General features: G+C 37.4%; 34 protein-coding genes. 6 read left to right on the top strand and 28 right to left on the bottom strand.

Annotated elements, in window-relative coordinates:
• Positions 1 to 95: 95 nt before the first annotated feature.
• The 13 genes from GVN22_RS22330 to GVN22_RS22270 form a co-directional block, all read right to left on the bottom strand.
• Positions 96 to 1,709 (bottom strand): AAA family ATPase, encoded by a 1,614-nt coding sequence (locus GVN22_RS22330; RefSeq protein WP_166553232.1) that lies wholly within the window; start codon positions 1,707 to 1,709, stop codon positions 96 to 98.
• A gap of 163 nt (positions 1,710 to 1,872) precedes the next feature.
• Positions 1,873 to 2,802, bottom strand: coding sequence for a DUF4238 domain-containing protein (locus GVN22_RS22325; RefSeq protein ID WP_166553231.1), 930 nt, complete (start codon positions 2,800 to 2,802; stop codon positions 1,873 to 1,875).
• 266 nt (positions 2,803 to 3,068) lie between these two features.
• The gene (locus GVN22_RS22320; protein WP_166553230.1) at positions 3,069 to 3,704 is read right to left on the bottom strand and encodes a hypothetical protein; all 636 of its coding nucleotides are present in this window, start codon (positions 3,702 to 3,704) and stop codon (positions 3,069 to 3,071) included.
• Positions 3,705 to 4,231: 527 nt separating this feature from the next.
• Positions 4,232 to 5,275, bottom strand: a complete 1,044-nt coding sequence (locus tag GVN22_RS22315; RefSeq protein ID WP_166553229.1) for a hypothetical protein — start codon at positions 5,273 to 5,275, stop codon at positions 4,232 to 4,234.
• 96 nt (positions 5,276 to 5,371) lie between these two features.
• The gene (locus GVN22_RS22310) at positions 5,372 to 5,746 is read right to left on the bottom strand and encodes a hypothetical protein (RefSeq protein ID WP_166553228.1); all 375 of its coding nucleotides are present in this window, start codon (positions 5,744 to 5,746) and stop codon (positions 5,372 to 5,374) included.
• A gap of 42 nt (positions 5,747 to 5,788) precedes the next feature.
• Entirely contained in the window at positions 5,789 to 6,604 is an 816-nt protein-coding gene (locus GVN22_RS22305) for a hypothetical protein (RefSeq protein ID WP_166553227.1), read from the bottom strand.
• A 13-nt stretch (positions 6,605 to 6,617) separates the two neighbouring features.
• Complete coding sequence (locus GVN22_RS22300; RefSeq protein WP_166553226.1) at positions 6,618 to 7,142, bottom strand: hypothetical protein; 525 nt, start codon at positions 7,140 to 7,142, stop codon at positions 6,618 to 6,620.
• 122 nt (positions 7,143 to 7,264) lie between these two features.
• The gene (locus tag GVN22_RS22295; protein ID WP_166553225.1) at positions 7,265 to 7,906 is read right to left on the bottom strand and encodes a hypothetical protein; all 642 of its coding nucleotides are present in this window, start codon (positions 7,904 to 7,906) and stop codon (positions 7,265 to 7,267) included.
• A gap of 75 nt (positions 7,907 to 7,981) precedes the next feature.
• A complete protein-coding gene (locus GVN22_RS22290) occupies positions 7,982 to 8,671 on the bottom strand; it encodes a hypothetical protein (RefSeq protein WP_166553224.1) in 690 nt (229 codons plus the stop codon).
• A gap of 219 nt (positions 8,672 to 8,890) precedes the next feature.
• Complete coding sequence (locus GVN22_RS22285) at positions 8,891 to 9,505, bottom strand: hypothetical protein (protein WP_166553223.1); 615 nt, start codon at positions 9,503 to 9,505, stop codon at positions 8,891 to 8,893.
• Positions 9,506 to 9,629: 124 nt separating this feature from the next.
• Positions 9,630 to 10,208 carry a hypothetical protein gene (locus GVN22_RS22280; protein WP_166553222.1) on the bottom strand — a complete coding sequence of 193 codons (579 nt, stop codon included), beginning with the start codon at positions 10,206 to 10,208 and terminating at the stop codon, positions 9,630 to 9,632.
• Between the two features lie 86 nt (positions 10,209 to 10,294).
• On the bottom strand, positions 10,295 to 10,996 hold the full coding sequence (locus GVN22_RS22275; protein WP_166553221.1) for an SMI1/KNR4 family protein: 702 nt from the start codon (positions 10,994 to 10,996) through the stop codon (positions 10,295 to 10,297).
• Between the two features lie 368 nt (positions 10,997 to 11,364).
• A complete protein-coding gene (locus GVN22_RS22270) occupies positions 11,365 to 12,540 on the bottom strand; it encodes a patatin-like phospholipase family protein (RefSeq protein ID WP_166553220.1) in 1,176 nt (391 codons plus the stop codon).
• A 200-nt stretch (positions 12,541 to 12,740) separates the two neighbouring features.
• On the opposite strand from GVN22_RS22270, the gene GVN22_RS22265 reads away from it, so the two are divergent.
• From GVN22_RS22265 to GVN22_RS22245, 5 genes are all read left to right on the top strand, one after another.
• Positions 12,741 to 14,675 (top strand): glycoside hydrolase family 127 protein, encoded by a 1,935-nt coding sequence (locus tag GVN22_RS22265; RefSeq protein ID WP_166553219.1) that lies wholly within the window; start codon positions 12,741 to 12,743, stop codon positions 14,673 to 14,675.
• Between the two features lie 21 nt (positions 14,676 to 14,696).
• Positions 14,697 to 16,289 carry a hypothetical protein gene (locus GVN22_RS22260; protein ID WP_166553218.1) on the top strand — a complete coding sequence of 531 codons (1,593 nt, stop codon included), beginning with the start codon at positions 14,697 to 14,699 and terminating at the stop codon, positions 16,287 to 16,289.
• A gap of 8 nt (positions 16,290 to 16,297) precedes the next feature.
• Positions 16,298 to 17,326 carry a serine hydrolase gene (locus GVN22_RS22255; RefSeq protein WP_166553217.1) on the top strand — a complete coding sequence of 343 codons (1,029 nt, stop codon included), beginning with the start codon at positions 16,298 to 16,300 and terminating at the stop codon, positions 17,324 to 17,326.
• A 155-nt stretch (positions 17,327 to 17,481) separates the two neighbouring features.
• Complete coding sequence (locus GVN22_RS22250; protein WP_205691005.1) at positions 17,482 to 17,745, top strand: hypothetical protein; 264 nt, start codon at positions 17,482 to 17,484, stop codon at positions 17,743 to 17,745.
• On the top strand, positions 17,727 to 18,134 hold the full coding sequence (locus GVN22_RS22245; RefSeq protein ID WP_166553216.1) for a type II toxin-antitoxin system VapC family toxin: 408 nt from the start codon (positions 17,727 to 17,729) through the stop codon (positions 18,132 to 18,134). The genes GVN22_RS22250 and GVN22_RS22245 overlap by 19 nt, the downstream gene beginning before the upstream one ends.
• 181 nt (positions 18,135 to 18,315) lie before the next feature.
• Here the strand turns inward: GVN22_RS22245 and GVN22_RS22240 are convergent, their stop codons facing one another.
• The 15 genes from GVN22_RS22240 to GVN22_RS22170 all read right to left on the bottom strand — a co-directional run bounded on the left by GVN22_RS22240 (position 18,316) and on the right by GVN22_RS22170 (position 49,815).
• Complete coding sequence (locus tag GVN22_RS22240) at positions 18,316 to 20,079, bottom strand: RagB/SusD family nutrient uptake outer membrane protein (protein ID WP_166553215.1); 1,764 nt, start codon at positions 20,077 to 20,079, stop codon at positions 18,316 to 18,318.
• A 208-nt stretch (positions 20,080 to 20,287) separates the two neighbouring features.
• Positions 20,288 to 23,686: a TonB-dependent receptor gene (locus tag GVN22_RS22235; protein WP_166553214.1), complete on the bottom strand. Its 3,399-nt coding sequence runs from the start codon at positions 23,684 to 23,686 to the stop codon at positions 20,288 to 20,290.
• 171 nt (positions 23,687 to 23,857) lie between these two features.
• Positions 23,858 to 24,973: a FecR family protein gene (locus GVN22_RS22230; RefSeq protein ID WP_166553213.1), complete on the bottom strand. Its 1,116-nt coding sequence runs from the start codon at positions 24,971 to 24,973 to the stop codon at positions 23,858 to 23,860.
• Between the two features lie 316 nt (positions 24,974 to 25,289).
• A complete protein-coding gene (locus GVN22_RS22225; RefSeq protein ID WP_166553212.1) occupies positions 25,290 to 25,919 on the bottom strand; it encodes an RNA polymerase sigma factor in 630 nt (209 codons plus the stop codon).
• A gap of 324 nt (positions 25,920 to 26,243) precedes the next feature.
• Complete coding sequence (locus tag GVN22_RS22220; RefSeq protein ID WP_166553211.1) at positions 26,244 to 28,523, bottom strand: heparinase II/III family protein; 2,280 nt, start codon at positions 28,521 to 28,523, stop codon at positions 26,244 to 26,246.
• 34 nt (positions 28,524 to 28,557) lie between these two features.
• Entirely contained in the window at positions 28,558 to 30,201 is a 1,644-nt protein-coding gene (locus GVN22_RS22215) for a glycoside hydrolase 43 family protein (protein ID WP_166553210.1), read from the bottom strand.
• A 175-nt stretch (positions 30,202 to 30,376) separates the two neighbouring features.
• Positions 30,377 to 31,591: an L-fucose:H+ symporter permease gene (fucP, locus tag GVN22_RS22210; protein WP_166553209.1), complete on the bottom strand. Its 1,215-nt coding sequence runs from the start codon at positions 31,589 to 31,591 to the stop codon at positions 30,377 to 30,379.
• A 58-nt stretch (positions 31,592 to 31,649) separates the two neighbouring features.
• Positions 31,650 to 32,498, bottom strand: coding sequence for an ROK family protein (locus GVN22_RS22205; RefSeq protein ID WP_166553208.1), 849 nt, complete (start codon positions 32,496 to 32,498; stop codon positions 31,650 to 31,652).
• 20 nt (positions 32,499 to 32,518) lie between these two features.
• Complete coding sequence (locus GVN22_RS22200; RefSeq protein WP_240915741.1) at positions 32,519 to 34,420, bottom strand: glycoside hydrolase family 97 protein; 1,902 nt, start codon at positions 34,418 to 34,420, stop codon at positions 32,519 to 32,521.
• Between the two features lie 133 nt (positions 34,421 to 34,553).
• Positions 34,554 to 35,741 (bottom strand): glycoside hydrolase family 88 protein, encoded by a 1,188-nt coding sequence (locus GVN22_RS22195; RefSeq protein WP_166553207.1) that lies wholly within the window; start codon positions 35,739 to 35,741, stop codon positions 34,554 to 34,556.
• A gap of 208 nt (positions 35,742 to 35,949) precedes the next feature.
• Positions 35,950 to 36,978: a LacI family DNA-binding transcriptional regulator gene (locus GVN22_RS22190; RefSeq protein WP_166553206.1), complete on the bottom strand. Its 1,029-nt coding sequence runs from the start codon at positions 36,976 to 36,978 to the stop codon at positions 35,950 to 35,952.
• A gap of 368 nt (positions 36,979 to 37,346) precedes the next feature.
• Positions 37,347 to 42,989, bottom strand: a complete 5,643-nt coding sequence (locus tag GVN22_RS22185; protein ID WP_166553205.1) for a cellulose binding domain-containing protein — start codon at positions 42,987 to 42,989, stop codon at positions 37,347 to 37,349.
• Between the two features lie 155 nt (positions 42,990 to 43,144).
• Complete coding sequence (locus GVN22_RS22180) at positions 43,145 to 44,872, bottom strand: RagB/SusD family nutrient uptake outer membrane protein (RefSeq protein ID WP_166553204.1); 1,728 nt, start codon at positions 44,870 to 44,872, stop codon at positions 43,145 to 43,147.
• 36 nt (positions 44,873 to 44,908) lie between these two features.
• A complete protein-coding gene (locus tag GVN22_RS22175) occupies positions 44,909 to 48,511 on the bottom strand; it encodes a SusC/RagA family TonB-linked outer membrane protein (protein ID WP_166553203.1) in 3,603 nt (1,200 codons plus the stop codon).
• Between the two features lie 206 nt (positions 48,512 to 48,717).
• The gene (locus GVN22_RS22170; protein ID WP_166553202.1) at positions 48,718 to 49,815 is read right to left on the bottom strand and encodes a FecR family protein; all 1,098 of its coding nucleotides are present in this window, start codon (positions 49,813 to 49,815) and stop codon (positions 48,718 to 48,720) included.
• Positions 49,816 to 50,115: 300 nt separating this feature from the next.
• Here GVN22_RS22170 and GVN22_RS22165 point away from each other — a divergent pair, with 300 nt between their 5' ends.
• On the top strand, positions 50,116 to 50,745 hold the full coding sequence (locus tag GVN22_RS22165) for an RNA polymerase sigma factor (RefSeq protein ID WP_166553201.1): 630 nt from the start codon (positions 50,116 to 50,118) through the stop codon (positions 50,743 to 50,745).
• The last annotated feature ends 199 nt before the right edge of the window (positions 50,746 to 50,944 follow it).

Here is a 50,944-nt window from a genome sequence, read left to right as displayed (position 1 = left end):
TAAATTACTTTAAAAGAGGTCTGGAAGGATATTCTGTAAGAGAATTTTTAGAGAAAATGAGTTGTGCAACAGCTACCCTTGTTGGGCGTAGTTTTTCATCCAATTAAGTTTGTCAATGGTTGCAAAAGTGTTCTGTAAAAATCTCTTATGTCTGGTTCGTCAATAATTAGTTTTCTAACAGCATTTTCGTATTGCTCTCTTGTCAGGCCAAGACCCGAAACAATTCTGTTTAGAACTTGTGTTTCTCTTATTGGGTATCTTGTCAATAGACCCATTAAGTTGCTTTCTGCAACAAGCCTGTCAAAATGATTTTCTTCATTTTGTAGAACTTGGTTTAAATCAAATGTCAAATTGTAATTTTTTCGTGCTTGAATATCGCTATGTTTTGGCAGGGACGACATGACCTCATTGCGAAGTCTTTTTTCACAAAGTTTTGAGCAAAGTCTTTCTTTATGCTGCATTATATCTTGTATAATGTTTGCTGTTGCATTCTGAAATAATATGCTTGCTTCCTGTCCGGTCAACACAGAAACTTTTAATGCGATTTTTTCAACAATATTTAAATGGTAATATAATGCTTCAACAGAATAAAATGGAACAGCTGCTATTCCTTTCGTCAATAGTCCTTGTAGTTGTTCGTCTGTTCTATCGTCACTATCAATCAAACCATAAGCACCAATCCAATGAATACTTTCTGTTCCTTTTATGCCATCAACTGCCCTTTCAACTTGGCCGCAGTTACCTTGTGGAATAACTGATACATTAGGATAAATAAGTTGGTATATCTGCCTATCTAAGCTCGTGGATTGTCCCTCTACAAAAAGTAATTCTCTTTTTGAACCTAGAATGTCACGTTTAACTGTTTCAGGAATTGAAGTGTCGGCTGAAATTAAGTCTGCATCCCAATTTTGAATATTCTTTCCTTGCCATTGACAACCTCTAACTAAAAGAATACTAGCCTCAGGGTGGTCAATTGGTAAATGGATATCATGAGTAGAAATGACAAATACACAATCATTCCTTTTTCGAAACAGTGTAGTTAATAATGGTGAAATTATCGAACGGTGAAGATGCCTCTCTGGCTCATCTAGAATTATCAACGAATTTGGTTCTGTAGTTAGAACGTCAGCTCCAATTAATAAAGCATTTCTCTCACCATCAGACAGTTCGGCAACACTATAAGGCTCACAACCATTTTTTGAAGCAAATAATTGTTCATCCTTTCCAAGAATTATTGCAATTGGAATATTTGAAACGGCTAAAAGTTCATTAATAGCTTGAATAGGTGCTTGATTTCGAGAATGTTCTTGGGCAAGCTCAATATTATTCCCATCAACGGCTGATGCAATCTTTCTTGCTCTGATATTTTCTGAATTAATTAAATTAAAAATTGAAAGTGATGTTCTTTGTTGCGAATAATCATCCTTCCACCTTGAAAAAATTTGTGAGTTCGTTGAATTTATTGCGTTCTCATAATCTTTTTTTTGCGAAGCTGTCATATTCATTGCATTATCAGTAAACCATGTTTGTCTATGAGCAAGTATACGTTTAGCATGATTACTGTTTTGAGTAAATAGATTGTGCATCAAAGTCGATTTACCTACTCCATTGGCACCTAAAACAAAAAGTGCGTTTCCTTCAGTCAACGGAATATTTACATTTCCGTTGTTTGATGTCTGAATTGAAAATCTGTATTTATTGTCAGTCATTTGATTTATATATAGTCTTTCCTAAAATTACGCACAAAGGTTTGCGGCTTGGCGAAGGTGGCGATTTCTACCACAAATGTTGATGCGGAGAACAAATGTTTGTTTAACCACAAGTGTGCCTGAGGAGCACTGAACCGCCACTTTTGCCAATTGCCAGTTGTTCTTATTTCAGCCTTTCCAATTGTTCTTTTGTGTCGGCAAAAACATAGAAGTCAGAATTTTCGATAACCTTTTTATTAAATAAATTTATAAGTTCTTTGTCTGCACTATTACCTACATATTTATCGGCTTGGTCGTCACGAAAATGTATTGTCAATGCGTGTTTTGGAGAAATAGGATAATACAATTCTAAATCTTTTACTTCGCCATTTTCATCAACTTTGTCGTTGAAGATATTGAAAATAGGTTGGTCGCAAGTGATGAAATGTTCAGTTGTGTTATTCTCGTGAAATATGAATTTGATTTTTCGGTCAAGTGAAATTTTCTTTGCAAAAGTCGTTGCTGTAACATAACTCAAAATATTCCAAGATTTTTTCGCCAACTCTTCATAAGGTCCACCGACAAAAGATTGTAAAGCTGAAGTTCTCATACTTTTAGTTCTGAAATACTGAAAGCACAAAAACATTATTGCATCAAATAAGTAGTCGTCTTGCTCGATTGTTTTTAAGTCTTCCAAACTTCTGTATGCGATAAGTTTCTGTCCTAAATTTTCCATTTTCCCGTGTCCGATTTCCATCAGATTGATTTCCAGTTTTCTGATTTCTTCGGTATACTTTTCTTTGTCAACCGCAGGATTTACGGTCTTATATAATTGCTCTTTTAACTTACTTGTGCTGGTGAATAAATTTAGAAAGTCAAAATTGAGCGGTTTTACAACTGTTGGACTGAATTTGTCAATGTAGTTTTTTAGAAAAGTTTCTTCTGCATCTGTAAAGTCAACAAGCTTATAGAAATATCTTTCTTGAGCAACGTCCATTAAACTCGTCCTTTCAATTTTATTTAACTGCGTGAAATGTGTCCAAATATTATCGTTGTCCGCCCAAGGTCTTAGATAATGTCTCCATACGTAATGTTGTCTTTTTACTATACTCATACTCATTTTGATGTCGTGTGTATCGTTTTACAATTGGCTATAACAAGTTTATAACTGCAATAATAATTGAATTTTATTACGTCTATCCAACCAATGCGAAGGTTTGAATCACGCCAAGCATTTTATTAACCAAAGTCAATATACGTATATTATCGAAGCTATCCCTAAGCTGTTTGTTATAGGTGTATATAAAACTGCCTCAACAACTCGCTACAGCAAGGTTAAACGCTCAGATAACCACGACTTCCAATAATATCATTTCACTTTCAATTTGTCTGTTTTTTGAGTTTAACTAAATCATCCACATAATTGCCATAAATAGCGATTGCATTACCATTCTTAATGTCAAAATATGGTTTAGGAAACAAAGTTTTTCGTTGGTCTTCTGATAAATGACTAATTGGAGACGAAACTTCTTCTTTAAACGAAATTTTCTCTGGTCTTACACTAACCTTATCTTTGAAATAATCATTTTGGTATCTACCTGAATAAGGACTTGCCCATTTGTTGTCAGCGGTCAAATACAAATCAAAATATTGGTATTTCTCGTGATATAGCTCGCCTTTGTGAGGAGAAACAAAAAGAAGAACTGTCTTGAACTTGGAAAATGCAGGTTCGCCATAATGGTCATAAGCAAAAAATGTAATAGTGTCTTGTCTGAAAGAACCATTGATTACTTGTAATATTTTGTATTTTGCTCTATATCTGTTGTCAAGACTTATACCTACGGTTATCACAGTATCTTTGCCCATAATTACTGTATCTGACAAAGACTTTTCAGGTGTGTATTTCACTTCAATTTTTTCTCCGATAAAGACTAACAAACTGTCCTTTGAGGTTTGCCCTAATGATGAAGTCAGTGAAATAAATATTGTCACTATTGTAATGGCTAAAGTTTTCATAGAATTGTAGTTAAAGGGTGAGTGAGTATAGCGATTTGATATTGAGAATGCCAAAGTTCATTATTGGCATAATACCTTATCGAATCATTCAAATACTCCACTATTTTGTATATGAAGTTAAAAATTATGAAATGCAATAAAGTTTGATGTGTCCCAATTTTAAACACCGTCAGTTGCCATACGGGCTTATAAGGGTTTCATTATCAAGATATTTTTTAATGCCATATCCCGAGCGTAGTTTGGTCTCTCTTGAAGTGAATTTCTGTGATTTTGTAGAGTCTCTTGTAAGTGCATAGTATCATTTTTTTGTTTGCAATAGACGAGATTTAGCGGTGTAGCTAAAGTACAATTCAAATATATAAAAATAAAAATTGATTTCCATCCTGTGCAAAATCTTCAATTGTGACTAGGGAACCATTATCCTTGCCAATAGGATCGGAATCCTTAGATTGAGTGAGTACTGGCTTGGAAGCCAGCACTAGCGACAGAGTTTGTAAAATAATTAAAACTTATTTGCGGTCTTATTCCTATTCATCTATTGGTTTGGGCATATCGTCATACGGATACTCATACCCATAATCCTCCTCCCATTCTTTTTTCACAATGTCGCCATAAATTACCTGACGAACTTCGTAGTCTTTTGTATCCATTGTCCCAACGAAAATTCTTCGATGTTCTGGAACTGCTTCATACGCCGCTTTTAAATCGTCTCGTAATTTTTTGGTCGGGTTTTGTTTGTACACCTCAAATATTCTCGCACATTTGGCAATACTATTTTCGCTACCGTTTAGTTCGTTGAACTTATCAACTAGCTCGTTCAGTTTGAATTTAATATCAATTCCGCTCCCCGAAACGACTTTAAATGACCCTAAATTCACAATTAAAACCGTTTCTCCGATTTTAAGATCTGTTGTTAGCGTACCATTCTGAGCTAAGGCATCTAAGTCCACTAGTTTGTGTATTTTCTTCTTAGGTAAATTTGTAATCTCTATGTATCCACTTTTATAAATAGATAATTCTGCTAAATATGTTTTGTTATCATCATTTCGATAAAAGAAATGAAATTTTTCTCCATTAATTCTTTTTCGAAAAAATGAGTTTGGGTCATCATAATGATAAGGTAGGGCTGTCGAGGTAGAATGCTTTGCAACATTTACATTGCCTACCTTTTTTGAATCACTACCGTTATAATTGTGTAAATTTTCGAGTGTCGGATTAAGTTGTTTTACAAGTGAGTAAACATAATCATACAGTGTTTCTTTGGTATGTTGCCATTCTCCTTGCTCAATATTCCAGTTACCTAAATTATAAATAGAAATTGCTTCTCCGTCTGGAATCGAGGGAACAACCCAGCCTTTATTTAACTTGTCTTGGAACATAGATAGGTCAACCATTCCCCAACAATTAATAAGTCCGTCACTATACACCTGCAAGTCAGTAAAGTGATAATGAATATTGTGTATCATTCCTGGGATAGAAAACCCTTCCAGAACTTCTGTCCTTGTGATGGTTGTCAAGTCAACTGTTTGTGTTGTCTTGTTGGAATTGAATATTTTATCAAATAGTTTCATTAGTTAAATGGTTTATTTTAATATTAATCAAATTTTGACAGAGGCTCTGTACTTGATTTAACCACGTAAGACCATGTGTGGCAAATGTTTTTTTTTCTATTTCTCTTTATTGAAAAAGTTTTGCGGACTAACATTTTGTTTAATTAAGGCTGTGTCCAGCTGGGTTAAATTGATACTTCCTTTAAACGGTTCAGAGTAATATACAAGGGTATCATTGAGCATTTTTAAGCGTAAGGTTGTTTCAAATTCTCCTCTATACGCTACTATTTTTGTAAAAATATAGGAATTAGGTTTTAATGCGACGCCTCCATAACTATTTCCACAACTACTAAACTGCCAATATTCAATGGGTCTCCAATTGCCATTCTTATCTTTTGCTTCTTGTATAATCATTAACCTTCCATCTTGTTCCTCCACCCTAATTGTTTTATATGTGGGGTTAACTATGTAAACGGGATAGCCTTTGACCATCGTTTGATTATCCTTCCATGTTTTTAGTTTTACCTAATTTGATTAATGGTACTTGTTATGTCTATTTTCACAGTTAAATGTAACTGGCATTATATAATTCATACGAATGAATTTACCATGACTATATAAAATATCCCACTGGGGAATTGACTTGACAATTCTAATTGCTTCTTTATCGAAGTCTTTGTTATAACCACGAATCACCTCAGCACGATCTATCAATCCATAGATATTTGCCGAAAACTGCACAAATACTCTTATTTTCCCTTTATTCTTTGGTAAAATGCTCCAATTTATTTGTCTGTCAATGAACTTCAATAATTTCTTGTGGTCTACTTTGTAAATAGAAGTTCGAGATTTTGAATTATCATAAGATTTTATACCCAAAAGTTTCCCTTCTTTAAACTGAAATTCTAATTCCTTTTCGTATATAGAATCATAACCCATGTGGACGTAATGTAACAGTTTTCCTTGTGGCGAAATAAAAGTGTCAGTTACCCAAACTGCCTTGACTTTTCCGTTAATACACTTCTCGCCAAACAAAGCTTTTAAGTCTGCCTTAGTTTCACGATGCTCATCGCAACAACTAAAAATGCCTGTTAAATAAATTTGGTTGTTAATAATCTCCCATTCAGCATAATAACCTCGCCAGCAGCTAGTTGAAGTACACTCATGCTTACTTCCAAAAAAGTTGGGGCGTGAGCTACTTTTCTCATAAAGTTGTTCGAGAGGATTTGCATAAATTGGAATAGTATCTCCTTTATAAATCAGTAGGTCTGGTAATTGTGAAGTCGAAAACCCTTTGAAAAATGAAAGTGTCCATAAAAGTAAAGTGTAGAAATGAATGTATTTTTTCATAATGTACTTATGGCTATCGTTTCGATTCGTTCATAATTTGCCAATGTTTAATATCACTATCAAACTCCTCATCATCATCAGCAGGAGCATATTCAAGCAGGATACATGTCTTTGTAGAGTTGGTAAGTTCTTGAATCTCCTTCTGAATTTCAAGGGCATTATCGTAATTATTAATTAATTGTCCTTCATCTGTGAGACTATTTTCTTCGATAGATATACCGAAAATGATTTTATCATCAAAAGTGAATTTCAAGATAACTCCATCAATATCCTTTTTATAATTAGATTTTGTTCCAATGTAAAACGCAAACCAAAGATTTGGGTGACTTAATCCATAGTCAATTACCTCACTCAGCGTATTCACTGGTATATAGGTTTCCTTCACTCCATATTTTTCATTGGAATAGATTGCTACCTCAACACCTTTTCCTTCGAAATTCTCAATTAATTCTCGCTGACAATAAAAGTTCAAGAAAAGCTCTATCGTTTCTTTGTCTCTACTTTTGGAAATTCCATATATGTCATAAAATGGAGGCATTATCTTCAATGTTATATTGGTAGTACAGCTAATGATTGGGGCTTTGCATTTTGATGAAATTTGAAAAAATCCAGCTCAAACGAAAGCCACCATACTGCCAAACCTTGTCTTGGTAGACATTTTTATCTATTCAGTTTCATGAAATTAAATTCTTCTCCAATTATGTAGGTTCCGCCACTTAAAACTAATTTTAAATCACTATTGTATTCTGTCCATTTTTGTCCGTTCCAAAATTGAGGTTTTCGCTCACCAAAATAGTAAGGTTCTTTTCCTGCTTTTTGTAACATGTCAAAATAAAAGCTTAGAATACTTTTTGGTCCTTTTGCGAAAAGTCCTGTTTCTGATTTACATAGCTGAAATAGTTGTCTTCCTTGAATAAATTTTTCAATTGGAATTAAGTTGTCGAAAACAATTGTATGTAATTCGAAAATACTTGTTAGTAACAATTCAGGATGATCTCCTTTCCTTTTAAAGTATAATTCAGTTTCTACATCTTGAAATTCTACAAGTAAATTATGCTCTGAATAAAAAGTCATAAAGTTGCCGAAATTATCAATTTTACTTTCTATGTAGCCGTTTACTTTAAGTTGCCAATACTGCCTTTGCCGTTCTTCAAGTTCGTCTAAATAAAATGAAAAATTAAAAAGAAGTTCATTTTCTAAGTATTCAATAGAGCATATTTCTAACCCACCATCATTCTCAAATTCCGCAGATGAAAATGCTTCTTCAAGTTCAATTGGCAAAATGTTTTGTAATTCTTTCAATTTTAATTCCCGTTTTGTCTTTTTAGTGAGTAGCTATATTACTAGCCGTTTTTTGTCCTCCTCGACGAAAAACTGTCAAAACTTCCACCAAGGTTTTTCATTCTTGATTGCTGTCGTATTGCTTTTATTTTTTACAGTTGTAAGCTTGAGTTGCTTTGTCCAAAGCTTAAAAGTTAGACCTTTGGGATTACCGTCGAAATCAAGTGGATATGGCAAACTTAATTTATTCATAAAGTCTATTAGTTGCCATTCTTCCTGTCCATATTCGTCCGTAGAATATGCTTTTTCTGTTTCTTCTTCTTCCAAATCCCACTTAACTAAATATTTGTCAATGTCGCTTGGTGTTACATTCTTTAAATATTGAGTAAGAATATTGGCATTCCCTTTCCAACTTTCAATTTCTTCATCCGAAATGGTTTCATCCCAATAATCTGGAATGGGATTGAATTGGTCAATTATTTGTCCATCATTATACAAAACATACATCCAAAAATCTCCATCGTGAATATGAAATGAGAATACTGTCGCATTTAATTCTTTTGACAAATAAGCCGAACTGTCATCCCATTCTAAATAGCCATTTGGATAGAAAACACTCACATTCCCATTTTCTTCGTCGATGATGCAACAGTTGTCAGTAGATGAGTCAATGTTACTTTCTTCTTGAAGTCCACCACTAACAGAAATGGCATAATTTGTCAAGCTGGTAATTACTTCGTTTTTTGTCTTACCAATGATTGATGAAAGTGCTAAAAAATTTCCCATTTATATGGTCTTTTAAAATTGATATAACATTTTGTTATTAGCTACAGTGGAGATTTAAAACAACTTGCTGTTATCCTCTCGCCACAAACTAATAGTGGCATTTTTCAGTATCCCATTGCTACCTCAAAAATAATTAATTTTGTTACCGTTTGTCCATCATTTTTACACTATCCTGTAAGTCCAAAGTTGAGGTTCATGCAGTCTACTCTTATTTGTTATTTATCTATTTGGAGGAAGAAATCTGATTTGGTTAGGTGGATTTTTATAGCGTGTCCAAATTTTGTAAAGTAGGAATAAAGAGACTCCCGTTCCAATTAAAATTACGCCTTTATCTCCAAGAAGCTCTATAATATTGTTAAACTGACGTGTCTTACGACTATGTGCCTCTTCGACTGTTCCATTTGCTATACCAATGGCTTCATAATAAGAAAACACAGTTACTCCAACGGTTGCGAAAAGTCCAATTAAATAATTTTGAATAGCCTTAAATGGAGTTAATGCTTCATCCACCTTTTGATAAAAGTGTTCTCGAATAAAATAATTGAATAGAACTTCATCCTCATTTTGGTCTTTAAAGCTAAACACACAATCCACTGAAATTCCGCCGATAGCTTTATATGTTATATACACATCGTCATCATTTTCCTCCTTTTTAATTGATTTTATGGAGTCATACTTCACCTCGACCTTTGTCGCAAGAGATAGTTTTTTATTCCAAGCATCTTGAAATGCGGTAAAAGTATTGAAGTTTTGGCTAGAAAATTTCAGAGAATTTTCATCAATAATAAATGAAGAAATTTTATTTTCAGAAATTGCAAATACTTTGTCTATCATAATTATAGGTTATTTTAAATTGGTGTTATTTCAGTGCTAATATTTATAGAATGACAGCGAGATAAAATACTAATATCCTCTAGCTTGAGATCATAATCAGGAAATGGCATTTTTTCGTAATTAATTAATCGTATGTCCATTCTATCAATGTCAAGGAGTTTGCTTTCCTATCTATTGAAATAATCAAAAAGTAATAGATATAAACCCAACTTTCGGGTTCAAGGACTCTTTCATCGTTTTTGTCAAACCAGTCCTTTGATAAAATATAAAAATAGTTATCTCCAAAATCATTTTGGATTTCAAAATACCTATCGAGCAGTTTCGCAAATGCGTTTCTATCATCACCCCAATCTGGTTCGTTGATAAAGTCACAAAGAAATTTTAATACGCCTTGTTTGTCCGTTTTCTCGAAGTCATTGATTTTTATTTTGTCAATAGCAAAAGCTTGTCTCAAATAACCTTTTTCTGGTTCAGCTTTTACACAGTCACGCAAACAATCAAAGGAAAATTGCTTTGAACGAATAAAGATGTCAACAATTTGGTCGTTGCTAGATAGTTCTTCAACCTCAATGGCAAACTCTGTCAAGTTAAAACCTTGATAGCCTTCGTTAATTTCGATATGTCTTTTGGTTTCGATGGTTGAGTTGTCATTAAAAGGTTTATAACAGACAGGCTTTGAGTTATAGGGAGAACACAGCCTCACATTTCTAAAGATAATATTAACCCCTGTCGTTCAATTTTTTGCGAAACAGTCATAGCCACAGGTCAGTGTCAGCGACTATATTTCCTTTAGTTCTGCCAGATTTTCCACCAAGGTTTTTTTAGGTCAATAGTTGTATTTTCTTTAGTGCTAAATTTTAAAGTCATCTCTGCAATTGACTTATCCAACCACAATTCATACCAATCTAAAAATTTGATTTTGTTTTTTTCACCAAGTTGAATTGTTGGATATATTCCACCATCGTTTCCTCTGTCATCCGTCCAAACATTCCCATATTCTCTTCCATTGACGACTAAGTTTAAACTTATTCCGCAACCATAATTACAAATCGCAATAACGCCATTAATTTGTTCTCTATCAAAATACAAATTTGTAAACTCTTCATATTGCCTATCATTTTCCTCCTGATTTTCATCTTCACTAACAGTAGGTTCAAATTCCATATTCCAAGCGTCAGTGTGTGGGAATGGTTTACTTGGATTTAATACACTGCCCTTATGTTTGTAGTCCAAGTCGTCCAAAACAGCATTTTCAAGAGGTTCAAGTCCATAAAATGGGCCTGCTCCTCCATTTCCGAGTGTAGTCAAAAATGCAACATAATCACTCGGTAAAGTAATCTTATGCTTCACTTCAAACTGTTTTATCACGTCTATCTGAACGGTTGGATTTAGGATATACCTATGTTTTACAGAACCAAAAAGCTCCAAATTCGTATCCAATTGTCGTAGTTTTTCAAGCTTAGCTTTTATGTTGTCCAACTGATTATTCATTATCTGGGTATCGTTTTTATATGGGTATCAAAAAATACAGCTAACTGAAGTAGCATTTTTTTGCACGAAAATTCAATAAAAATTAGGCTTAATGCAATATATTGAAAGAAATACTTCTTTCAATATATTGTCAGACAGGTGTTTAGTTAGATTTTTATAGTTCAACATATCCTCCTCTTCCAAATACAGTTTCCAATTCAGTCTATTCGCAATGTGCTTAAATGTGCCGATATATATTTGTTGATCTATTACCATTTTGAGCTTACAATAGCAACCAAAGTCAATATACGTAATTTATCAACTATATCCATTTGGTAAGACGTTTGAAGAAATGTGTATGTATAATTAATAATGTTGTTTAAGTTTTCTTAAGCTGTTGGTAAATGATCTATCCAACTTGCCTTTTGAAGATGCTTTTTAAGTTTTTCACGATAATTACTATCCATACCAGTCACCAACTTATTCTCACCTCTGAGGTCTGACTTAAAACCATTTTTATCATGTACAAAATCTGCTACGGCTTCGCCCAATATCTTCATTAATGGCAACATCTTTACATCTGCCATATTGATTTTTGCTAGCTCTCGGTCACTCAATTGATGTATAGAGTTAGCATCGATATTGTCTAGTTTTTTGAGTGATTTATTAGGTAGTTTCTCAATAGACTTTCGATCCAAAGAAAGTTGCAATCTTCGGAAATCTAGTCCTTTCATAAGTGTACTTCTCAGAAAATTCACCTGCATTTCACTCGCATCTTTGCTTGATTCATCCATTACATAATCCAGCCAAAATAATACATCTGGTCCTTTGGGCTCGGAGATTTCTTCGAGAGGGACAAACCTAAACAAGCTTGCAGTACCAAAACTAAAAACAGTCGTATTGTCAGAACTATATTTCTCTTTTCCATTGTAATGAAATGCCTCCATTAGCGCCGCCATTACTGGATTATTGTACACGGTTGTACCTCCATCGATAAAGCGCTCAAAGGGCTGGAAATACGTGGGTGCCGACATGGTGGCTTCCACCACAGCGCGCATCAGAGCATCCTGATAAGTATCTACCGCTTTAGAGTTTTCATTTTTGTTAAAAAAAGTAAAAAACGTTTCTTCGCCTGCCACCATATCTTTGGCAGTAAAAAACAAGTCTATTCCTGACGATTCGCCTAGGTTTTTTAAGGATTTATTACCAAAAATATCTTTACAAATCGCTCTATAATTGATTTTATCGAATTGAGGAGGATTTGTGTAACGATTACCCAACAATCGTTCTTTAAAGATATTTGCAGCTAAATCTTCATACAGTGTTTCTATCTCTGTCGCCGATTTTTTGTTTGCAATCAAGCTGGCAATAATCGCTCCTGTAGAGGTGCCTGCCACCATATCTACCCATTCGTAGATAGGAGCACCTACGATTTCTTCGATTTTTTTTAAGAGCTGAATGGTAAAAATGCCTCGTATTCCACCTCCATCAAAACTAAAAATTATCTTATTGTCTGGAGCAATATTGAGGGCTTGGCGTGCTTTAATTTTTGATTCAGTTGACATAAATTTTGTGTGTTATTGTTCGACCTGAAAGTGGGAATATTCTCGTAAACAAGCAAATTAGGCTCACAATATTTATTATCTGGTAAAAAATATTATTAATCTCATTTTCAAGCAAAAACCTTTTGAAAGATTATTCTTAAGAAAAAAAGAGTATCAAATAGGTCGTCGACTCATCTTTTCTGAAAATAAACCTTGTACCTATGTTCAGAAAAGGATTTTTTATTCTTGGAATAGCTTCGCTTTTTTCATACTCCATTGAGGCTCAATCTCACTACCCCGGTCAGCACCATGGCAAATTTGTCCTGCAGGACCAGTTATCCTCTACTATTCAGGCTTTTGATTTACTTCAAATTCGTTTGTTAGATGGGCGTTTTAAAGAAAATATGCTCCGTGAACAATCATGGATTAAGCAACTGGATACCAAACGACTACTTCATAGTTTCAGAAACAATGCAGGTGTTTACACTGCCAATGAAGGCGGATATTTCGCCATGAAGAAATATGGTGGATGGGAATCGCTCGATTGTGATTTGAGAGGTCATACCACTGGGCATTTGTTGTCTGGCTTGGCATTGATGTATGCTCAAACGGGTGATGATTATTACAAACTTAAAGCCGATTCTTTGGTCAAAGGGCTCGCAGAAGTACAAACTGCCTTGAATCAAGAGGGCTATTTGAGTGCTTTTCCTCAAGAATTAATCAATCGAAATTTGGCTGGTAAAAGCGTGTGGGCGCCTTGGTACACTTTACACAAAATCTATGCAGGACTAATAGACCAATATTTGTATTGTGACAGCAAACAAGCCCTAGAAATTGCTGAAAAGATGGGCTTGTGGGCATACAAAAAACTCCAACCTGTTTCGCCTGAACAACGACGTATCATGCTTCGTAACGAGTTCGGGGGGATTAACGAGTCTTTCTATAATTTGTATGCTATTACGGGGAAAAAAGAATATCAATGGCTAGCAGAGTTCTTTTACCACAACGAAACTATTGACCCTTTAAAAGAGGGAAAGGATGTGCTAGACCCCAAACATGCCAACACTTTTATTCCTAAACTATTAGGACTGACTCGCAATTATGAAATTGAAGGAAAAGGCGATGCCGATACCATAGCAGCATTTTTCTGGAATACAGTCATCAATCATCATTCTTTTGCCACAGGAAGTAATAGCGACAAAGAACATTTTTTTAAGTCCGACGAACTTTCCAAACACCTTTCAGGCTACACTGGTGAAACCTGCAATGTCTACAATATGCTCAAGTTGACGCGGCATTTATACACTCATACGGGTGATGTTAAATATGCGGATTACTACGAAAAGGCGCTATTCAATCATATACTCGGTCAACAAGACCCCGCTACGGGCATGGTGGCCTACTTTCTTCCAATGTTGGCAGGAGCGCATAAAGTGTATAGCACTCCCGAAAATTCGTTTTGGTGCTGTGTGGGAAGTGGCTTCGAAAACCATGCGAAGTATGGTGAAGGTATTTATTATCATGATGCCAATTCGGTACTTGTCAACTTATTTATGGCGTCTGAATTAAATTGGAAAGAACAAAACTTTAGCCTAAAACAAGAAACCATTTTTCCACAAAACGGACAAACGAAGTTTACGATTACAGCAGCACCCACACAGCCTTTGGGAATCAAAATTCGTTATCCGTCTTGGGCTAAAAGTGTGGTAGTGAAATTAAATGGAAAGGTACAAAAACTACAAAATCTTGCAGGAGGATACATTTCTTTATCACAAAAATGGAAAGTCAACGACATTATCGAAGTGGAGTTTCCAATGGAACTTAACCTAAAACCCACCAACGATAACGCCAACAAAGTTGCCATTACCTACGGTCCCATTGTACTAGCTGGTAAAATGGGTACTGCCCAAATGAACAGCCCTGCCCCCTATTCTGATCCGAGTGCGTACAACGACTATTACAAATATCAATACCATGTTCCTGCGGATATTATTACCAGTTTACACTTAAATCCACAAAACTTAACATCGACCATAGAGAAGGTTCCCAATGCGGCTTTGACCTTCAAAACGAAGGCTGAAGGCATTATTTTACAACCACTATACAATATTCATCGAGAAAGATATGTGGTGTACTGGGATATAATTCATGAATAACTTTTAGATTATCATTCTTTTATGAAAAAAATACTCATCATTTTTTTTCTACTATTTATCGGTTTTTCTACCCATATACACGCACAAGTTTGGCAATGGTCAGCTCCCGTAGAAGGACTCATTAGCGAGGAAACCAATGCCAATCCGCAAGCATTCCTGTGGATTCCTGAGAATTGTAAGGAAGTGAAAGGCGTAGTGGTCGGCATGCACAACATGATAGAAGAAGGCATGTTAGAAAACGAAAATTTCAGGAAAAAGCTTACCGAGTTAGGTCTTGCCGAAGTTTGGATTACACCCGTTTTAGAATTTCCTTTCGATTTTCATAAAGATGCCCCAAAGCATTTCCAAACCATGATGGATGCTCTTGCCAAGGTTTCGGGATATACCGAATTATCGAATGCTCCGATTATTCCCTTAGGGCACTCAGCCATGGCGACTTATCCTTGGAATTTTGGTGCGTGGAATCCTACCAGAACTTTAGCCATAATTTCTGTTCATGGCGATACCCCTCAAACCAACCTAACTGGCTATGGCAGAGCTAATCCAGACTGGGGAAATAGAACGATTGAAGGTGTACCAAGTCTGTTTATTATGGGTGAATATGAATGGTGGGAAAAACGGCTCGAACCAGGTTTTCAATATGTATCCAAACATCCGAAAACGCCTATTACTTTCTTTGCAGATGCTGGACATGGGCATTTTGATTATAATGAATCCATGGTCAACTATGTGGGATTATTTATTGAAAAAGCTGTTAAATATCGACTTCCTAAAAAAAATGGTGAAGCCCTACGTCCTGTAATTCCACAAAATGGTTGGTTGATTGACCGTTGGAGAAAAGACTCCTTGCCTATTACTCAAGCACGTCCCTATTCGCAATTTACAGGAAATAAATACACGGCATCTTGGTGTTTTGACAAAGAACATGCCCAAGCTACAGAAGCATTTTATGAAAAAGCTCGAAGCAAAAAAATGCAATATTTGGGCTTAATTCAGCAAGAAAAAATACTTATTCCATCCAAAAATCATGCTCAATATCAACCAACTTTCAAGCCTTTGTCTGATGGCATTAGTTTTAGGTTCAAAGCTTTTTTTAGTGATACAACCAAAACTACAGTTGTCATCAATCACGCCAAAACACCGATTATGATAGACCGTATTTGTGGTCCTGTCAAAAAACTAGATGATAGTACTTTCCAAATCAGTTTTTACCGCATGGGATTTAACAACAAAAAACGGAGCAATGCGATTTGGCTATTGGCACATAACGAAGGTGATGAGCATTATAAATCAGCTGTACAGCAATTTGAGCTAAAATTTCCCTTACAAAATACACAAGGTATAGCACAAAAGATTTCTTTTGAAGCTATGCCTAATATTAAAAAGAAAGTGCGCTTTGTAACTCTAACTGCAAGCTCAAATGCGGGAGTTCCTGTATTTTTTTATGTAAAAGAAGGACCTGCTTTAATCAAGAATCAACAGTTAGTTTTTACTAAAATTCCACCAAAATCTAAAATGCCTATCAAAGTAACCGTTGTGGCTTGGCAATATGGCATTGCTGGAAAAGTACAATCTGCCGAGCCTATTGAACAAAGTTTTTGGATCGAAAAATAATACACTCTATGAAACAACTCCTTATTATTCTTTGCTTGTGTGGATGTTTTTGGTCTGCTGTTGCTCAGAAAACACCCAAGAGCTTTATGCCTATTCAACAAAAAATTCAAACTTGGGTAGACAGTGGTCATTATGATGGTGCTTCAATCGTTGTTTTTCAAAAAAATAAAAAGATTTACCAAGCCTATTTTGGAAATTATGACAAAAATAGAGTTGTATTCATTGCCTCTGCTGGCAAATGGTTGGCAGCCGCAACGATTGCGGTTTTGGTCGACGAAGGGAAATTACATTGGGAAGATAAGGTAAACCACTGGCTTCCCGAATTTAAGGATACCAAAGGTGAGGCGACTTTAGCGCAACTTCTATCACATACTGCTGGCTATCCTGATTATCAACCTCAAGGCAACCCTGTCGATATATCTCAGGATTTAAAGAGTTCTGTTGACAACATTCTTCCTTTACCTGCCGATACTTTATCAGGAACAAAATTCAAGTATGGAGGATTGGCAATGCAGGTTGCAGGGAGAATGGCAGAAATAGCAACAGGTAAAAGTTGGGAAAAATTATTTCAAAAAAAAATAGCAAATCCCTTAGGAATGACTCGTACTCGTTTTACCCCAGTCGATTCAGCGGGAGGACATGCGCCCATGTTGGGCGGTAGCGCTCGCTCGACACTTCAGGACTATACTAATTTTCTATCCATGATTTTCAACAAAGGGGTATTTAAAGGGAAAAGGATTTTATCTGAAAAAACCATTGCTTTTATGCAATCTGACCAAATAAAAAATGCAAAAGTTCAAGTTGGAGAATTTGTCGAGCGGGCAAGGGGTCGAAAAGAAACAGATATTTATGGCTTAGGTGAATGGCGAGAAGAAGTGAATACTCAAGGAGAAGCCACACTTCTTAGCAGTCCTTCATGGGCAGGCGCTTATCCTTGGATTGATAAAACCAACGGTGTTTATGGGTTTTTCCTAACCCATGTTACAGGTTTCAAAAAAGGATTTTCACCATTTTTACTAGTCATGAGCTTGCCTTAGATGTCAGAAAAGCGCTTTCTCAAAAATAATGCTGCCCTCTTTTGAGTTTTCTAGTTAAATATCAAGTTGATTTGTTACTGACGCAAGTTTGTCATGGATAACTTTAACAATGGCGAAAAACTGTTATATTTGAGTAACCTTAAAACGAAACAATTATGCTTACAGCCGTAGAAGGAGTTTACGATAATGGGCAAATCATATTGACTGAAACGCCCAAATTTACCCACAAAGTAAAGGTCTTTGTTATGTTTACTGAGGAGGTAGTCAATGACCAAACTACTGTGGAAAGTAACCTAGTTCCTGCTCGTACATTAAAAGGAAGTTTACGAGGGACTTGGAAAAATATTGATGATAAAGACAAAGAAGAAATTCACAAGCATTTTGACAATATCAGAAACGAATGGGAAAGAGATATTTAATTGCTACAAATGTTGTATCTAAATATTTTGAGGAAACTCTTTTTGAACACGGACATACGTTACTTGATCATGTGCTTGACAATGGACAGGCATATATTTCTGTAATTACTAGAATAGAACTTTTGAGTTTCGCACCAAAAAATCAAAACCTTTTGGCATCAATTAATACTTTTATTGATGCTTGCCAAGAATTTTGGATATCGGAGGAAATTGTGCAACAGACTATTGAGATTAGGAAAATGTATAAGGTAAAACTACCAGATGCAACTATCGCCTCAACAGCCATGTGTTATGACCTGATTTTACTCTCTGATAATGATTCTGACTTCGGTAAAATTCCAACATTAAGATATATTAATCCTCGTAAATATCAGTTAGCAAATAGCTAAATATCTAAAGCAATACCAAGTTGATTTATAGCTGAAGCAGGTTTGTTGGAAAAAATTCCAACAAAGGCGGAATATCAAATTTGTTTGTGGCTGACGCAAGTTTGTTGGAAATAATTCCAACAAAGGCTAAAAAAGAGAAGCCCTCGTTGAATTTATTTCTAACGAGGGCTTCACTTTTTTCTTACCAGCCTGGGTTTTGAACCATTTGCTTATTTCGGTCTATTTCCGATTGTGGAATTGGCCAGAAATAGTGTTTTTTCTCAAATACACGAGTCTCGAATATCGCTCTCTGGTAAAATTCGGTATCCGTAAAACTTGTGCCTTTACTAACATTCATCCCATACATAGGTCCACCTTGAGTGTTATCGGCGGTTTTCCAACGACGCACGTCAAATAGGCGATGTTCTTCAAAAGCTAGTTCGATACGGCGTTCGTGACGAATACGCTCACGCATATCTGCTTGTGTTAAGCCCGTTGGCAAAGCTGGAATACCTGCCCGCTCACGCACCAGATTGACATATTTGGCAATATCTGTATTGTTTGGACTGTATTCGTTTAATGCCTCAGCATAGTTCAGGTACATTTCGGCCAATCTAAAATAAATCCAAGATTGGGTTGTATATCTGTTGTTGGGCACATCACTATTAGGACTCACAAACTTGGTCAACAAATATCCTGTCTCAGTATGGTCATGCGAGCCATTTTTTCCAGAAGCTCCTGTTGCGTATAACTGTATTGGTGTACTAGATGCTCCTGTAAACACCCATGTATCGTGGTTATAAAGTATGCTTACGTAGAATCTTGGTTCACGATTGAGATACATATTCCAGTCCAGTGCCTTGGTATATTTAGTGTCTGTTGTAGACAAACCCGTTTCTACATATCCCGAGCCAGCTTCATCAATACGTTTGCCATTGGCCATGTGATAGGCATCTATCATTTGTTGGGTTACACCCAAACCGTTCCAACCTTTCATTTGTCTTGGCGCAGCATGAATAGTCCAGTTATTTGTTCCTGAACTAGGGCGTCCCCAAATAACATCAGCGTTCCAGCGATCAATAAAAACATCACGATAAGAAGCAAAGGGATCTAAAGCTCCCGTAGCATCAAACTTTTTATATAACCCATTCGGCATTAAGTCTATCACGGCTTTAGCTGCATCAGCAGCTAATTTCCATTTATTGGCATCGTACGTATTAGTAATCAAGGCTTTGCCATCCGTATTTTTGAAGCTGGCATAATCTTGGTTATTTCCATTAAACAAAGGACTTGCAGCATACAGTAATACACGAGCTTTGATTGCCATTGCAGCTCGCTTGTCTACGCGACCATAATCTATGACATTTTGTGTAACGGTAGGTAAATCTTTGGCAGCCAAGTCCAGTTCATCTGCGATGTATTTCACACATTCATCATAAGAATTGCGAGGTTTGGTTGTTTCCGAAATCGAGGCGTCTACTGGTATAATATTGGGTAAAAGTACAATAGGGCCATATTGACGAAGCAAAAGAAAATAGTAATAAGCTCTTAAAGCTCTAGCCTCTGCCTTCGTTCGGATATTGATACCAGCGGTTACGCCTTCACATTCAGCACATTTTTCCACTGAGTTGATATATACCGATGCCGCACGAATACCTTTGTAATAGTGGGCATATCTATCATAGGGAATCGAAGTGGGTCCCCAGTTACCAGTATTAATCGAGTTGGCGCCAATAGTTGTCCAGACGAAATCTCCCTCATCAGAAACAGGCGTAAAGTTTGCATAAGGGTCGGCAGGATCGGGCAAATAGCTATACACATTGGCAAGGTACTTTTCTACTTCTAATCGGGTGGTAAATACCGCATCGATTGTAAGCATATCGTCGGGTTGTTTATCCAAAAAATCATCGCACGAAATGCTCAATGCGCTTATGACCAATAGAAGAAATATAGAGATTCTTTTCATAATGATATTTCGATAAAATTTAGCCAAGTAAGAAGTTGTTATTAGTTAATAGTATATCCATTTTCTGAAGTAATTCATAATCAAAACATTACGACTAGATTACACCACAGACACACTATTATTCTAATCCTCCCTACTCCTTATCATGAATGAGTTTTAGCATTAGATTTGGAACAAATTGTTTTTTTCATTTGTGGTCTGGAATAGCCTACAAACTGATATTTACTCCAACATTGATATTTTTTTGAATCGGGTACACAGCTCCGCGACCGTTACCCAACTCTGGATCCCAATAATCAAATCCACTCCAGGTCAATAGGTTTAACCCTGCGACATAAAAGCGTAAAGTATTCACTTTTAGTTTTTGAGTAAGTTTTTTCGGAATCGTGTATCCTATTTCGACCGTCTTTAAGCGTAGATATGTGGCATCTCTTAACCACCATGATGACGAACGGAAATTGTTAGAGTTTGTGCCAAAAGATAGTCTAGGATAAACTACATCTTGGCTTGGATTTTCTGGCGTCCAACGGCTCAAAGCACTCACATGAACATTGCCTCGCAGACCACCTTCGGAAAAAGGGTAAATACCTACCCCACCCAACATAAAGCTCATAGTACCTGCACCTTGAAAAAATGCAGAAACATCAAAGCCTTTAAAACCAAGTGTTGTTCCGAAACCGTAAACCAATTGTGGCGTTGGAGGATTTCCGATGGCTACTTCATCATAAGAATCTATCAATCCATCACCATTGACATCTTTATACTTGATATCTCCAACTCTAACTGGTCCAAAAGTTTGCTTAGGAGAAGTCGTAATTTCGTCCTCACTTTTAAACAATCCTTCTGCTATCAAACCAAATGGTTGTTGATACCTCTTTCCTCTTCTATTTTGATAAGTATATTTATAGTCGGGAGCATCGTCATTGAGGAGTGTATTTTTCACATAAGTTACATTTGCTTTCAAGCCAAGGTTGAGTTTGCCAATTTTTTTGTTGTATTCCATATTGGCGTCAATTCCTTTATTTTCAAACTCTCCGATATTTCCCCATGGGTTATTTTGAAGTCCTAAAATAGCTGGCAATGAATTTCTTTGCATAAAAATGCCCGTTCTGATTCTCTTAAAAACATCTGCTTGTAAGTAAAAACCTCTGAGGAATCGTAGTTCGAGACCGACGTTAGTTTCAGTTTCTTGTTCCCATGTCAAATCTGCCCCCCATTGGTCTTCTCCTCTACCTCCAAAACCATTATTGACATCTTGTCCAAAAGTATAGCCTCCATTTCCACCGCCTACTGTAGTGAGATAAGCAAATCGGCGTCCACCAATTTGGTCATTCCCTTTGAGTCCGTACGACCCTCTAACTTTGAGATACTGAATAGCGTCATTGTCTTTGAAAAAAGGTTCTTGTGAAACAATCCAACCAGCTGCTACAGCAGGGAAAAACCCAAATCTATGTCCTTTGGCAAAGTTTTCCGAACCATTATACCCTGCGTTAAATTCCAGAAAGTATCTTGATTGATAGCTATAAGACAAGCGACCTACCAAACCTTGCAACCTGAACGGCAAAGAGCTAATAGCATCGGTAGCATCGGCATTTTGATAATCTTGCTGATTGTACAAAATCAATCCACTTACTGTATGTCCGCCAAAGGTTCTGTCATAATTCAAGTTAGCTTGCATGTATATACGTCTATTTCCGCCAGAAGATTTTGTAAAGCCCAAATCAGCATTACCATTTACCAACTTAGTCAGTAATAAGTTACCATTGGCATCTCTTGTGGGAGCAGTGTAAGTATCTACCGCAGAACGAGTTCGCTGAATAAAGTGGTAATTATATCCATCAAATGCAAACTTTCCTGAAACCTTCAAACCTTCAGTAATACTCGAAAGATCTTGATTAAGCGTCAAATCTGATTGGATATTATTTCTCCATTCTGTGGCAAAACCCTTTCCTGTTAAAGACTGGTAAGGATTCGTAATACCATTGACACCGCCATACACAAACCCCGCAGGATTATTGTATGGATAAGTGGGTGCATAACCTATTGGGGTATTAAAGAGAGCATCGCTCCAAATGGTTGGCGCACCAACACCTGGGTAATTTGCCGTAATCAAAATACCGCCCAAGCCCAATTTTAATTCAGTAGTTTTACCTAACTTCACATCGGTATTTGCTCTGAAGTTGTAGCGTTTCAATCCTGCATTGGTATTGTAACGGTTAAGATTATCACCCTTCCAGATTCCCTCCTCATCGTAGTAGGTTGCCGACACAAAGTATTTAGCATTGGGCGAACCACCCGAAATATTCAAATTGGCACGTTTGGTAGGTGTATTTTTTTTCACCAATAAATCTATCCAGTTGACATTAGGATAAAGATAAGGATCAGTACCAGAAGCGTATTTGGCAATAATCTCAGGAGTATATGGTGTGACAAAATTAGGATTAGAAGCTAACTGAGCTTCGTTATAAAGATTCAAATAAGTTGGTCCATCCACCATTTGTGGTAGCATCGTTGGCGAATTTGAGCCTGTCTCATACTTAAAACTAATGGAAGGCTTGTCATTTGTTCCCCTACGAGTAGTCACCAAGATAACGCCATTGGCACCTCTAATACCATAAACTGCCGTTGCCGAGGCATCTTTCAAGACTGAAAAAGACTCTATTTCTTCTGGTTCTATGTTATTAATTGGTCTTTCTACCCCATCTACCAATACCAGTGGCGAAGCACCAGCGCCAAAAGTACTGATACCGCGTACCCAAAATTGGGCGTCATCATAGCCAGGCTCGCCACTTCGTTGAACTGCGATTACCCCTGCTACTTTACCAGCCAAAGCGTTATTCAAGGAACGTGGAGCGGCAGATTTAATGTCAGCCATTTTCACCGTAGTAATAGCTCCGACTACACTCTCCTTTTTTTGCTCCCCATAACCTACCACTACAACCTCGTCTAGCGCTTGGTTGTTGACTTGCATTATGACTTCAACTTTTGAGCGACTGCCCACCGAAACTTCTTGCGTTTTGTAGCCCACAAACGAAAACACCAACACAGCGCTGCTATTGGGTACTTGTATCGAAAACTTACCGTCTGCATCTGAAGATACTCCCTTTGAAGTTCCTTTGATCGAGATATTTACACCAGGCATTGGTTGGTTCTTTTCATCCAAGATCAAGCCTGTTACTGATTTTTCATAAATATAATCAATCAACATAGGTCTCAACGAAAGCATTGAGGTAAAGAGCGATTTGTTTGCCTTACTTAATATAATGGTGTTTCCCGAAACTTCATAATCGATGCCTAGGGGTGCAAGGAGTTTAAACAGCACATTTTTAATGGATTCATTCTGTGCCACGATTGTTACATTTCGTTCAGAACCAATCAATTGAGGACTATAGATAAAACTCACAGGCGCATTTTTTTTGATTTGACGTAAAGCCATATCCAAAGGTTTATTCTCCAAATGAAGAACAATTTTTTGGTTCAAACACTCTTGCCCATGATTCTTGTGTGCAATCGCAAAGGTTGTACAAAAGAGTATTAACAGAACTTGATAAAGAGAAAAGCGCATGATTTTCAACAAAATCTTAATTTGTTTCGTAAATTTTTTCATAACTTGTTTTGTCTTTTGTTAAGTTTTAGCAAAAAAATCCCTGCCCAACCTATTAGCGTAGGTCGGAAGTTGTTAGCGCAACATGTAGGGAAACCTCAGTCGAAGGTGCTGCTACACCTTCGACTTTTTTGTTGAAATGGGTAATGAAACTGGTATAGAACTATTTGAAGGCTAGTTACATTTTTTTCCATGAATCACGATCTGTCCATCTATCACTTCATATTTGGCATCGATTGCTCTGCAAATCAAATCGAGCTTTTCAAATAATGGTTGATTTCCAAGTTCTGCCGTGATTCGGCAATTGACCATTAATGTATTATCGTACACCATTGGAATGTTATACAGTTCATACAGTTTTTCAAAAACTTGTGTAACAGGTGTATTTTCGAATACTAAATATTTACTAGTTGGCACGATACTTTTGAGAGGCTCAGGAGTTGCGACAATCGACCGTTTCATTTGGTTATCTACTCGATTGAAAACCACCTTCTGATTGGGTGTAAGCATTACCTCTGGCTTTTTTTCTAATACTTCATCTTCGTTATTCAAAGGAAAAACTGCTACTTTTCCTGTTTTTACGATCACTTTTACCTCTTCTTCTTTATCATAAGAACTAATTGTAAAGCTGGTCCCTAAAACCCTTGTTGCTAGCTCATTGGCATAAACCACAAAAGGCTTATGAGGATTTTTGGATACTTCAAAAAAAGCCTCTCCACTCAAATAAACTTCTCGTTGGGTAGCCGAAAAAGACTTCGGATAACTAACACGACTATGCTTTGATAGGGTTACCTGACTGCCATCGGGTAAATCCACGAGCTTTGTTTTTTCGGAGTCGTTAATGACTTCTTCTAATACCTCTTTCTTGTCGTCAGTTCGTTTTTTATAGGCGGTTTTCTGAAAACTAAACTCATCGATACCTGTTTGCTTTGACAGATATATTACTCCAAAAACTCCTACTAAAAATACGGCAGCTACTTTCCATAATTTGGCAAAATCGATCAAACGTCCTTTTGGTGAATCTATTTGAGGTGTCACAGACAACAGTTTTCTGCTATCTGAAAACCTTCTAATTTCAGCATTCAAATCGCTTTCTGAAATTTCTTCATGGGCGGCACGTATCTTTTTAATAATTTCTTTGGCAGTTTCTACATTTTTGATTTGGTGTGGATTTTCAAGTAACCAGTTGTTCCAAAAATGATTATCCGTTTCTGAGTTCTGTATTACCCATCGACAAAAGGCATCATCTAACATGAAATCTTTTACCGTAAATTCTATATAATTCTGCATAGATAAAATTGTGTTATTAGCCTTTCTTGTATGATATAGTAGCTATTGAATTATTGATACCCTTTTGTAATGATTTTTTTTGTAAAAAAATTGACCTTATAAATTATTAATCTCCTTTTACTGTCGTTAGGCTATAAAAAGTACCCTTACTGAATCGTAAGTAGTTCTTTTTACGTTCACTACTCCGTCTAACATCAAGGTTTTCTTTGATGAAACTCGCTAAAACGACAATAACCAAAGCCAAGCTTCGGTCAACAAAAAGACATAAGGAGGAGGTTACACTACAAGCGTGTAAGGTTAAAAAAGAGTGATTTGTTTAAAAGTCAAGATATAAAAACTTGATAAATGGAAGTAGTAAAAACTCTGCCACCATTAACAAACTGCGTTTGAGATTCGTGAGCGAACGATGCAAAAAGTTAGCAACAGTTTGTCTTTCAATATCCATAATTGTGGCTATTTCCTCATTGGAAAGCCCTTTGTAGTACTTTAGAAAAATTACTTCTTGCTGTCGCTTCGAAAGTTGTGAAATTGCCTGGCGAATACTTTGTTCATTTTCATCCAACAACTCGGCGGCTATCCATTCTGATTCCATAGATTGACCATCACTTAAAAAATAAAGTTCGTCATTGAGGTCTGTGGGTGCACCAAGTCGTTTCTCTAGCTTCAGTTTTCGAAACAAATTATTTCGAAGCGCCTTAATCAAATAGACCGTCACGTAAGGATTTTCAACTAATCCTTCACGATGCGACCACATTTCGAGAAACAAATCTTGTAAGCAATCTTTAATAAACTCATGGTCTTTGGTGAAGCGAGTGGCGTAATTAAAAAGCTCGCGATAGCGTAAAGCAAAAATTTGGTCAAAAGCCTCTCCATCTCCCTGTTTAAATCGCAACCATAATTCACTTAATAGAGCTTCATCACGAGGTATATTTTCATTCACTTTCATAGAAAATAGTTAAAGTTTAGACATTCATAGTTTTGGTTTATCAATCTTTATTAATTCATAGGCTTAATTTAAGTATTAATGCAAAATAAAGCTGCATTAATATGCTTTAGGCTGTAAGCCGTAGGCGTTAGGCAAAAAAGCTTAGATTATTTCATGAGAAATACTTTTCAACTTTTAGCTTACAGCTTAGTGCTTAATGGAGGTAAAATTATTTTAATTTTGTCCACTAACTTATAAAAAATGGAGTTTTTCATATTGGTAAAAGTTTCTTTTGTTTTGAAATACTCACAGAATACCTACCATCAAAAGAAACTTTTAACACTTCTATTTCTGTAAATTTATAGAAAAATTTCCTTTTTGAAAGTCTACTTTCTGCATTTGCCCATTTACACTTAAATTTATGGGTTTTTCAGAAGCTGAAAATGTTGCACGAATCAATGGCTGTCCAGTCACTTGGATATCATATTTGGCATCCTTTTCTTTGACCACTAATGACAATTTAGATAATGAACTAAACAAGCTGATAGTATCCTTTCTTAAAAAGCTTCCGTATCCAATAAAATAGCTTGAAATGGTATTAGGCGCATTTTCAGGATACGAAATTGCCGTTAAGTAGGCGTCAGTTGTGTATCCTCCAAATGTTTTGATACTATTGAGGTGCATCAACCTACCATCAGCTTTGAGATTCAAATACACATCTGTGACTTTACCATCTTGCTTGATTTTCACCCCAATCATATCCTCTCCTGTCATTCTTTCAATTACTGGAATATTGGTATCGTTGATGGAATCTTTAAGAATAATAGCGGTGATAAATTTGGTTTGACGCACTTGCTCTGGATAACCAATACTGTAATACTTTTCTTGCTCCTTTACATTTTCTTCATTCGGGGCAAGGATTTCATTAAGCGTCATTTTTTCAGGAAAATCATGGTTAAAACCTGTTTCAACTAAGGTTTCTGGAAAAAGTGGTCTGACCAATACCGCTCCTTTTTTGTTGACGATACTAATATCTCCACGCACTTTTTGAGATTCGCCAGCAGGATGCAATAACCATTCAAATTTTCCTGTTTCATGCGCTTTCACGTCGTCAATGACTAAAATGACTTTACCTATCCATAGAAAATGGCGAAAATTTCGAGAGTAAATCCACGACGTAGGTCCAGTACCGTTCGACATCACATATTTAATATCGCCAGCGTCTAACAGTTCTGACATTTCGCCACGGAGCGGTGCTCCATGATATTGTTGTTCTGTTGGTTGATATTTTCCATTAAAAGTCAAGACGTTGTGCGCAGGGCTTTGAAAAAAATAGGCTGGATATTCTTTGGAGGCATACCAGCTATGCCCTGCATCCTTGATAACAAATTCGCCTTTGTGAAAAAGCAAAAAAGAGTTGACATCGGCATGAGAGTGATTCCATGTATGACCAGATTTTACTGCCAACAATGTCGAATTTTTCTTCCAAGAATCCCTGAGCGTTGCCCAATCCATATCTTCATATAATTGCGAAGTTGGAAGATTGGGTAATTCAGGCGATTTAGAAAAGTCAGGATGAAAAATCAAGCCCATCGGCGCATTTTTTGCCAGACCTTCACGATGCTGTCCCGTTTCGATATTATTCAAATACCACAAAGCATTGGGATCTTGGTAGCCCAATGCCCATAGCAATTTGACTGGTCGTTCGCCTACGATATTTTTATGACTATCCCCAAAAGTCAACGAGTACATCATTCCATCACGAGGATAACCCACATTCATAAAAAAGGAGGGAATATTTTTGAGCAAAGGAATATCAGGTTGTTTTACTTTAGGCAAAACATTTTGAAAAGCCAAACGAAACAAAAGATACTCTGAAACGCCGAAAGAAGCGTAATTTACACTTTCATACATTCCACCTTTCGCATCCCAAGTTTTGACTTTATGCTGTAATTGATCTCCCGTAAAACCAAACCATTCTTCGGCAGAAGCACTCAAATCTTTGAGCCATTGAGCTGATTCTGGAACTTCATCCTTCACCGAAAGTAACGCCACACCAGCCATATATACACAAGATGACCACCAGTTATGACCCATAGAGTTGAGCGTATGGATTCTCTTTTCAGGCAAAAACCACTCGTCCAAAGCAGGACGAATACCCATGCGCATCAAGCCTGAAACAATAATTTTTCTATCGTCCTTCGACAACTGGTCATAGACGCCCTCTAAGCCCATTGTCACAATCCAGCAATTACCTGCTGTTCGCAAATCGGACGACCAAGCTGGTTGGCGTTTCAACATTTCAGGATTCGACCATGTGCTTTTGGTACAAAGTTTCAAAAGTTGTTCTTTTACTTTGTCAGCATAAACTTGCTCACCCGTCATAAGGTAAGCAAGACTCAAATAATCAATTTTATCCAAGTCAGGCTTTTCAAGTTGATGCTTAGCGACTGCCAGTGCTTCTTCCCAGTTTTTACGAACCTCCGCATCAGTTTCAATTCGTTTTTTTAAGAACGAAATTCGTTCTGGCGTAAAAAACAATTTTTGATGCTTCTGTGCCAAAGCACTCACTCCCATCAGCGTACTGAGGAAGAAAAGGAAAACTAATCTTTTATAATGCTTCATCTATTTTACTCAAGAAAAATGTTTAGTTACTGTTTTATTTTTCAACCCTTATCCAATCAAAATCAGCAAATCCTGCATCATTAATGGTATCTTCACGCGTTGCGAACAACCCAAATTTAGCGCCTATCCAACGTCCAACTTCTGATTGGAACGCCTCCCCTACTTCTGTAAAATTCTGATTATCTTGACTATAGCTAAACTTGCATAATCCATCATCCTTCATAGCAAGCCTCAAATAAATAGCCTGCTTGGGATCGACCAATTTGATTTTGGTTTCTGTTTCTGGCTTGTGGTTGTCAGCATCCTTGCAAGTAGTGTAGGTGAGCCAAACACCATCTTTTGCCGATTTTAAGGCAATATTGGCATAGCTAAAACCCAAAATAGTCAAGCCTACTTTTTCATTAATTAACCTTTCACATGGGGTAAATTGCAACTTGGTGGTAACCGTAAAAACAGGAGCAGGAAACTTTTGAAGAAGTACATTAGGTGTCCACCACAAGTTTTCTCCAGCTGGAATTTTATCAGTAAACAAGCGAAGAGAACCTTTGCTAGGATACATAAATGCCCAAGTGACCTTTGGATTGGCATTCCACTGCCACTGTAAACCCAAATCGAGCGAATTGAATTCATCGGTATCTTGTGGAGTCTCTATAACCGTTGGAAGGGTACTTTTGGGCTTTTTGTAAGTGGTAACAGGTTCACCTTTGCCATCATGATCGGGGTCTGTGCCAATGACTGGCCAAGCGTTGTTGAACGACATAGGTTGCAAATGTACCACTCGACCAAATACGCCTTTATCCTGAAAATGTAAAAACCAATCTTCTCCAGTTGGTGTACTCACCCAAGCACCCTGATGAGGACCATTGATTGCCGTTTTACCTTGATCCATCACAACCTTTCTTTCGTAGGGTCCATAAATATTTTTGGAACGAAATACCAATTGCCAACCTGTAGCCACGCCACCTGCAGGAGCAAACACGTAATAAAAACCATTTCGTTTATAGATTTTAGGTCCTTCTAAAGTTGGGTCTGTTTCATGTCCATCAATGATAATTTTACCAGCATCCAGTACTTTCGAGCCATCAGCACTCAATGATTTTAGGACAAGAAAACTCTTAATTCCTGCACGACTACCCGCGAATCCATGAATTAAATAAGCCTTTCCATCCTCATCCCAAAAAGGGCAAGGGTCAATCAATCCTTTACCTGCCTCAACCAACACTGGCGTCGACCAAGGTCCTGCTGGATTTTTCGAACGAATTACATAAATTCCATAATCAGGATCGGGATAGTAAATCAAGAACTCACCTTTGTTATATCGAATGGCTGGTGCCCAAACCCCTTTTCCATGTTGTGGAGTATCGAAAACTTCTTTGGGCGTTTGAACTATCAACGCATTTCCAATAATTTTCCAATTGACCAAATCGCTGGAACGTAAAATCGGTAGTCCTGGGATATTTTCGAAGGAGGAAGCAACCAAGTAATAATAATTGCCGACACGAATGGCATCAGGATCGGAATAGTCGGCATGGAGTACAGGATTTTTGTATGTACCATCTCCGTTATCGGCCACCCACGCTTTTGATACAAATGGCTTTTGTGCCAGAAGTGCTTTATCGTTAAAGCATAAGCCTCCTAATAGCGTTATTTTGAAAAGTAGGTTTTTGAATGAATCCATTGATTTTAGATTAAGACGAGTATTGATATATCAAGAATTTCCCTTAAACAAGTGATGAAGGTTTACTTGCTTAAGGGAAATCAATTTTCTGAAATAGAAAAAGTAACTTTGATATATTCAGAATTGAGTTTCTGAGATAAGGAGAAGAATCAGGTCTTAAGATACCCTATTCGTATTATTTTTTTATTTTATATAACCTAAATGCAAAAACTGCAATAACCAGATAGCAGATTATTGGTAGATAATATGCCTGAGCGACATTCTGGTTGGCAACTAATCCCATCAGAAGAGGGAAAAAGGCACCACCGACTACGCCCATTGAAATAAAGGACGCGCCTTGTTGTGTATGATTGCCTAGGCTCTTCAATCCTAAACTAAAGATGGTCGGAAACATGATGCTGAAAAAGAAATTTATCATCATTAAGGCACTGTAAGAAATCCAACCCCAAGCTTGTGCTACCACCAGACAAGCAATGATACTACCTGTAGCAAAGATTCCTAAGAGCTTGTTTGGAGCAATAAATTTCATCAGGAAAGTCCCCACAAAACGACCAAGCGCCATCATTGCCATAAAAACAATCATGTAATTAGCAGCTTGTTCGTCAGAAAAGCCCATGACGTCATGTCCATAATTAATAAAGAATGACCATGTTCCTGCTTGGGCTGCAACATTGAAAAACTGTGCGACGACTGCCCAGATAAAATGTTTTTGTTTCCATAATGGAGTCTCTTCCTCCGTAGTATCTGACTCAGTACCATGATGACCAACCTCTAAATTAGGCACTTGAATAAAAGAGAATAATACGGCAACAACAGAAATGGCTATTCCTATGGAAACATACAGACTTTTTACAGAACCTAAATCATTTCCCTCATTTCCACTAGCTCTCAATAGAAAATAGGATCCAATAGCAGGACCAATAATCGTTCCGACAGCATTGAATGATTGGGAGAAATTGAGTCGTTGGTCTGAGGTTTCTTGCGAGCCAAGAGCGGCTGCAAAGGGATGTGCTACCGTTTCGAGCGTCGCCATTCCACAACCTAAAATGAATAAGGCCAATCGAAACATTCCGAAAGATTCGGCATTCGCAGCAGGAACAAATAAGAACGTGCCCGAAGCAAACAGGACTAAGCCAAACAATACGCCAGCTTTATACCCAAATCGCTTCATGAATAGTCCAGCAGGAATACTCATGATGGCATACGCACCAAAAACGGATAATTGAATGAGACCAGATTGGGCTTTGCTTACTTGAAGTACATTTTGAAAATGTTTGTTTAATACATCGCTCATGGCGTGTGCAATTCCCCAAAGCATAAACAATGAGGTAACGAAAGCGAAGGTAACTAAGTACGTTCGCTCCGTTAAAGAGGCTTTAATTTTGGACATGATTTTGGTGTGCTTTAGGACAGAAACCGATAGCAATAATGTTTGATTAATTCATTAATCATTTATGGCTAATGGCACCTAAAAGTGATGCTTCTTCGTTTAAAATAGCTTTATGTAGTTGAATCGTTGGGTTGTATGCTGCCAATTGTTGAATAATGGTTGGGAAAAACTTCTCTGAGGCGTGGGCAATATTCCCTCCAATAATGATAACTTCTGGTTCGAATCGTTTGATAAAACCATGAATGAATGAAGATAGATTTTGACCAAAATCCTCGAATAATTTACGAGCAATCACATCAGAAGGATATAATTGTACCAATTGTTTGACACCTTCAATGGAATTTTGAGTTTTTAACTGATAAGTATCCACAAACCAACGAGTGGATATATAATCTTCGGCTACGCCCTCCAGCATAGGATAATTAATACCTAAAGCCATATCCTGCGCTTCGCCATTTTGATAAATGGAAGTACCTAGCCCTGTCCCAAGCGTAATACCTATTCCTTTTTCCAAACCTTTACCTGCTCCAAAACGCATTTCGCCAGCTAAAAAGGCTTCTGAGTCATTGCGGAAAACGATATTTTGCACATCAATCCCCAATCGATCTGAGAGTTCTTGTTTGATGTTGAGTCCATACAGCGATTCGTATTTATTGACATTTTTCATCAAACAAATCCCTGTGAGGTAGTCAAATGGACCTGGCATCGCGATACCAATTCGACCATCTTCTGAGCCCTGTAATGCCTGCTTGATTGTTTCTGCCCAAATACTCAAAATTTCTTCAGCACTACCATGTGGATGAACTTTTGCTCTTGATAAGGTAGAAGCAACGACCTCTCCTTTTTGTAAATCAACTTGGGCTGCCGTAATATGCGAGCCTCCAATATCAACACCTATATGTTTCATAATTAACCTGTTTCTCTAAACTATTTTTCCTCTTCAAACCAAATGGCGTATCCACCCGATGCCAACAAATCCACCTCCAGTTTGCTTGTGTAATCCACGCTAATAGTTTTCATCCCTACTTTGGTAGCAGTATTTACGTTTGCATCATCAAAATAGAGATGAGCTTTATACTTTTTACCTACAGTTAAAAAACTAAAGTCTATCGTCAGCTTACGGGCAGCGTTGTTAGTCATACATCCTAAAAACCAATCATTTCCTGACTTACGAGCAATCGTGATATATTCACCCATTTTACCATTTACTACTTTTGTTTCATCCCAAGTAGTTGGGATTTTTCGCCAAAACTCTAATTCAGGTTCATCCTTACTTTGTGATGGTTTATCGTACCAAAACAGCGTTTGAATTGGACTGTAATAAACCGCTGCCATAGCTAACTGATGAGCATGGGTAGTCTTAATTCGATTGGTGTAATAGCAAATCGTATAATCCGCCGCGCCACCAATATATCTGGTAAAAGGAAGCATTACATTATGAGAAGCATCCGGCATTTCTTCGTTTCCTCTAATACCCTCGGCCGTCATGAGGTTCGGATAAGTTCGCATCTCACCAGTTGGTCGCCAGTCGTCGTGTATGTTTACCATTAAATCATTGGCAGCACATTTTTTTATGGCCTCCTCTACCCAAGTTGTCCAATGTTGAGAACCCACTTGTACAAACCCAAACTTAATGCCTTTAATACCCCATTTTTTATAAAGCGGGAAAATCTCATCTGCTTGTTTAACCAAAGATTGAAGATTTACATACAGCCAAATTCCAACACCCTTTTGCTTTCCGTATTCCACTACAGCAGGCATATCAATAGGTGCTACCACTTTGGCCGCATCAGTATCCCAAGTCAAGGCTGGCCCATACCATTTCCAGTCAAACAGAATATATTGGAGGTTATTTTTCGCAGCAAAATCAATCGCATCTTTGGCGCCTTGTGTGGTCAAAGTCATTTCACGAATAATTTTCCCTGGCTTAATCCAATCTGTTTTGGCAATTTTATTGGCAGGATTTAGGTTCAAAAGAATATCATTATTTTCGATGAGTTGCCCCTCCGACTCCGCTACCATGATTACTCGCCAAGGCGTTCCAAAATAGGTAATAGCATCTACTCCTCCGTACAAGCTCGTTTGAATGGTATTCTTTTTGGTTTTGGATAAAGCGAATTTTCCACGAGCGTAATTCACCATTTCGGCTTCTGCCAAACACGCCCACAAACCATTCGCAAGTCTCAATGGCATCGGTCTTTCTCCCGAATCCACCCAGTCTTTTAACGGAAGCTCTTGATATTTGCCTTGTGCCCATTGTGTATAGAATGCCGTTGTTCCAGCAGGAAGCGAAAACTCTGTATTCTCGGCTGTAATCTGGTAATAAGAGCCTTTCGGATTTTCAGGGAAGAAATAGCGGAGAGCTAGCCCTTCATTGTACAATCTCACCTGAATATCCATTTTATAATCATGATTGCTACTTTTTTGAAAAGCGATCGTAGCAGCAGAATAGCGATTTTTTATCACAGAACGTTCACCATACAAAGGCTTCCAAACTGAATCTACTACAGATGAACTCGCTCTGAGAAACTCCATATCTTCACACCATTTGGTAGTTTTATCTACCTTCAATGCCATGGCTAATTCAGATAAATGATTGTCTAACTGAATATCTAGCTCTGACTCCAAGATGATTGGAGTACTATTGTAGGTAAGGGTATAAAAAATTGCTTTATGCCCTTTTTTATCCAATTTTTGATAAAGTTGACAAACTAATTTTCCGTCAGGAGATTTGACGGTTTGAAGGGTTTGAGGAATAAGACCTTTCTGTGCGAAGGCAAAAGAATACCCTAAAAACAGGCACAGGGTCATGGTAAGAGTTCTTATCATAATGTTAGAAATGATTGTTTTTGTTTGTTACTCATCCGTCTATTCGGTAAAACTATCCAATCCAAATAGGTGTAAATCTAAAACCCCAATAGACGAGATGAGTAAGTATATTCAGAGGTTATGTGACATTGATTTATTGATGTTTGAGCAATTTCTTGTATTTCAACAAGGCCTCGATATAATAATAATCTCCATAAATAATAGAAGCATCTACCTCTCCATTAATTGGTCTATTTCCTGTGGAATGTAGCAGAAATGCATTATTTACTTTTCTACTCTGATATTCGGCAGACGATAAACTTTCTACCATTTTTTTAGCCTTGGCTAAATACAAAGCCTTCTTTTGTGGACTTTTCACAAAGTTGGCTAAATCAAATAACGCCGATGCAGTTACGGCAGCCGCAGAAGCATCTCTGGTCGTATTCGGAATTTCTGGCGTATTGAAGTCCCAGTAGGGAATCAAGGTATTATCAGGTAAATTTTTTAAATACACATCGGTCACTTTCTGAGCGAAATCTAAAAATTGAGGGTTTTTAGTAAATTGGTAACACATGGTAAAACCATAAATTGCCCAAGATTGTCCGCGTGCCCACATGGTATGATCCGCATAACCTTGATGGGTCATTCCTTTGATTTTTTTCCCAGTCAACGAATCATACAGCACCACATGATACGAGGTGTAATCATCACGAAAATGATTTTTCATAGTAGTTAGTGCATGTTGCTCGGCTATCTTGTAGAGCTTTTTATTCTCTCCATTTTTAGCCGCCCAGAACAACAACTCTAGGTTAATCATATTGTCGATGATGGTATTATGTGCACCAAATTTTTTCACTTCTCGAGGCCATGATAAAATCGTCCCTACTTTGGGATTATAAAGCGTTGCCAATGTATCGGCAGTAGCGAGAATCACCTTCTTATAGGTAGAATTAGCCGTTAAGCGATACCCATTGCCATAACTACAAAAAATCTGAAAGCCAAGATCATGATCGTAGGCCTTTTCTTGGGATAAAGGTTTTAATTGTTTATCAAATCTTTCGGCCTGCTCTTTAAAAAGAGGATTCTTGGTGCCCTCGTACAAATACCATAAAGCGCCAGACCAAAAACCACTGCACCAATCTTTGTAATCTACAAGTCGCCAAGCTGTTTTATCCTTCTCGATACTTCTTGGGATATTATTCCCTTGACCATCGGCGGGTAAAGCGTTGATAGTTTTTAAGGCTTGTGTCGCACAATAATCAATTTCTTTTTGAGGATTAAACTGCGCATTTACGGTCCAAGTCAAGCAAATAGCGATACAAGTAGTCAATATTTTTTTCATAGCAATTCACTTAGCTTAAAGGATTAAGCTATCAATTAAAAAAAGGGATAAATATTAGCGCTGTGGGCTTTATGCCATAAGCTAAAAGTTAAAACATGTTATTTGTAGAAATAAAGGATATATTTCTGCTTAATGCTTTTAACCTAGAGCGTAATAATGCAATTTTATTTTGCATTATTACTTTTCTATCCACACCTTATAGGTTCATCTAAGCATTTTTGCGCATTTTACTCGACGAATCTCTGATAATAAGGTGTGCAGGCAAAACGGTTGTTCTATTGGTATACTCGTTGGTATCTTGCATGTGTTCCAACAAGTCATTAATCAGTTGTTGAGACATTTCCTGAATCGGTTGAGCAATCGCTGAGATAGATGGCTGATGAATACGGAACAAATCGTTGTCATCAAAAACCATCATGCCTAACTCCTCTCCTATTTTTACTCCCATGCGATTTAGCAACTCTATTCCTGTGATAGCTAAATAGTTAGTAGCAAAAAATATCGCATCTATTTGAGGTTCAGTTTTTAGCATATTCTCAATTTCCGCCATAATCAAATGTTCTTTGGCAGCACGATACTCCACTTTTTTGACAAAAGAAGTCAAACGGTTTTCATAAATCGCTCTTTCATAGCCTAGCAAACGGTCTATCATTTGGGGCTGAACTGAGTCGAGCGTTACAAATGCAATATTTTTATAATCTTGTGAAATAAGGTATTTCGCTGCTTGATATGAGCTTTCGAAATTGTTCATTCCCACATAACTAATATCTAAATCATTACAATTCCTATCAAACAATACCACTGGCAACTTACTATCAATCAGATATTTAATTTCATTGTCAATACCTTCTGTAGGCGTAATGATATACCCATCTACATTACGATCTCTGAAAGTATCAATCAGCTCTTTGGCTTTTTTAGGGTCGTTTTTGGTACTACTATAAATGATTTTGTAGCCATTCTCATAAGCTACATTTTCGATATGCCCTGCTACACTAGCAAAAAATGGGTCGGCAATATCTTCAACAATCAAGCCAATCACATTCGTTTTGCCCGTTCGGAGACTCTTAGCCAAATGGTTGGGTCTGAAGTTATTTTCTTCAATAAAAGCTGTTACTTTTTTTGTTAATTCGGGACTAATACGTTTTTCTTTGGCTTTTCCATTAAGGATATATGAAACCGTAGCAGTAGAAATTTGAAGAGCGCTTGCCACTTCTTTGATAGACATTTTTTTCATCTACAAACACAATCGTTTTAAGTTTTTCGGGAAGTAGCATACAAGTTAAACGATTATTCTCATAAAAAAACCTAGTTTTTGAAAAAACATCCATCCTCTCCACAGACTGCATTTCTACTTTTTCTTAAAAATCTATGAAAAATTATTGATTTTATAATGAATCATATACTCTTAGTGCAATTTCTAAGTAGTCCACAATAAAAAGATGCCACTTTTTGAATTTGATACCCTTTTATGAAGAAAAATATGTAAAAAAGTTTTGACAGGGTAAAAGTTAAGCTCGTAAGCAAGCATTTCGAGAGACACTGGAAACTATAAAATAAAATTCGAGAGCCTCAAAAAGACTCTCGAATCTGTAAAAACCTGATCTATTTTTGAAGGATTAGCTTAACAGATGGCATATTTCCTAATTGGATGTAATACACCCCTGTTGTCAATTGGTCTGGTAAATTGAGTTCTATTGTTCTCGTCTCACCAGCCTCTACTATCTTCTCAGTAATAAGCATCCCAGTGCTGTTATATACTCGAATTGGAACATCATTTTCCAACTTAATGTCATTTTTCAACGCTACTTTGACATTATTTTGAGAAGAAGGATTAGGATATACACTGTACTGTATCAATGCCAGATTATCCCCTATTGCATTATTGGACAAGGCATTAGGCTCAGAGCCGAATATTAGATTCCCCTGATAATACACTGAAATTTTGGTATTTAACAACAAAGAATTTCCATTGACATTCATGTATGAATAGTCATCATTTTGGTTGAAGTTACTCCAATCAGTTTTCGCAATTCTAAAATTGATATTTCCCGAATTTGATAAAGGATAAAGGACGCCAGCTGTGGCGTTAAAACCAAGATCAAAATAGGAATCTGCGCCTTGTTTGTTAGAAACACTGCCAAAAGTTCCATTAACCTGAGCATTACCTATCTGCACATAGTCAAAGAAGGTGTTTAAGTTGGCACTTCCATCTTTGGTAAACCAATAGCGAACTTTCAGATCCTTGTAGTTTACAGGGCTATTCCCTTCATTATTGAGGGTTAAATAGGTACTAATAGTGTTTGAATTGGGTTGTGACTTTGAATTTGCATACACTTTCAGCGACTGGTTGACAGGTACCAAAGACGGCTCTTGCCCCCAAATCAATTTACCATTTCTATACACCGTAATGTTAGTCACCAATAAAGTGGAATTGGTATTTGACCATGAATAATCGTTTTGTTCATTCAAATCTGACCAATCTGTATTGGCAAATCTTGATTGAATTACACCTGAATTAGCATTTGCTCCCAGATTACCTGCCGCGGCTAAAAAGCTGTATTCTACATATCCTAAGGCATTATTTCGTGGATTAGGCAAATTAGCATAACTCATTTTGACATTCGAATTCCCAAGTGCTGCATAGTCAATCCATGTATTGATGCCCGTATAATTTTCTGGAGTAAACCAGTACTTCACCGTCAATTCGTTGTAAGGGATTGTATGATTACTTTCGTTTACTAAGGTCAAAAATGGTTTAATTTGATTGTTGGTCGTACTATTATCTCCGTTCTGATATTTTATTTTAACAGAACTTAAAATAGAAAAGCTCCTAGAGATATTAGCAGCAGGATTATAATTGCCATTTCCTGATTGTGAAGCAGTAATTTGTACAGTCCCAACGCCCACTAATTTGATTAGTCCATTAGAAATTTTGGCGATACTTGTGTCTGAGCTTACTAATGAAATAGCCAAACCTGCATTAGAAGAAACCACTGGAGTAAAGTCTGCTTCGTCGATGTACTTATTAGTTATTTCCTCAAAAGTAATCATCTGGTCTAGCTTTTTGATTTCCACGATTGCCACATCGCTGGAGGGCGAAACACAACCATTCACAACACAAGTAGCTGTATACGAATAACTTCCTACACCAGATATGGTTAATGTATTTCCTGAGGTATTATTTGACCAGCGAACGATACCAGAACAACCAGAAGCAGTTAGAGTTACTGGATTTGGCATAAAATAGACTCCTGCACCCGAAATACTTGGAGCTGTCAATGAGACTCCTACCTCCACTTGCAAGGTATCTGAGTTTTCACCATCTGCTAAAGCATAAATGACTGTGTGCATTCCAGAAGATAAACTTGTAGGATCGAATACACTTACGGGATTACCATCTACTGTAAAAGTTCCACCCGAAGGGGTTCCTGTTAGTGTTACAGCAGGAGCATTTTTACAGTAAAAAGAACTAAGATTCGTAATATTCACTGGCACATAGTATCTGTTGCTCAGAACAAAACTCGACAGTGGTGAAACATTATCATAAGAAACAGTAAAGCTGTTATTTTGACCTAATTGTGGCGTGCTATTGGCTACTTTTTCCCAAGTATTTGTTGAGGAGTTATAACGAATAAGCTTCATTCCTTGAGTGGCGCTTGCCCCTACATTCAAATCAGAAGCGTTGAATCCAAACTTTAATGAACTACTTACCGCATCAGAAGTTTTCAAGTTCCATGTACGATTAACGGCTTGCTGGATAGTTTGAGTCTCCAACCCACTTGGGCCAAAGCCTGTTTGAAGACTTGTTTCGACCACTGTTGCAGCGTTAGGGGTAATTGTAACAGGATTGTAACTTGTGTTAGACACACCCACCCAAAGAGGCGTTGCCATTCCAGCGCTCAGAGCCTGTTTGTAGACTGCGTTTGGAGCCATGGTAAACCATAGTTGACCCGAACCATTTGTGGTATGACCATTGGCACTAATTGGGGCTATGGTCAAGTTTAAAGGCGCCGTAGTAGCATCAATGATTCCTCCGTCTGCTACGTTTACAAAAATATTTTGAGTGGCAGCATTCTTCGCCATTCTAACATCAGAGCCCAATTTCAGTATTCCTTGAGTTCCCACATTTACGGCGATTGTTTGAACCGCTGAAGGATTGGATGTACTGGTGTTGGAATACAAGACAAAATGTGCTTGGCTTACATCTAAAGTTCCCAAAATATTGTAGGTCATATTCCCATAATTTTGCGTTCCACCTAATTTCAAGGCGGCTACTGTATTATCCTCTGTCGCATTAGTTGGGGAATGAAATGAGCCATTGGGATTAGAAATTTTTACCGTTTTTCCTGCATTAATAGTCAGCGTTTTATTAGAAGTTCCTGCCAATAATGATAAGGTATTTATCCCACTGGATTGCACACTGTTGTTACCGAAATTCATATCTATATCAAAAATGATATTTTGGATATTGTTACCAGTTGGTTGAAAACGAGCAATATTCACTATGCCTGTACCTGTTACCGTTGGCGAACCGCTTCCCCCGAGATAAAGTCTGATTCCTTCTCCAACGGTGCTATTGCCTGTGGTAGTTCCTCCTAAAGTTCCATCTACACGAACAACAGCGTCATTGCCATTGACCGTCAAACTAAAAACTGACCCACCTGGTGCGGTTGAAGATTTATACACCCCTGAACTTTGAATAGAAAAATTCTTCGCCACCGTTAGATTACTTGAGGCAGTCCAAATACCTCCTACAAAGACATCACCATTTGCTGTAATCGCACCAGTATGTGTCATTGTGCCATCCATAATCAAGGTATTGGCTACTGTGAGGGCAATTGTTTCTGTGAGTGTTGCTTGCGCATTGACTGTCAAACTTTTGCAAGAACCTGCTACGGAAGATAAGGTAACAGTATGTCCTGCTAGAATATGAACATTAGTATTGGCAGTCGGAGCTGTTGTGGTTGAGCTTGCGATTCCGCCGTTTCCATCTGAAATATTCCAAGTTCCACCATTCCAATTCATATTACCCGAGGACAGATAATCTCCAGCGGCGATACCCGTCACTAATAGCGTGCGACTTACGCTTTGTGCTGCAGCATAATCATCATTCCCTTGTTGAGAGGCTGTAATCAGACAAGAACCTACACCAACTATTTGCACAAGTCCATTGACAATTGTTGCTACGGAAGTATTTGAACTTGTATAAGTTACAGGTAGTCCAGAACTTGTACTGGCACTAGGATTGAAATTCGCCGCACCAAAAGACTTTGTAGCAATGGCAGGAAATGAGATCGTTTGTGTTGGTAAAGCACCAAGGTATTCCACCACGATATTATCCAACTTGAAGGCATTAGAAACTCCTACTATTTTGATTCTCATGCTTTGAACACCTGCATGTAAACTCACTTGTGGCGCAATGGTAATCGTTTGCCAATCAGAATTTCCATTTGCAGGTATATCAAATTCGCCCGTCTTATCTGTTCCATCAAACTCAATTTTGATTTTCCCTCCTGCTGCAAGAACCAAAGCATTGATATTGATCTTAAAACGTCCTGCTGTTGGCACATTTACCGTATAGTTTACCCATTCTCCTGCCTCTAAAAACGTCAAGTGGTATCCTCCATTACTTCGACTTTCAATGTCAACCGCTTCGTTCGGACGAAATTGACCGCCAGTATTTGAGTTACTCAAATCGTAAAATGTTTTGTTTTGTCCATCGGTAGGCATATAGTCAAAGTTTTCAGCTTCGATTGTAGCAGGAAAATTGGGAATTGCAAAAACAGGTTTTCCATTCACAAAAGCACAAGCATCGCCAGGAGAAAGAGATGTTCTATGAAAAGTCAAGCCACCCCAACCAGGATAATCGACCTCAAAACCTTGGCTTTCAACACCTAACTCTTGTGTCGAAATATCATAAGCACGTTGTGTCCATTTGTAATTATTGGCGTTAACACCTATTCTATCTCGATAATGCCCCAATACCATTTCGGTAATCGGTGCACGGTCAAATTTAAACCCAGTAGCTCTTGTTGTTGCGGTTTTTCCTTCATTGAGCGGATTCATTCTCAACGATTGCCATCTACCAGTTCTATCACGGCGTCTAATAAATTCACCTGATTCAACTGTCGGTTCCCAAGGAGTTGTCTGGTCAGGATAAGGATAATTGAGCGAAACATTGTAACGATAGCTGTACTCCATCCCCTTTAGCAATCGATTATCAAGAAAACTATAGATATCATCGCCTTGATTCCAAGCCATTTCACAAATGGTCAAGATATTCCCTACCCCATTCAAAGAGTGAGTTTGGTCTCGGGCACTTTCTTGACATTGTCCATTTTCCCAAACATAATTTTGAATTAATTCATTGTACCCATAATCAGGAACAGAATTATCAAAGCCGTTCAACGCATATACCTCTTGATATTCATTTGAGGCACTGGTCGGAGTTGTCCCATTGATTGGTGGTCCAGCTGGATAAGGAAGGTCATCAGCACGGTGAGGAAGCCCTTTTAGGTATCGAATAGAGCGTTCGTACATCACCCGATTATCCAAAAAGATACCCATAGCAGCGACACCTCTCATCCCGAAGATTCCTTGATTGCCATGACGACCTGCATCGCCATTGTACATAAACCAATAGAAGGTCACTTCTTCATTATTAATCTGAGCGGTTGGTTCTACCGTGGACGAATAACCTGGGTAAACTAGCATAGACTTAAATCTTTCAAGGTCGGTCGCATTCCATCCAGTGTAGGTATGCTTGATAATTTCGGCACCTTCCAACAATTTCCATATTACACGACCAGCATCCAAACTTCTAGTACCACCCGTTTTGATTCTTTGCAGATAGGACCAAGCATTGAATATCTCCACTGCTTTTTTGGCATGACGCTCATCTCCTGTTACATACCACATCAAGGCATTACAGTAGGCGGCTAGTCCATCGTATTTGATGTCATCATAATTAAAACCAGTTATGGTCGAAACCGTTGCTAAAGTCGTACTACCATTGCCTCGAACAGCATAGCTATAACTGGCATAAGGACTTTGAGAAAGAGATTTAAAGGAGGATTTCCATGGTTCGATTCCAGCAGCAACCATGGCTTTCATCCTGTCTAAGTCAGACTTTTTGTGAGATACTCCAGGATGTGTGAAGGTTTGTGCTTGAGTATGGACATACGGCATCAACCCTACAATTATTAGAAACAATAATCGTAGTTGCCACGTTAAATAAGTTTTCATGTTAACGTTTAGTAAATGTTAGAAAATCAAATTTCGAGGTTTTAAGTAGAAGTGTAGGGCGTTTCAAGAAGGCAAAATTAGGGAGTGATTAGGTATGCTAGGAATAACGTATAGGGCATTACTTTGTACCCTATACGTCATAAAATTATTCAGGATTACCAGCCAGCGTTCTGTTTCAAATTAGGATTTAACTGAATCTGTTGTGATGGAATTGGCAATAAGTAATTTCTGTCCTGCCATCTTCTTCCCGATTCAATGCGATATACTCCATTGACAATGTTGTTTTTAATACCCGTCCAATAGGTTTCATAAGCTGTGCCTGTCCATTGAATCCCTTGAATATCCGATGGTAACTCTGTTTCAGCAGTTTTCCAACGAATCAAATCATCTCTTCTAAAGCCTTCAAAATACAATTCAATGTTTCTTTCACGGCGAATTTCCGTACGCATATCCAAGCCATTTGCCGAAACAAAAGCATTGGTCAATTTTGGCATGGTCTTATTTACACGATTACGTACCAAATTCAATGAACGATTCAAGTCCACGTCTGAAATAGAACCATTTCTTTCATAAACTGCCTCAGCATAATTCAACAATACCTCTGCATAACGAATAACAGGGAAATCATACCCTTCTTGGTTATCATCTAAACGGCGTTCAGTCGCCCATTTCTGATTGGCATAACCTGAATTTGAATTAGATTTATGTTTACCTCTTGATGCAGCAATATCTGCTGCATCACCTTTCCAAGTTACACGCGCGCCAGGATTTTCATTATCCCAGTAGTAATTTCCATCAACCATCATATTGTATCGCATACGATTATCACGGTTTTGGAATTCTGATGTCGTAGTCGCAAAACCTCTAAATAGAGGCGATTTATCAATAGGCAAACCATCCTGACACAAATACTGAGTAGCAAACTTACGAGTGACCCAATATATGTTATTAAGTGCCGAATGCGTAATATTTAATCTAATTTGGCGACTAGCAAAATCGTATCGGTTCGCCAAAATATATTCTTTATTTGCTGCCTTCGTAATATTGGCTGGATTTGATTGCTGATTTTCCAATATAAACATATACTTCTGTGCTGAATCACCCAAAGCAGTTGGTGCAAACAACTCATATAAAGAACTTTTCATAACCTCATCATTGCTCGAGATAGATTTGTCAAGCAAAGTATTGGCACGAGCAGTATTTCCTCTAAACTTTTGCCAAGTACCTTCATACAACGTTACTCTACCCAAAAAAGCCTGTGCTGCCCCTTTACTCACTCTACCTTTATCAGCGGCAGCAATAGCAGATTCCAATGGTAAATCCGTAATAGCGGCCTCAATATCTTGGATGATAAAATTCACAATTTCTTCTCTTGTATTTTGTGGGGAGTTCAACTCGCTTGAAGTGGTCGTCAATGTTTTGGTAATCAACGGTACTTCACCATATTGCTGCAACAAGTCAAAGTAGGTATATGCTCTAAAAAACTTTGCCTCTGCTACAAACTGTTTAATATCAATAGGTTGTGCATACGCACTTGCTTTTTCGATTAAGTAGTTAGTGGCACGAATTCTTGAATAGGCACTATTCCAGTTACCATCCGACAGCGGAATTGTGTTGGTACCGTTGCTAAAGGCATTGCCACCAGAGACAAATACAAAGTCAGCACGACGGTCAGAATGTGGTGCATCATTTAGAATATCTGAGAAGCTACGCAAATAAGTATAAAATTCGTTGGCAGCTAACTTGAACTGATCGGAAGTTTTCCAATAATCGGCATCCGAAATTTCATTGATAGGCTTTAGGTCAACCAAGTCATTACAACTAACGGTGGTAAACAACAGTCCAACTAAAGCCGCTTTAATATATATCTTATTGATTTTCATAATCTTAATTCATTTATATTTTCCTAAATCCTCTTACTAGAAAGTTAAGTTTACCCCAAATGTGAAATAACGATAGAATGGAAATCGCTGACTCGTTGTACTAACATTAAGGTTGTTAGAATCGCCTGCATTAGATACTGTTCTTTGAGCCTCGGGATCCCAACCATCGCGAATTTTAGAAAATTCATACAAATCGTTTCCAGAGAAATATACTCTCAATCGCTCTATTTTCGCTTTTTGTGTAATTGCTTTAGGAATGGTATAACCTATCACTAAGTTTTTCAAACGTAAATATGAACCATCCTCAGCTACCCAGTCAGATGGGAAATAGTTGTAATTATTGATTGTACCTGTTGAAGAAATACGTGGCAAAGCAGCATTGGTTCTTTCTGGCGTCCACCACTGATCTAAGAAGGCAGCGTTTTGGGCTTGGAAAATTACGGCTGCAGGAATTCGCCAGTTACCATCACGAATAATAGTACGTTTTCCTACTCCCTGTAAAATAAAGCTAAAATCAAATCCTTTGAATTGCAAACCACCATTTACTGAATAAGAATAACGAGGATTATCTGTTCCTAAATAAACGGCATCCTCAGGGAAAGTAATTTTTCCGTCACCGTTTACATCTTTAAACATATTGTCGCCTAAAGCCAAACGACTATTGGCTTGTGCTGTTGCAACTCCAGAAGGCATACCAATGTTATTGCCTGTGATAAATTTACGATAATTGTCAAGTTGCTCTTGCGTTTGGATTCTACCATCGTAAACCAAACCAAAGTAAGAGTTGAGTGGATACCCCTCTACAGCCGAATTAAATCCACGGTTGGCACTGCTAATAAGGTTTTGTCCTCCAAAATTGACTAACTTATTTTGGCTATCCGAAATATTGAAGCCCAAGTTATAAGAAAGCTCACCCACTTTGTCTCTCCAATTCAATGAAAAATCCCAGCCCCAAACACTCAAATCGCCGTTATTTCCTGTCGGTGCGCTTGCCCCCATTACTGCCGAATAAGTACGACTCAACAACATATTACCATTACGTTTCCAGAAATAATCAAATGACCCAGACAAACGTCTTTTTAAAAGACCAAAATCTAAACCAATGTTCTCTGTCTCTAGTTTTTCCCACGTACGGTCATAAGCAACCAAAGTACCTGTTGGTGACACACGAACTACTGGACTAGTTCCTAAAATTGGGTAACTAGCATCTGTAGAGCTGGTAGAATATGCTAGGTTTAGGAATTGGATATAGTCATAATTACTAATACCACTCTGATTACCCATTACACCGTAAGAAGCCCTTAATTTCAATTCATCAAAAATATTCAAATTTTTAATAAACTCTTCTTGACCTAAACGCCAGCCGCCCGATACGCCATAGAATAATTTCCAACGATCTTGCGCTCTAAATTTTGACGAACCATCGTAACGTGCATTGGCTTCTACAAAATATTTATCATTGAAATTATAATTAAAACGAGCAAAATAACCTGCCAGTGCAGTATGTGTTTGACTTTCTGTCACAGTTTTTGAAGTCGGATCTCCAACGCTCAATGAAAGTGACGGAGGCACGTTAGCTAATACATCAAAAGTTTTAGCCAAATATATATTACGTTGGTACAATTCATACTGAGCACCTAACACGGATTTAATTGTCTGGTTTTGAGCAACTTCCTTCTCATACTCCAAGTATCCGTTCAAGTTGTAGTTGTTTTCTAAACGAGATGAACGCTGATAGAAACTTCTCGTAGGTAAATTCGAAATCAAAACAGTTCCAGTATAATCATACCATCCGATTGAATTACCCAAAGTACGAATATCGGTATCTAGTTGATAAAAACCTGCATATCCCACAGCCTTCAGATTTGAATTGAAAGTATATGTCAAATTCACATTTGAGTTCAAACGATTGTTATATTCCTTATTATCTCCACCTTGAAGTGCAATCTGATTTACAGAGGCATTTCCCAAACCCGAACCCCAAACATAAGGTTTCCCTGTCAAGCCCAAACCACTTAATGGCTTACCAGGCTGATTACCATTGTTCAACACATCTCCTAAATATGTTGGCTGAACAATATTCTGAATTTCATAAGAAATGTTTGTTTCTAACTTTAACTTTTTAGAAAATTGATAATCATGCGTAAGACGTGCGTTATATCTGTCTGAGAAATTATTTCCTACTTGTAGTAAACTTCCATCTTTCAAATAACCTAGGGAAATTCGGTAACCTGATTTTTCTGTAGAACCTGAAATACTCAATTGATGCTCGGTAGATGTGGCCGAACCCCAAAGCATATCTTGTTCAGTACCCGAGAAAAGCGTAAAATCTTTTACATCACCAAATAAAGATGCACCATTGGTACTCATAGCATCATACTCAGCTTTTGTTAACCATTGTTTACCAGCGGCTAACGCTTTTTCGGCAACAGCACCATAGTTATACCAAATATCTGTCGCAGGAAAACCGTCAGTGGCGCGTGCTTCTTTCACAAATGGAGCCCAACCTTTAATATCCACTAACTTAGGGAGTAACCCTACTTTTTTAATGGAAGTCGAACCATTATAATCAATCACAACTTTACCAGATTTGCCACGCTTGGTGGTAATCAATACGACACCACCAGCCGCACGTGAACCGTAAATCGCAGCAGAACCGTCCTTTAGGAATGATATATTTTCGATGTCGTTAGGGTTAAATGAGTTCAACGCACCTACCGACGGCACTGGCACGCCGTCTACAATTACCAAAGGTTCGGTAGAATTGACCGAAGCGGCTCCACGGATTTGGAAATTCCAACCTTCACGCCCTGACTGTGCAGAGTTACGAGTGACTGTCACCCCTGCAACCTGACCTTGTAAAGCTGCCAAGGGGCTAGATACAGGACCACGATCTTTAAAAGTTTGAGCAGATACTGTTGCAACCGAACCCGTTAATGTTGCTTTTTTGGCGGTACCGTAACCTACCACTACGACTTCATTGAGGGACTTTACGTCTGACTCTAGAGTAACGTTAATAGATACACGTTTTGCTATATTGATTTCTTTTTTGTTGAAACCTACCGACGAAATAATAAGTGCTCCTGCTTCTGGTGCAATGATACTAAATTCTCCTTTTTCGTCGGAGGTAGTTCCTTTGGTAGTCCCTTTAATGATGACACTTGCACCAGGAATAGGCTGTCCGTTTTCATCTACAACCTTCCCTTTTACGGTCTGGTCACCGAGCATGATTGTCGTATTGATGCGAGTTTCGAGGTTAGCAATAGTCGATAACATCATATTCTTTTTCAGAATAATTTTATTACCAACCATCTCATAATCAACCCTTAAAGGTTTAAGCAAATGCTCCAAAACATTATCTAGTGTTTCATTTTTTGCTGAAATGCTTGAGGTGGCATCACCACCAAAAATTTGTGGATTGTACATAAATCGTACATCCGACAACTTTTCTAATTTATGTAAAATGCTTACAATCGATTGGTTATTGCTTTGAACACTCAGTCTCTGATTTAACGCACTCTGAGCCACACCTTCTCTGGCTTCGGCTATGGTTGTACAGATCATCGCAATAAGCACCTGATAGAAACTTATCCTCATGACTTTTAGGATTGTTTTTTGAAATAGTACTTTGTTTTTCATACTTTTGTTTGATTTGTCGTATTCGAATCGGCAAATACTCCCCCAGCACACTTTTTGAGTGTGAATCATCATTGCCAAAGAAGATAGGGAGTTTTGAAGCGAGGGTGCGGGAACACCTTCGCTTCTTTTTTGTGGCTAATAGCCGAGTTTTTTACATAATAATAAGGTTTACTTTTTTAATACTAAAAATTGATAGCATTCGACGTTTAATAACAACCGTTAGAGTATATCACAATTTGCGCATCTACTTGTTCGTATTTGGCATCAATTGTTTTACAGATTAAATTAAGTTTCTCAAAAAGTGGTTCATCGTCTAAAGAAGCTGTCAAATAACAGTTTTTCATGACCTCTGCATCATACACAATATTGATTCCGTAAGCTTTTTCCAAGGTTTTGAAAACTTCAGCAATTGGTACATTATTAAAATCAAATACCTGATTCTGAATTGGTACCTTAAGTAAATTAGGAGAATCCACCAGACTTCTAATCATTCTCTTATCGGTTTCATCAAACACCACTTGTTGGTTGGGTGTTAGTACCAATCCTTGTAATTTTTTATTGGTTGTGTGTTCACCAAGATTGCTTACCGTATTTTCAAAAACTGATACTTTCCCTGTTTTAACCACTACTTTTACCGTTTTATCGGCTTCATTGGCTTGTATTAAAAAGCTTGTACCCAGTACTTTAGTTACCAATTTATTCGCAAAAACATAGAATGGTCTTGATGGATTTTTGGCGACTTCAAAGAATGCCTCTCCTATCAATATTACCTTCCGTTGTTCTTTTTCAAACTTTTCTGGATAAAGAATCTTACTATTTTTTTGTAAAACAATTGTACTTCCATCTTCCAAGTTTACAGTCATCTGATTATCGGTGGTATTTTCCTTCGTAACCCATTTCAAAGCAGAGCCTTGCGCCAAAGCAATATTATTTTCTATTTGCTGAGAGGCTTCACGACGCTGATTCAACCAGAATAGTCCTAAAATCAGTAAAATAGAAGCAGCAGCATAGAAAATTTTGTTCCACGGCCAACGAACAACCTTATTCTGAGCCTCAGACTCATCCAATCGTTCATTAAGTTTTTCTAGTTCAAAAGCGACTTCTGTATCATTTACATTTTCAAAAGCTTTGTAAATCGACAATAAAATGCCTTTGCTTTCCAAAACATCAGCTCTTTTATCTGGATTTAATAGCATCCATTGTTCCCAAAAGGCGGTATCTCCTTCCGAATTTTCCAAAACCCATGCTCGGAAAGAATCATCCGAAATAAAGTCTGTTGGTTTATATTGTCTATAATCTTGCATAGGATTTATTGCACTTTTTCTATTCTTCAATCATAAGATGTGAGAATACTCCTGTGATACTCTTTTTTTTAAAATATTTTTTTGTGGACTTTGCCTACACGTATTTTAGTAACAAGAAAAGGTAAATTTACGCTTAATAAAGACTAAATATATTTTCATTAAACGTTTAATCAAGTTGTCATTTTTTGGTAAAAAAGTAATATGCCTATTTATTTTTAGAAATATCAGCAAAGTTTTTTCGTAAAAATATATCATTATTTATTTTTTTTGTTACATTTGCTTAATCAATTAAGCAAAATTATGGTAAAGTCAGCCTCTCTATCAAAAAATAACGAGTTGTATGTATCCTTGTGGGAACAAACTCAGCTAGGTGACCGTGCGGCATTCAGTAAATTATGCGAGGCACATTATCGTCTATTGTTCAATTATGCTTTGAACTTTACTGCCGACAAGGAAGCCATCAAAGATGCTATTCAAGATTTGTTTCTTCAGTTATGGGAAAAACGGGCAACCATTGGGACTATCAATGTGATGAGTATTTATTTGATTAGAGCGGTTAGAAATAATTTGCTATATCAAATGCGTAAAAATAAATGGCAGGATTTTAGTGCTGATGTAGACTCTGAGGAGGCCAATATCGCAGACGAAACCAATGTTGAAGACCAATGGATTTCGACTGAAATATACTCTCAAAACGAGCAACGTGTTAGAAAAGCGCTTGAATTATTGCCCAAACGCCAACGAGAAGTTCTTTTTCTTAAATTTTACCAAGGACTCAGTCATGATGAAATTGCTGATTTGATGAATATCAACAAGCAGTCGGTATCCAATCACTTACAAAAATCGATGACTACTTTAAGAACACTTTTTCCGAATCATTGGGAACTTTGGGTAATAACTTATTTCATTCAGCTAAAAATGACATTATAATCCTTTATAAAAAGTATGCTCCAAGAATTTCTTGGAGCATATCTTGACTATTCATTATCTATCCAAAATAATTAATACACTGTTTTAGTTCAGAGTGTTGAATTATGAGTTGTGAGTAAGCATTTGTCCTTGCCTAAAATAGGTTGCCCTCAAAAATCAACTAATGATGGCAACTTCAAAATCTAAAACTGGAAAAAGT

The sequence above is a fragment of the Cellulophaga sp. BC115SP genome (genome assembly GCF_009905545.1).
Lineage (GTDB): Bacteria > Bacteroidota > Bacteroidia > Cytophagales > Spirosomataceae > Flectobacillus > Flectobacillus rivi.
The sequence above is the reverse complement of the archived record's forward strand: the minus strand, read 5'-3'. Positions and strand labels throughout refer to the sequence as shown.

Bases quoted from the DNA above. Each gene is read 5' to 3' on its own strand.
- GVN22_RS22330 (WP_166553232.1), bottom strand. From the start codon at position 1,709: ATGACTGACAATAAATACAGATTTTCAATTCAGACATCAAACAACGGA.
- GVN22_RS22325 (WP_166553231.1), bottom strand. From the start codon at position 2,802: ATGAGTATAGTAAAAAGACAACATTACGTATGGAGACATTATCTAAGA.
- GVN22_RS22320 (WP_166553230.1), bottom strand. From the start codon at position 3,704: ATGAAAACTTTAGCCATTACAATAGTGACAATATTTATTTCACTGACT.
- GVN22_RS22315 (WP_166553229.1), bottom strand. From the start codon at position 5,275: ATGAAACTATTTGATAAAATATTCAATTCCAACAAGACAACACAAACA.
- GVN22_RS22310 (WP_166553228.1), bottom strand. From the start codon at position 5,746: ATGGTCAAAGGCTATCCCGTTTACATAGTTAACCCCACATATAAAACA.
- GVN22_RS22305 (WP_166553227.1), bottom strand. From the start codon at position 6,604: ATGAAAAAATACATTCATTTCTACACTTTACTTTTATGGACACTTTCA.
- GVN22_RS22300 (WP_166553226.1), bottom strand. From the start codon at position 7,142: ATGCCTCCATTTTATGACATATATGGAATTTCCAAAAGTAGAGACAAA.
- GVN22_RS22290 (WP_166553224.1), bottom strand. From the start codon at position 8,671: ATGGGAAATTTTTTAGCACTTTCATCAATCATTGGTAAGACAAAAAAC.
- GVN22_RS22285 (WP_166553223.1), bottom strand. From the start codon at position 9,505: ATGATAGACAAAGTATTTGCAATTTCTGAAAATAAAATTTCTTCATTT.
- GVN22_RS22275 (WP_166553221.1), bottom strand. From the start codon at position 10,996: ATGAATAATCAGTTGGACAACATAAAAGCTAAGCTTGAAAAACTACGA.
- GVN22_RS22270 (WP_166553220.1), bottom strand. From the start codon at position 12,540: ATGTCAACTGAATCAAAAATTAAAGCACGCCAAGCCCTCAATATTGCT.
- GVN22_RS22265 (WP_166553219.1), top strand. From the start codon at position 12,741: ATGTTCAGAAAAGGATTTTTTATTCTTGGAATAGCTTCGCTTTTTTCA.
- GVN22_RS22260 (WP_166553218.1), top strand. From the start codon at position 14,697: ATGAAAAAAATACTCATCATTTTTTTTCTACTATTTATCGGTTTTTCT.
- GVN22_RS22255 (WP_166553217.1), top strand. From the start codon at position 16,298: ATGAAACAACTCCTTATTATTCTTTGCTTGTGTGGATGTTTTTGGTCT.
- GVN22_RS22250 (WP_205691005.1), top strand. From the start codon at position 17,482: ATGCTTACAGCCGTAGAAGGAGTTTACGATAATGGGCAAATCATATTG.
- GVN22_RS22245 (WP_166553216.1), top strand. From the start codon at position 17,727: ATGGGAAAGAGATATTTAATTGCTACAAATGTTGTATCTAAATATTTT.
- GVN22_RS22240 (WP_166553215.1), bottom strand. From the start codon at position 20,079: ATGAAAAGAATCTCTATATTTCTTCTATTGGTCATAAGCGCATTGAGC.
- GVN22_RS22235 (WP_166553214.1), bottom strand. From the start codon at position 23,686: ATGAAAAAATTTACGAAACAAATTAAGATTTTGTTGAAAATCATGCGC.
- GVN22_RS22230 (WP_166553213.1), bottom strand. From the start codon at position 24,973: ATGCAGAATTATATAGAATTTACGGTAAAAGATTTCATGTTAGATGAT.
- GVN22_RS22225 (WP_166553212.1), bottom strand. From the start codon at position 25,919: ATGAAAGTGAATGAAAATATACCTCGTGATGAAGCTCTATTAAGTGAA.
- GVN22_RS22220 (WP_166553211.1), bottom strand. From the start codon at position 28,523: ATGAAGCATTATAAAAGATTAGTTTTCCTTTTCTTCCTCAGTACGCTG.
- GVN22_RS22215 (WP_166553210.1), bottom strand. From the start codon at position 30,201: ATGGATTCATTCAAAAACCTACTTTTCAAAATAACGCTATTAGGAGGC.
- fucP (WP_166553209.1), bottom strand. From the start codon at position 31,591: ATGTCCAAAATTAAAGCCTCTTTAACGGAGCGAACGTACTTAGTTACC.
- GVN22_RS22205 (WP_166553208.1), bottom strand. From the start codon at position 32,498: ATGAAACATATAGGTGTTGATATTGGAGGCTCGCATATTACGGCAGCC.
- GVN22_RS22200 (WP_240915741.1), bottom strand. From the start codon at position 34,420: ATGATAAGAACTCTTACCATGACCCTGTGCCTGTTTTTAGGGTATTCT.
- GVN22_RS22195 (WP_166553207.1), bottom strand. From the start codon at position 35,741: ATGAAAAAAATATTGACTACTTGTATCGCTATTTGCTTGACTTGGACC.
- GVN22_RS22190 (WP_166553206.1), bottom strand. From the start codon at position 36,978: ATGAAAAAAATGTCTATCAAAGAAGTGGCAAGCGCTCTTCAAATTTCT.
- GVN22_RS22185 (WP_166553205.1), bottom strand. From the start codon at position 42,989: ATGAAAACTTATTTAACGTGGCAACTACGATTATTGTTTCTAATAATT.
- GVN22_RS22180 (WP_166553204.1), bottom strand. From the start codon at position 44,872: ATGAAAATCAATAAGATATATATTAAAGCGGCTTTAGTTGGACTGTTG.
- GVN22_RS22175 (WP_166553203.1), bottom strand. From the start codon at position 48,511: ATGAAAAACAAAGTACTATTTCAAAAAACAATCCTAAAAGTCATGAGG.
- GVN22_RS22170 (WP_166553202.1), bottom strand. From the start codon at position 49,815: ATGCAAGATTATAGACAATATAAACCAACAGACTTTATTTCGGATGAT.
- GVN22_RS22165 (WP_166553201.1), top strand. From the start codon at position 50,116: ATGGTAAAGTCAGCCTCTCTATCAAAAAATAACGAGTTGTATGTATCC.